Raw genomic sequence first — 57,221 nt, 5'->3', positions numbered from 1 at the left:
CGGTCATCAGGTGATGAGCCGGCCCGGACGGGCCGGCCCTGCCCCCTTCGGGTTGTCGGTGGATCGGTGGGCAAGTGCCGGGCGGGGCGGGTGTCAGGCCGGGCCGTCGCCCCGTTCGACCGGCACCCCGACCAGCGAGCCGTACTCCGCCCAGGAGCCGTCGTAGTTGCGCACGTCGGGCCGGTCCAGCAGTTCCCGCAGGACGAACCAGGTGTGCGCGGAGCGGGCGCCGACCCAGCAGTAGGTGATGACGCCGCGCCCGGGTGCCGCCGCGGCGTAGGCGCGTCGCAGCTCCTCGTCGGAGCGGAACGTGCCGTCGGCGTTGACGGCGGTGTCCCAGGGGAGGTTGACCGCGCCGGGGACGTGACCGGGGCGCTGCGCCACCTCGTGCGGGTTGTTGCCGGGGGCGAACGCCTCGCCCGCGAAGCCGGGGGCGAAGGTGCGGCCCGTGTACTCCTCGGGCGAGCGCACGTCGAGGAGGGTGTGGGTGCCGATGGCGGCGAGCACGTCGTCGCGCAGGGCCCGTACCGACGGGTCGGGACCCGCGGCGCGGTACGGGGCCGGCGGGCGGCGCACCGGTTCGGCGGTCAGGGGCCGGCCCTCCGCCTCCCACTTGGCGCGCCCGCCGTCGAGCAGCCGCACGGACCGGTGGCCGTACAGGGTGAAGTACCAGTACGCCAGCGCGGCCAGCAGGTTGGCGTTGGCGGAGTACAGGACGACGGTGTCGTCGTCGGCGATGCCCTTGGCCCGCATCAGCTCCTCGAACGCCTCCCGGCCGATGACACCGAGCCGCACATCGTCCTGGAACTCGCTCCAGTTGATGAAGACGGCGCCCGGCGGATGGCCCTTGCGGTAGTCGGTGTCGTCGTTCGCGGTCTCGACGAACACCGTCCCGCCGGTGCCGAGGCGGCGCTCGGCCCAGTCGCCGGTGACCAGGGCGGACTCACGGCTCATGGTTCCCCCTCGTGAGGTGTCGGCCGGGTGTTCCCCGGCGGGGCCTGCCCGGCCCCGCGCGGGACGGGGCCGGGTGCGGTGCGAACGGCGGGGCCGTCCTGCCCGGCCGGGAGCGCGCGCTCCGCCGGGCGGAGGGTCAGGCCGGCGAGGTCTCCGTCGTCGTGCCCTCCACGCCGGTGCCGGCCGTGGCGCGGTCCCGGTACCAGGCGTAGCAGCTGAGCAGGATGCCGAGGACGGTGACCGCGGCGGCGGCGAGGTAGACCGGCTTCAGGCCGGGGCCGTCGATGATGCGGCCGCCGAGCCAGCCGGCCAGGGCGGCGGCGATCTGGTAGGCGGAGGCGTTCACCGCGATCGCCAGGGTCGGCGCCGAACTGGCGGTGGTCAGGACGCGGGTCTGCATGCCGGGGATGACGGAGAAGCCGAGCGCGCCGATCACGAACACCATGACCGCGCTGGCGACGGTGCTGCCGCTGACCGCCCACATGACCACCAGGCCCGCGGTGAGCAGCCCGAGCAGGCCGACCTGCGACGGCATCAGCGCGCGGTCGGACAGCCAGCCGCCGGCGAAGTTGCCGACCGCCGCGCCCACGCCGTAGACCAGGAGCAGCACCGCGACCGCGCCCTCGGCGAAGCCGCTGACGTCGGTGAGCAGCGGGGCGAAGTAGGTGAAGACCATCAGCAGGCCCATGTTGGCGACGGCGGTGATGAGGATGGCGAGCTGCACGCTGCGGTCGCGGAAGACGCGCAGCTCCGCCACCGCGGAGCCGCCGGACGTCGCGCTCTCCACGGCCGGGACCAGCGGCAGCACCAGCAGCAGACCGGCGAGGCAGACCACGGTGATGGTGCCGAAGGTCGCCCGCCACCCGAAGTGGTTGCCGATGAAGGTGCCGATGGGCGCGCCCAGCATCATGGACAGGTTCATCCCGAAGACCAGCTTGGAGACGGTGGACGCCTGCTTGCCCTCGGGCGCGGTGGACGCGGCGATGACGATGGCGTTGGCGAAGAAGGTGGCGGTGACCAGGGCCGTCACCACGCGGGCCACGAACAGCACGGAGTAGACGGGGGCCAGCGCCGAGGCGAGGTTGCCGACGACGACCACCGCAAGCAGGGCCACGATGAGCGGCTTGCGCGCGTAGCGGGCGGTGAGCGCGGTCATGACCGGACCGCCGAGGATCATTCCGATGGCGTACGCCGTGACCAGCAGTCCGGCGGCGGGGATCGACACGTCGAGGTCACCGGCGACATCCGGCAGGATGCCGGCGATCACGAATTCACCGGTGGTGATGCCGAACACGCACAGCATCAGGGAAAGGAGCTTCAACGACATGGTGTCTCTTCTGTCGGGATGGATATGTCTGTCGCCCCGCCGTGGGGTGCCCGGCCGGGGCGGTTACGGGGCGGGCGGCGGGCCCGCGTACCGGTAGGCGTACGTCGAGCCCAGGGCGATGATGTGGTCCAGGTCGGGGCCGCCCACGTCCTCGGTGGGCAGCGTCAGCGTCTTGGCGTGCGGTATCTCCGCCTCGAGGAACAGGTCGAACTGCGGCCTGCGGTCCGGCTGCGGCGTGGAGTGGATGGTGAGGAAGCGGGCGTCGTCGGAGGTCGTCACGAAGCCGTGCGGGACCGTCCGCGGGACGATCATGGTGGTGCCCGCCTCGGCGACGTGCTCCTCCCCGTCGCAGATCATGCGCAGGGTCCCGTCCAGGACGATGAAGACCTCGTCCTCGTAGTCGTGGATGTGCAGCGGGGTGTTGTACCCGCGGTTTCCGGTGTGCTGGACGACCGTGAAGCTGTTCCGGGTCGCGGAACCGGGCACGCGTACCTGCGCCAGGCCGCCGAGCAGCCACACCGCGGTCTGCTCCGACTCGGGTATGAGGCGGCCCTTCTCGTCGTGGACCATGTCCGGGAAGGTCATCGTGCTCCCTTGTGTGCCGAATGGTGAGCTGTGTCTTGGTCGGTTCGCTCCGGTGCCCGCCGGTTCCGCTCATCCGGCGGGTGCGGGCACGGTCCCCTCGCAGTCGGCGACGAAGGCGGTCACGCCCTCGGGGCTGGAGAGCGTGCGCCACATCGCGACGGGATCGCCGAAACGGCTGACGAAGGCGTCGGCGATCCGCCGGTCCGCCGCCGCCCGGCCGAGCAGTCCGGCCACGTGCGGCGCCGGGGGCCGCAGGAAGGCGTTGCTCCACTCCACGACGTGCCGGGCGTGCTCCCACAGCCGTGCCGAGGCGGCGCGGCAGAACGCCTCGTCGTAGGGGGCCGTGGCGCCGGCGAGGAGGTCCGCCAGCGCGAAGGCGGTGTGCGAGCCGAGGTTGGCGCCCTGGGCGGTGAGCGGGTCGTTCGTGATCCAGGCGTCCCCGATGGCCAGGGCGCAGGTGCCGTCGTCCAGCCGTGCCCAGCCCCGGCGGACCACCGGGGTGATCGCCCCCTGGGCCAGTTCGCCGGGCCCGGTCAGGGCGAACGCGCGGGTGTCGAGGCGTTCCCGCAAGCCGGGGGCGTACTCGGCGACCAGGTCGAGGACCCGCCGCCGGAATCCGGCGGGGTCGGCGTCGGCGTCGAGGTGGCAGACGGCTTCCAGGGGGCCGCCCGGTACGGCCTCGAAGGCGAGGACGTCCGCCCGCCCGGCCGGCGAGAAGAACGGCAGCCGCAGGATCTCGCCGGCGCCGGGCAGGAAGTGGATGTCGAGGGAGTGCGGCACCTCCTCGGTGATGCCGTGGTAGATCCCGGCGCACAGGACGCGCTGCGGCGTGGTGTACGGCGAGCGGTCGGGGTCGGCCGGGAACAGCCGCCGTACCGAGCGGCTGCCGTTGGCGACGACCAGGAGGTCGTGGCGGGCCGCCAGGTCCTCCACCGCGTGGTCGCCGGTGACCAGTTCGCCGCCGCGGTCGACGTACGCGGTCAGCAGGTGCGGCAGGTAGATCCGGAAGTCCACGACGCTGGAGGGCGGCCGGAGGGCTGCGAGGAACCGCAGCGGCGGCTCCCCTTCCCCGGGGTGCGCGGTGACCGCCCAGTGCCGGACCTGGGCGTCGGCGAAGTCCCAGTCGAAGACGCCGAGTTCGCGCTCGCGTTGCTGGGTACGGCCGAACCGGGCGGGGAAGTTGCGCGGCCGTCCGGTGCGCAGGCCGTCGATGTCGTGCTCCGAGTACACGGTGACTGGCATGTCCAACTGCTGGAGGCGCAGCGCCAGTTGCAGTCCGGAGATGCCGGAGCCGACGACGCCGATGCTCATGCGGGCACCTCCGCGGAGTTCGCCCCGGAGCGCAGCCGGCCGGTGAACCAGCCCACGGACCGCACGGTGAATCCGGCGGCCTCGGGGGAGGCGAGGGCGGAGGCGGGGATCAGCATGGGGTGCCGCATGCCGGCGTCGAGCAGTTCGCCGATCCGCTTCAGCACGGTCTCCCGGCTGCCGACCAGGACCTGGTCGGCGACCACCTCGTCGGGGACGGCCGCCAGGGCCTGTTCGACCTCCTGCCTGGTCAGCAGGTGCGGCAGCAGTTCCACCAGGCCCCGGTAGTGCTCCCCGAAGGGGTGGGCGGCGCCGTGGCGGCGCCAGGCCCGGGCGCCGGCGTGCAGCGCCAGGAAGCGGATCGGGGTGGCCCGCAGCAGCGCGTGCGCGGCCGCGTCGGTCTCCGCGACCACGATCGGGACCCCGCCGGCGGGCAGCACCGCGTCGGGGTCCCGGCCGGCGTCCGCGGCGGCGGCGCGCACCACGGCCAGCCGCCGAGCGTACTCGTCGGGGCTCATCAGCTCCGAGGGCAGCCACCCGTCGGCATAGCGGCCGGCCAGGGTCAGCATCCGCCGGTGGTTGGCGCCGAGCCAGATCAGCGGCGCCCGGCCCGCGGGCGCGGGCAGGCCCATGATCGCCCGGTCCAGGGTGAAGTACCGGCCCTGGAAGTCGTGCGGCCCCTCGCCGGAGAGCAGCAGCCGCAGCACGCGCAGCGCCTCCTCCACCCGGCCCACCTGGTCGTCGTGCGGCACCCCGAACGGCACCAGGTTCTCCAGCGCTCCCGCGCCGATGCCCAGCACCGGCGCCCGTTCGGTGAGCTGGGCGAGGGTCAGTGCCGTCTGGGCCAGGACGGCGGGGTGCCGGCGGTGCGGGTCGGTGACGCCGACGGCGAGCCGTACCGGCCCGGCCTGCGGGGCGAGGTTGCCGAGGACCGTGGCGAAGTCCAGGCAGCGGTCGGGGGTCGGCAGGTCCGCGGCCAGGTGACCGAAACCGGTGTCCCAGGCCTGCCGGGGAAAGACGTTGATGAGGTGGTCGAAGACGAGGAAGGTGTCCGCACCCGCCTGCCGGGCGACCTGGAGCAGCTGCCGGCCGCCCTCGATCCGCCCGACCGCGTCCCAGACCAGGCCGACTCGCACGTTCATACCGCGCTCCTCACTGACTGTGCCTGTGCGATGAACTCCTCGGTGCCGCGCTCGGTGCCGACGGCCCGCCACATGGCGGCCGGGTCGTCGAGCCGGGCGACGAAGGCGTCCGCCACCCGCTGGTCGGCCGCGGCGGCGGTCAGCAGGGTGCCCATCCGGGGCGGGGGCGGGCCGATGAACTGGTTGGTCCAGTCCACGACGGGCCGGGCCGTCTCCCACAGCCGGTCCGACACCGTCCGGCAGAACGTCTCGTCGTACGCCCCGCCGTGCTCCCGCAGGGCGTCCGCCAGCTGGAAGGCCAGCCGGGAGCCGAGGTTGGCGCCCTGGGCGGTGAGCGGGTCGTTGGTGATCCAGGCGTCCCCGATCGCCAGCGCGTACCGGTCGTCGGCGAGCCGCGCCCAGCCGTGCCGCACCATCGGCAGCACGGCCCCGCGGAGCATGTCCACGGGGCGGGTCAGGGCGAACTCCCGCTCGTCTATCCGGGCGTGCAGCGTGGGCGCGTGCGCGGCGATCAGGTGCAGCAGTTCCTTGGTGAAGCGCCCGGGGTCGCCCTGGTCGTCGTGGTCGGTGAGCGCGCTCAGCGGGCCGCCGGGCACCGCCTCGACCAGCACCGCCGTCACCTGCCCGGCGAAGGAGTGGTATGTCGGGGCGTGGATCTCGCCGGCGCCGGGCAGCATGTGCATCGTCATGCCCGGCGGGTCGGGCGGCCGGACGCCGTGGAAGAGCCCGCCGGCGAGGTGGCGCGGGGCCTGCTGGTAGGGCGAGCGGGCCGGGTCGCGCGGGAACGTGTCCGCCAGCCCGCCCCGGCCGGCCGCGACCACCACGAGGTCGTGCCGTTCGGCGAGCCGGGCGAGGCCGGCCCGGTCGGGCACCTTCCGCAGGACCGTGTCCCCGCCGCGCCGCTGGTACTCCTCCAGCAGCGCGGCGAGGTACATCCGGAAGTCGACCGAGCTGGCCGGCCGGGGCAGTTCGGCGCGGAACGACGGTCCGCCGGGTGCTTCGACGGACAGGTGCATCCAGGCGTTGTCGTACGCGCCGGACGCCCATTCGGTCAGGCCGAGTGCCCTCTCCCGTTCCCGGGTGGAGTGGAACCGGGTGACGAAGTTCGACGGCGGCCCGCTGCGGATGCCGTCCGGGTCCTGAGCCGTGTACAGGGTGGCGTCGATACCGGACTGCCGCAGTCCGAGGGCCAGGTGCAGGCCGGAGATGCCGGTGCCCACGATGCCGATACTCATGCGCTAGCTCCACCTGTGCTGGGAACGGTTGCCTCGTGCGGGACGCCGCCGGGCGGGGTCAGATGACCTCGACCCGTTGCAGATGCCGGGAGGTCGGCCCGGTGAAGGCGTTGCGTCCGTGGACCAGCGCGAAGTTGTCGGCGATGACGATGTCGCCCTTGCGCCAGTCGTGGGCGTAGCAGTACTCGGGGCGGTGCAGCCGCTCGGCGAGGGAGGCGACGAACGCGTCCGCCTCCGGCTCGTCGACGCCGTCCACCCGTACGGAGACCGGGTTCTTGTAGCGGTCCGGGTCCAGCGGTTCGGCGAATCGCAGCACGGGCACGCCGGTCGCGGGGTGCTGGGCGACGAGCCGTTCGGTGACCTCGCCGCCGTAGTGCACCATCTTCTCGGTGGTGTAGGTGATGCTGATCCGCTCCCAGCGCCGGCGCTCCTCGGCGTCGGCGTCCCGGTAGACGGCCGTGGTGTCGGAGAAGACGGTCTCGCCGCCGGCGCCCGGTGTGGCGTCCAGGCACTGGAAGAAGAAGTAGCGCGGGTCGGCCTCCACGAAGGCGCCGTCCCAGTGGAAGGGCACGTCACCGCTGGCGAACAGGTAGTTGCGCGGGTTGTCCTCGACGACGAGGTCGATCACCTCCCCCGGTTCCCACTTCAGCACCTCGCCCCACCGGCGGCAGTAGTCGGCGAACTCCTGGGTGCCCATGAGCCGGAATCCGCGCAGCACGAGCACCCGGGACTCCTCCGTCCAGCGCGCCAGGGTGTCCACGGGGATGTCACCGACCGGTGCGTCCCCGCCCGGGGCCTCGATCACCCGGCCGAAGGGGCGCAGCGGGATGTGCTCCAGCGTCCCGAGGGCAGGCGTCGACATCGTCATGTCGTGGTGTTCCTTTCTGGATGTGCGTCCACGCGGCGCGCTCCGGCGCCGCGGCCGGGCACCGCCTCAGGCGGTCACGGAGAGGTGAGGGGCCACGAAATGGCTGGGCCGGCCGTTGCGCCAGACGACGGAGCCGTGCACCTTCTCGGCGTCCCACCGCCGGACCAGGTACCGGTTGACGCCGTCGTCCAGGACCACTCCGTGCCAGGGGGTCAGCCAGCCGTCCTTGGTGCGCAGCAGCCTCAGCCCGAGCTTCTCCGAGTCCGGTGCCTGGGGGTGTATCGACAGCCGTACCGCCTGCGGGAACTTCTCGGCGACGACCCGGCTCCAGGCGTTGGAGCGGAGAATGGTCTGGTACGCCGTCTCCTTGGAGTCCTTGCGCAGCTGGCTGCGGGTGGCCTGGTCGCCGCGCCGCGCCACGGCGTCCTCGAACATGAACCGGTGGATGCCGTTGAACAGCGCCTGGGTGGTGCGGTCGTTGCGCACCTTCTCGCGCAGCTCGGCCAGGGGAGCGCAGTAGTTCTCCTCCAGGAGGCGGCGCAGCTTGGGGTAGTCGGTGGTGCAGAAGGCGTCGTCGAGGCCGTAGAGGTCGAGGGAGGAGAAGCCCGATTCCTCGATCATCTCCGCCAGGGCCTGCCGGTACGCGGTCACGGCGTGGTCCGTGACGCCGACGACGTCACCGAAGACGTGTCCGTCGGAGCAGATGGTGATCCGGGCGCCCGGCTCGTAGAAGTGCCCGATGTAGTCGCACAGCGACTGGAGGAAGCCGAGCGCGAGGTGCTCCCCGAGGTCGGGCAGCGCGCCGAGCACCTTGCTGCGGTTCGGCGATTTCGCGGGAAACGCCGGGATCACGAAGTGGATCGGCGCACGGCGTTCGACGAAGCGCTCGATGCGCTCCCGGTGGACGTCGGCACAGCCCGCGCCCGCCGCGGTGTCCGTGCCGTCCTCGCCGCCCGGCGGGTCCTGCGGGTCGCCGGCCGCGAGTGTCTCGTCGATCCGCCGGTAACGGTCAAGCAGTCCCATTAATCTCTGCGATACCGTCCCGGAGAACGAAGCCCCCGTTATGTTTTCGTTCAACACTCCTCCATCGCACAGGCGCGTATGGACGCGAAATCGGACTCGCGCTGTTCGGGCAGGACGGATTGCGGACGAAACACTGATCGAATTCTCACTTCACCGCTCCTGGGTTGGCGTCCGCGTATTCGCGGATCCACGTCCGGATGGTGCTCGACGAGGGTCGACGGTCCGGCCCGCCAGGACCTGCCTGCCATGGTCAACGACCATGGCGCTACGGATCCATCTGCCTCCGAACCGACGAACACTCCTGCGCAACTGCCAAGCGCCCTGCGTGCGCGGGCGATCCGGCCAGGCTGAAATGAAAAGCCGTGACGATAGCTTTCGGCCAACGCCGTCTCGCACGGCTGGAATCCCCCGCTGGCACGTCTAAGCGCCAACAGCTTCCCGTGAATGCGAGGAGCCATGCAATCGTCCATCGATTAGCATGCGTGATGGATCACAGACCCGTTCCGCTCGGATGGGAGGCACCGGCGATGCTGGTCACGGACGACCCTGCCGTTCATCAACTGCGGTCGCTGCTGACACTGGCCGAGGAGCTGCACTTCGGCCGCGCCGCCGCTCGGCTGTACCTGACCCAGCCCGCCCTGAGCCAGCAGATCCGGACCCTCGAACGCCGCCTCGGCGTCCAGCTGTTCGCCCGTACCAGCCGCAAGGTGGAGCTGACGCCGCTGGGCCAGGCGCTGCTCCCGCTGGTACGGAACGTGGTGGGCGCCGCGGACGAACTCCGGCACGCCGCCCGGCATCCCGCGGACGGCAAGGACGGGCTGACCCTGCGGGTGGGGCTCACCGACTGCGCCGCGACGCTGGCGGCGACCCGCCGGGTGATCGCCGCCCTGACCACCCTGTACCCCCGCCTCGAGATCGACTTCCGGGTGCTGGACCTGGTGGAGCAGGCTACGGCCCTGTCGGTCGGGAAGGTCGACGCGGCCTTCGCCTATCTGCCGGTTCCGGGCGGGTTGGCCACCGAGCCGCTCACCACGGAGCCGCGTGTGGTGTGCCTGTCCGCCACCGACCCGCTCGCCCGGCGTGGCACGCTGCGGCTGGCGGACCTCGCCGAGCGGCCGATGGTCAGCCTGGCCCAGGAGGTGTCCCCCGTCGAGCGGTGCTTCTGGGCCGTGGACCCCCGGCCGGACGGCACCCGCGTGCGCTACACCGACCACCATGTGAGCCGGGTCGAATCGCTGCTGTCGGCCGTCTCCTTCGACGGCGCGATCGCCTTTCTGCCGGCCGTGGCGGCGGAGCTCTTCCCCCGGCCCGACATCCTCTACCGCACCGTGGCGGACCTGGAACCGTGTGCCTTCGGCGTGGTGTGGCCCGAGCGCGACGGGGAAAACTGCGCCGGCATCACCGCGCTGGCGGACGTCTGCCGGCGCCTGCGCGACCAGGGCGGTCTGCCGTCGGGCACGATGCGCCGGCCGGACGAGGAGCCGCCACCGGCGCCCCGGGGCTGACCGGCCACCGGCCCGGGGCGCGCACGGCCCGGCCCGCCTGCCGTCGCGGGCGCGGTCCCGCTGGCGAAGGAGCCGCCAACAGCGCCCAGGCTGGCCGCCTGCCGTTCGGAGCGCGGTTCCGGTCCGCCTGCCGTTCGGCGCACGGTCCCGGTCGTGAAGGAGTCGCCGACGGTGACCAGGCTGGTCGCCTGCCGTCCCGCCCACGACCCCGGCCCGCCTGCCTACGGTCCCGCACGGCCTCGGCCCCCTGCCGTTCGGCGCGCGGCCCCGTCCCACCTGCCTGCCGTCCCGCCTGCCGCCCCGGTCCGTCTACCGTCCCACGCACGGCCCCGGCCCACCTGCCGTTCGGCGCACGGCCCCGGTCGTGAAGGAGTCGCCGACGGTGACCAGGCTGGTCGCCCACCGTCCCACCCGCGACCCCGGCCCGCCTGTCTACGGTCCCGCACAGCTCCGGCCCCCCTGCCGTTCGGCGCGCGGCCCCGGCCCACCTGCCTGCCGTCCCGCCTGCGGCCCCGGTCCGTCTGCCTACGGTCCCGCACGGCCCCGGCCCCCCTGCCGCCCGGCGCACGGTCCCGTCCCACCTGCCTGCCGTCCCGCCTGCGGCCCCGGCCCGTCTACCGTCCCACGCACGGCCCCGGCCCACCTGCCGCCCGGCGCACGGCCCCGGTCCGCCTGCCGCCCGGCGCACGGTCCCCCTGCCTACCGTCCCCCGCGCGGCCCCGGTCCGTCTACCGTCCGCCCAACTGCCGGGCGAACGCCTCGTACGCGTGGGTGTCGAAGAGGACGAACCGCGCCTCTTCCACGGTGGTCGGGGTGGTGCGTACCGCCTCCACCGCGATGCGGGCCGCGTCCGCCATCGGCCAGCGGTAGACGCCGGTGGAGATGGCGGGGAACGCGACCGTGCGGGCGCCGAGTTCGCCGGCGACGCGCAGGGACTCGCGGTAGCAGGAGGCCAGGAGGTCCGAGCGGTCCTCGGCCGGTGACCAGACGGGGCCCACCGTGTGGATCACCCAGCGGGCGTCCAGGTCGCCCGCCGTGGTGGCGACCGCCTGGCCGGTGGGCAGGCCCTTGCCGTACCGGGAGGCGCGCAGCGCGCGGCACTCCGCCAGGATGGCGGGGCCACCGCGGCGGTGGATCGCGCCGTCCACTCCCCCGCCGCCCAGGAGCGAGGAGTTGGCCGCGTTGACGAGGGCGTCGGCGTGCTGCCGGGTGATGTCGCCCTGGACGAGGGTGATGCTGGTCATGTCGGTCGCACCTTTCCGGGCAACTCCGGCTCGTCTCGCGTCGGTTCAGCTCTGCCTCAGTCTCCGCCAGACCGCTTTCGCCGCGTTGTGGCCGGACATGCCGTGCACTCCGGGTCCCGGCGGTGTGGCCGAGGAGCAGAGGAACACGGCCGGGTGCGGGGTGTGGTATGGGAAGAGGGACAGCTTGGGACGCAGCAGGAGCTGGAGTCCGGAGGCCGCGCCGCAGGCGATGTCCCCGCCGACGTAGTTGGCGTTGCGGGCGGCCATCTCGGCGGGCCCGGCCGTCGCGCGGGCGAGCACCCGGTCGCGGAAACCGGGCGCGAAGCGCTCCAGCTGGCGTTCTATGGCCTCGGTGAGGTCCCCGGACCAGCCGTTCGGGACATGGCCGTACGCCCAGAAGACATGTTTGCCCTCGGGGGCCCGGGTGGGGTCGGCCACGCTCGGCTGCACGGTGATCATGAAGGGCCGCTCGGGGGCGCGTCCCTCGCGGGAGGCGGCGCGCAGGGCGGTGCCGATCTCGGCCTGGCTCGCGCCGATCTGGACGGTGCCGGCGATGCGGGCCTCGGGCGCGGTCCACGGCACCGGGCCGTCCAGCGCGTAGTCGATCTTGAAGACGCTGGGGCCGTAGCGGTAGTTCGCGTAGTAGTCGCCGAGGCCGGCGATGCGGGCGAGCGCGGCGGGCGAGGTGTCGAAGACGTACGCGCGCGCGGGCGGCAGGTCGTCCAGGCGCTTGACCTCGAAGTCGGTGTGCACCGCACCGCCGAGGTCCCTCAGATACGCGGCCAGGGCGTCGGAGACGGCCTGGGAGCCGCCGCGGGCCACCGGCCAGCCGCGGGCGTGCGCGGACAGGGCGAAGACCAGCCCGATGGCGCTGGTGGCGAGGCCGCCCAGCGGTGCCATCACATGGGCGACGAGGCCGGCGAAGAGGGTTTTGACCCGGTCGTCCTTGAACCGGCGCATCAGCCAGGTGGACGGCGGCAGGCCGGCCAGGCCGAAGCGGGCGAGGGTGACCGGGTCGCGGGGCAGCGCGGTCAGCGGCAGGGACATGAAGTCCTGGACGAGGGTGTCCCAGCGGGCGAGCAGGGGCTCGACCAGTCTGCGGTACGTGCCCGCGTCGCGCGGTCCGAAGGAGGCGGCGGTCTCGGCCACCGAGCGGGACAGCACGGCCGCGGTGCCGTCCGGGAACGGGTGGGCCATGGGCAGCGGAGCGTGCAGCCACTCCAGGCCGTACCGGTCGAGCGGGAGGGCGCGGAACGCCGGGGAGTTGACGCCGAGGGGGTGGGCGGCCGAGCACGGGTCGTGCCGGAAGCCGGGCAGCGTCAGCTCCTCCGTGCGGGCGCCACCGCCCACCGTGGACTTCGCCTCGAACAGGGCCACGGAGAAACCGCGGCGGGCCAGCTCCACCGCGGCGGTCAGTCCGTTCGGCCCCGCACCCACCACTACCGCATCGAGCATCGACGGCACCTTCGGACCCCTTCGTCAGCCGATGGCCATTCGGGATCAGGATATGCCGGGGCACTGACACTCCCCCGGTCCGGGTGGCCCCGGGCGGTCAGGTGGCGGTGCGCAGCACACCGGCCACCCGGCGGGCGGTGGCGGCGTCCCGCGCGGCGGTGAACGGCAGGGCGTTGCCGCCGGTGACGCGGAACGGCTCGCCGGTGAGGGTGAGGTGCGTGCCGCCGGCCTCCTCGACCAGGAGCAGTCCGGCGGCGTGGTCCCAGGCGGCCTCCCAGGAGAACGCGACGGCGTCCAGCTCGCCCCGGGCGATCGCGAGGTACTCCAGGCCCGCGGAGCCGCACGCGCGCGGGGCGAGGCCGTCGGTCCACAGGGCGCGCAGCGCGCGCTTCTGTTCGTCGGTGGTGTAGTCCGGGTGGGAGGTGGCGACCACGAGGTCCCGGCCGGGCTCGGGCGGGCCGGCGAACAGCCGCTCGCCGTCGAGGAAGGCGCCCTGGCCGCGGATGGCGGTGGCGAACCGGTCGCGCGCGGCGGCGTAGGTCCAGGAGGCGACCACGGTGCCGCGGTGGGCGAGGGCCACCAGGGTGCAGAAGCCGTCGTCGCCGTGGACGAACTGACGGGTGCCGTCGACCGGGTCGACGATCCAGACCGGGGTGTCGCCCCGGAGGGCCTCGTAGACCGCCGGGTCGGCGTGCACGGCCTCCTCCCCGACCACCACGGAGCCGGGCAGCAGCGCGCCGAGGTCCTCGGTCAGCCGCAGCTCGGCGAGCCGGTCGGCGTCCGTCACCAGGTCGTGCGGGCCGCTCTTCTGGTCCACCTCGTGGGCGGCGAGGCGGCGGAAGCGGGGCAGGATCTCGGCCGCGGCGGCCTTGCGGACCGCCTCCTCCACGTCGGCCGAGCGGCGGGCGAGAAACTCCTCGATGGTTTCCGTCTCTTCGATCATGCCCCCCATCAGACCACGCCCCACTGACAGCCCCGGGCCCCCGGGTGCCCACGGGGTGGAACCGGCGTGAACAGCGGGGGCCCGCGGGAGCTGCCGTCACGAGGCCCCCCGCCGTCGGCGTGGGGCCCTGAAGCGTCGCAGACGTGGGCCCTACGGAGCCGTCCGCTCGGGGCCCGTCCGGACCGTCGGCGCGGGCCCCGGGGACCGTCGGTCCCAGCCCCGGCAGGGCGTCAGCGGCCGACCGCGTAGCCCTGCATTCCGCGCGGGTTCGCCGCTGCCGAGAGGATGCCGGTCTCCGGGTCCCGGGCCACCGCGCACAGGCGGCCCTCGGACCAGGCGGGCCCGACGGTGACGTCATGGCCGCGCCGCCGCAGCTCCTCGATCACACCGGGGTCCGTGCGGGACTCCACGGTCACGCTGCCGGGGCTGCGGCGGCGCGGGTGGAAGGAGCCGGGAAAGCTGTCGTTGTGCCAGTTGGGGGCGTCGATGGCGCCCTGGAGGTCGAGGCCGCCGCGGACGGGGGCGCCCAGGGCGGCGGCCAGGAAGAAGTGCAGCTGCCACTGGTCCTGCTGGTCCCCGCCGGGCGTGCCGAACGCCAGGACCGGTACCCCGTCGCGCAGCGCGAGGGAGGGGGTGAGGGTGGTGCGGGGGCGGCGGCCGGGGGTGAGGGTGCCCGGCAGGCCCTCCTCCAGCCAGGTCATCTGCAGCCGGGTGCCGAGCGGGAAGCCGAGTTCGGGGACCACGGGGTTGGACTGGAGCCAGCCCCCGCTGGGCGTGGCCGCGATCATGTTGCCCCAGCGGTCGACGACGTCCAGGTGGCAGGTGTCGCCCCGGGTCGAGCCGTCGGCGGCCACCTGGGCCTCACCGGCCGTATGGGCCTCCCCGGTGACCTGGGCCTCTCCGGTGGCCTCCGCGAAGGTGGGCGCGCCGGGCAGCGGGGCGACGGTCGGTTCGCCGGCGCCCATCGGGTCGAAGCCGGGCCGCGCGCCCGCCGCCACGCGCGCGTGCGCCAGTGCGGGCAGCCTGGGGAGCCGTCCGCCGGGGCTGCCGGGACGCAGGTCGTAGGAGGCCCTCGCGCCGATCAGGGCCCGCCGCCCGGCGTTGTAGGCGTCCGACAGCAGGTCGTCGAGCGGCACCTCGGCGGCGTCGCCGTACCAGGCCTCGCGGTCGGCCATGGCGAGCTTGCAGCCCTCGATCAGCAGGTGGACGTAGTCGGCGGAGCCCGGGGCGGGCAGCTCGGGCGGGAGCAGGGCGAGCTGCTGGAGCAGCACCGGCCCCTGGCTCCAGGGGCCGGCCTTGCACACGGTCCAGCCGTTCCAGTCGTACGTCACCGGGGTCTCGTAGTGGGCGGACCAGCCGGCCAGGTCGGCCTCGGTGAGGGTGCCGGTGTGCCGTTCGCCGCTGGTGTCCATGGTGGGCCGCCGGGACTGCCGTACCAGGGCCTCGGCGATGAAGCCGGAGCGCCACACCTCGCGCGCGGCGTCGATCCGTGCCTCCCGGTCGCCCGCGTGCGCGGTCTCGGCCAGCAGCCGCTTCCAGGTGGCGGCGAGCGCGGGGTTGCGCAGCAGCGTGCCGGGCCGGGGCGGCCGGCCGCCGGGCAGGTACACCTCGGCCGACGTCGTCCACTCGGTCTCGAACAGCCGCCGTACGCTCGCCACGGTCGCGCCGACGTTCTCCACGGGCGCGTGCCCGTGCTCGGCGTAGCCGATGGCGTACTTCAGCACGTCGTCCAGGGTCTTGGTGCCGTGGTCGCGCAGCAGGAGCAGCCAGGCGTCGAAGGCGCCGGGCACGGCGGCGGCGAGCGGTCCGGTGCCGGGTACGAGGTCCAGTCCGAGGTCCCGGTAGTGGGCCGGGGTGGCGCCGGCCGGGGCCACGCCCTGTCCGCACAGCACGCGCACGGCGCCGCCCGCCGGGGCGAGCAGCATCGGGACCTCGCCGGCCGGCCCGTTCAGGTGCGGTTCCACGACGTGCAGCACGAACGCGCCGGCCACGGCCGCGTCGAAGGCGTTGCCGCCGTCCTCCAGCACCGCCATCGCCGACTGGGAGGCCAGCCAGTGCGTGGAGGAGACCATCCCGAAGGTGCCTTGAAGGGTCGGTCGGGTCGTGAACCGCATCTCTCACCTCGGTGTGCGCGTCGGCCGGCTGCCCGGGTACAGCTGTCGTGACCGGAAGCTGCCCCGCCGCACGGCCGGCTACGCGGTCCGGGCGCGGTCCGCGCCGCATCCCTTCACCCGTGGCCACCACTGCCTCGAGCAGTTTCAGCAACCTGCTGTCCGCGGCATCCCGAACGGCACCCGCACCGATGCCGTCACCGGGGACGTGCGGACCGTCTCGCGGGAACACTCCGGACGGGCCGGACGTTGATCCCCGGCGACAGGAACGAAAGGCCAAGGCAGTGCACGGTGAGTACAAGGTTCCCGGCGGCAAGCTCGTCGTCGTGGACGTGGACGTCGAGGACGGCGTGCTGCGGCACGTGCGCGTGGCGGGCGACTTCTTCCTGGAGCCGGACGAGGCGCTGGACGCGGTGAACGGTGCCCTGGAGGGCGCTCCCGCGGACACCGAAGCGGCGGGGCTGGCCGCGCGTATCGACGCGGCGCTTCCGGCGGGGACCGTGATGTACGGCCTGACCTCGGAGGGCGTGGGGATCGCGGTGCGCCGGGCGCTCGCGCGCGCCACGGACTGGACCGACTACGACTGGCAGCTGATCCACGAGGCCCCGCAGCCGCCGGCCCTGCACATGGCGCTGGACGAGGTGCTGACCGCCGAGGTGGCCGCGGGCCGCCGGCCGCCGACGCTGCGGGTGTGGGAGTGGGGCTCCCCGGCGGTGATCATCGGCAGCTTCCAGTCGCTGCGCAACGAGGTCGACCCGGAGGGCGCCGCCCGGCACGGCGTCGAGGTGGTGCGGCGGATCTCCGGCGGCGGCGCGATGTTCGTCGAGCCCGGCAACACGATCACCTACTCGCTGTCGGTGCCCGACTCCCTCGTGCAGGGCCTGTCCTTCCAGGACAGCTACGCCTATCTGGACGACTGGGTGCTGGGCGCCCTCGGGGACCTGGGCATCCGGGCCTGGTACCAGCCGCTGAACGACATCGCCACCGACCAGGGCAAGATCGCGGGCGCGGCGCAGAAGCGGATGGTCGGGCCCGGCGGGGGCCCGGGTGCCGTGCTGCACCACGTGACGATGTCGTACGACATCGACGCCGACAAGATGGTCGAGGTGCTGCGGATCGGGCGGGAGAAGCTGTCCGACAAGGGCACGAAGAGCGCGAAGAAGCGGGTCGATCCGCTGCGCCGGCAGACGGGGCTGCCGCGCGAGGCCGTCATCGAGCGGATGATCGAGTCCTTCCGCGCGCGCTACGGCCTGGCCGACGGCGAGGTCACCGACGAGGAGCTGGCCCGGGCGGAGGAACTGGTCCGCACGAAGTTCGGTTCCCCGGAGTGGACGGCGCGCGTGCCGTGACTCCGGCGGTCGCGAGCCCCGGAGGGGGCGCAAGCGGGGCACATCACGGGTAAACCAGTACGTCATGACCGTGGCCCGTGACCGGGTGGGTACGCACCGCGCCGGCACTTCCGCGCCACAGGCAGTCATGTGACACTGTCGTACCCCGTCCGCCCCGCGGACCCCTCCACCCCTCTCCCCCACGAGAAGTGTGCCCGTGCGTCCCCTCCCCCTGCCGCTCACCCTCACCGCGCGTCTGTCACCGGTCGCGGTGCTCGCCTGCGCCGGCTGGCTGCTGTCCTCCGGCCCCGCCGCCCCGCCCGCCGCCGGGCACCAGACGGCCCGCACCTCGCCCGCCGGAACCTCCGCCACGACACCGTCCGCCACCGCGGCGGCACCCACGTACACCACCGCGCCCGCCCCCTGCCCCGCCGTCCCCGCCGCCACCCTGAAGTCCCTGGTGCCCGGCGCCGGGCCGGCCGGCAAGGAGATCCCCTCCACGGACACCAAGCTGCGCCGCACCTGCTCCTGGAACGCGCTCCACGGCTACGACTACCGCTGGCTCGACGTGTCGTTCGAGATCGGCGAGTCGGACCAGGAGGCGGAGAAGGAGTACGAGCAGCGGGTCGCGGAGAAGAGCGGCGGCGGGGCCGTGCCGGGGCTCGGCGACACCGCGTACTCCGTCGTCGGCCTCACCACGGAGGACAAGCAGCAGACCCGCGAGGGCGTGGTGCTGGTCCGCGCCGCCAACGCCCTCGTCGTCGTCACCTACAGCGGCAGCGACTTCGAGACCCGCGAGGCGCCGGCCACGGACGAGATCAACAAGGGCGCCATCAAGGCGGCGAAGTCCGCGGTGGCCGCGCTGGGCGACGGCCGGGGCTGAACCCGCGGCCGAGCCCCGCCGGCCGCCACCGCTCAGTCCGCCGGCTCCTCCTGGACCCCGCGGACCTCGAAGCCGGCCCTGGGGCCCAGTTCGATCCGGTCGCCGTTGCGCAGGCGGACGGCCCGGCCGGGCACCAGGACGCGGTCGTTGACCCGGGTGCCGTTGGTGGCGCCCCGCGCGACCTCGGTCACCCAGGCCGCGCCCTCGGCGGTGTGCACGACGGTGGCGTGCCGGGCCGACACCGTCTCCTCGTCCGCCAGGAGCGCCGACGCCTCGGGGGCCCAGTCGCCGCTGCGGCCCAGCCGCACCTCCCCGCCGCGCGGTACGTCGAGATGGCCGCCGCCGGCCCGGAACACCAGCCGCAGCACCCCGCCGGCCAGCCGCTGGGGACGGGGACCCGCGCCCAGCACGGTGAGACAGCTCGGACATCGGTCCGTACCGGCCGGGACGACCGTGGCGCAGCGCGGGCACCGCTCGCCGAGGCGCGGGGACGGGGGCGGGGGCGGGGTGTCGGGGAGCGTGACGCCGTCCACGGGCTGCCAGTCGTCGTCATCCCAGACGCTTTCCTCCGTCAACGGCGTCTCCCTTCCGCACGACGACCTTGGTGTCCACCCGTCCGCTCTCGGCCTCGCGCACCTCGGTCACCACGACGGTGGTGCCCGGTCCGAGGTCGGACGCGGCGAACAGCTCCCGGGCCAGCGGGTTGATCAGATGGGTCTCCAGCACCATGCCGATGCCCCGGCCGCCGTTCCACTTGTCCCGGGTGCAGTACTCCAGCAGTTCCCGCCGGGCCTTGTCCTCGATCCTGAGGACCAGCCGGTGCCCGTGGGCCAGCTGCCGCTGGATGTTGCGGACCTGGAGGTCGAAGATCCGCTCGGCGACGTCGTCGGAGATGAAGTCGAAGACGACGACGTTGCCGCCGATCCGGTTCATCAGCTCCGGCCGGCCGATGACCTGCTCGAAGTGCTTCTTGACGTTGTCCCGGACGGTGGCCTCCAGCTCCTTGTACGGCGTGCCGGGCGCCACGATCCACTCGCGTTCCCCGGTCTCCGGATCGGTGCGCTGCACACCGAGGTTGGAGGTGAAGATGAGCACGCACTCGCTGAAGTAGGTGGTGACGCCCTGCCCGTCGGTGAGCCGGCCGTCCTCCAGCACCTGGAGGAACTTGTCGAGGATGCCCTTGTCGGCCTTCTCGATCTCGTCGAAGAGGATGACGCGGAAGGGGTTCTCCCGTACGGCGGAGGTCAGTTCGCCGCCCGCCTCGTAGCCGACGTAGCCCGGGGGCGCCCCGACGAGCCGGTCCGCGGAGTGCGCGGCCGAGAACTCGCTCATGTCGAACCGGAGATACGCCTGGTCGCTGTCGAACAGCACGGAGGCCACGGCCTTCGCCAGTTCCGTCTTTCCGGTGCCGGTCGGGCCGGCGAAGAACAGCACACCGCGCGGCCGGTGCCCGGGGCTGGTGGCCTGTGCCCCGGACAGCCCCAGCGCGGCACGCTTGAGGATGTCCAGGGTCCGTGCCACGGCCGCCTCCTGGCCCAGGACCCGGCGGGGGATGGACCGTTCGTCCTCCGGGTCCTCGCCGCGCAGGATCCGCTGCCGGATCTCGTCGCGGCCCCAGGGGTTCTTCTCCACGCCCAGCCGGTAGATCCGTACGGCGTCGGGCATGGCGGCGAACGGCAGACCGCGGGAGCGGGCGAGCCGCACGCTCTCCTCCATGGCCCGCAGGCTCATCCCGGTCGCCGCGCGGGCGAAGGCGCCGACCGCGCGGGAGGTCTCGCCGGCGTCCGTGCCGCCGGACTCGGCGTCGTCGTCGCGGGTGCCGTGTCCGGGGTACCGCTCGTAGACCTGGTGCAGGAGGCGGGCCATCGTGGTGCGTTCGTCCGCGTCCGGCTCGGGGACGGCGATGGCGCGGATCCGCTCGCTGCCGGAGAGCAGCCAGGCGGGGACGTCCCGCTCGCCCTCGGCGAGCCAGATCACCGGATTGAACAGGCCGGGGCCCTGCGGCACGCCGCCGGGGCCGGCCCGGGGCGGCAACGGCCGTGCCTCGTGGGCGAGTTTGAGGCAGGCGAGGAAGAAGTCCCGTTCGTCGGGGCTCGGCCGGGCGGGGTCGGTGAGCAGCCGGGAGGCGTGGTCGATCACCAGGGCGACCCGCAGCGGCGGCAGCCGGCGGCCGTCGCGCGGCGCCTCGGTCCGCTGCCGCGCCCATCCGTCGGTGATGTTCCGCAGCTGATCGAGCACGGCCTGGCGGCGCGGCGCCGTCTGGCCGGGGAAGTCCCCGGCTCCATGCAGGAGTTCGGCCACGGCCGCCTGGACGTCGCCCGCCCCGGCCTGGGCCACGCCGAAGCCGCTGACCTGGTCGCACACCACCAGCGCCTCGTACCCCCGCTGCCGCAGCGGGTTCCACAGCACGTCGAGCAGCGGGTGGAACCGGTCCCGGCCGCGCCGGCGCACCAGGTGCAGATCACGGATGTTGCCGTGCAGGACGTACTGCGCGTGCACCCCGAGTGTTCCGGTCAGCTCCTCCACGAAGGGCGGCAGCCGGTCTTCCTTGGACAGGTCCATCGTTCCTCCCCGATGCGCGCTGTCGCGGGCCGCGCGCCGGCCATGGCCGCGGCGGTGGGCTCAAGGCGCCCCGCCGGTGGTGCGTGCCCCCGGAGTCAGCCCGGACGGCGGTTCCCGCCGTCCGCGTGGCGCTGCTTCTGAGGCCGCGGCATCACGTCCGAGTACGTGTCCGCGAGCTTTTCCACCTCGTCGGTCAGCTCGTCGAGCGTCAGGGCGTTCTCCCCCTGCACCCCGGGCAGTGCCCCTTGGGTGTGTTCGACCGTGAACTCCACTTCCAGGCCGAGTGCTTCGGTGATCCCTTGCAGTTCGGTGAGGTGCGTCCGGGTCTCGGCGCAGCGTTCGTCGTCCAGGGCGCGCTGCTGCGGTGTCCGCTCGCCCGGACCGTCCCGGTACATGGTCGCCACGCTCAGCCGGCCGTCGAGCACGGTGGCCCGGAGCCAGTGCCCGGGGGCCCAGCCCGGCGGTGTCCAGTCGAGTCGTAGCTCCTGTCCCGCGCCCCGGCCCAGTCCGGCCCGGCCGCCGACCCTCCTGGTCAGCTCGGCGACGGCGTCGGTGCACCGCTCCTGGACGTAGAGGGCCGCCAGGGCACGCTCCCGTTCGGTGACCCGGCGTTCGACCAGCTCCCGTTCGGCCGGGCTGAGCGGGACGCCGTCGTCCAGGGTGCGCCGCAGCAGGGCCACGGCGTCCGGTGCCGGGGTGAGGTCCTCGGCGCCCTCGGGGGTCTCGTAGACGAGGAAGTCGTGGTGCAGGGCGGCGCGTTCCTGCGCCTCGCGCATCTCGCGCGCCTGCCGGTTGGCGTCGCGGACGAACTTGCGTGCCTCGGTGAGGTGGATACGGGACCGGCGGGGGTCCTCGGCGGCACGGCGTACGGCGTCCCGGACGGCCTGCGCGGCGAGGTCGGCCGCCTCGGGGGCGGCGTACGGGTCGAGTGCGCCGAGGATCCGCGCCCCGGTGCGGCGTACCTCCCGGACGTCGGAGGGCGGTTCCGGGCGCTCGTCGGGCGCGTGGGGCGGCCCGCCCGCCTCGGCTTCGGCGGTGCGTCCTTCGGAGAAGCGGCGCAGCGCGTGCTCGCGGCTCTCGCGCAGGGCGAGCTGCCAGTCGTCGTCGTGGTCCTCGTCCAGCCGGCACCGGGCGGCGAGGCGCCGCTGTTCCCACGCGGCCTGTGTCTTCTCCGCGCTGTGCAGGGCCTCTTCGGCGCGGGCCAGTTCCTGCCGCAGGTCGGCGAGCCGGGCGCCGACGGGGGTCAGCGGCGGCGGTACGTCGGGGTGGGGCGGGGGGCCGGGCGGGCCGCCGAGGGCCCGGGCGCGCGCCACCCGGGCCAGCAGGGCGTGGCGGCGGGCGTTGACCCGTACGGCGGCGAAGGCGGCGGCCTCCCACTGCTCGGCGGCCGTGGCCGCGATCCGCTGCCGCCGTTCCAGGCAGCGCTGTTCCTCGGCGGCCCGGACCGCCCCGGCGGCCAGCAGCCGGGTGCCGAGCAGGGCGGCGCGTCCGACGAGCAGGACGCCGCTGAGCGAGCCGAGCACCTGGAGCGCCGCGTCCGCGGCCTGGTGGGCGGCGTGTCCGGCGGCGTCGGTGAGATGGCCGGCCGCCTGCCCGGCGGCGTCGGTGAGGTGGCCCGAGGCCTGCCCGGCCGCGTCGTGCAGGTGGAGCATGCCGGTGTGCGGCAGCGCCTGGGCGTCCAGGGGCGGCGGGGGCGGCGGGAAGTGCACGGCGGGTGCCACCATGTGGATGTCGGGCAGGGCGTAACCCGAGCTCATGCCGGTTCTCCTGTCGAGTCGGTCGTCGTCCGGGTCCGCCACGGCCGGCCGGCGCGGTTCGCCTCCTGGCGGGCCCGGAGACCGCGCCGTCGGCGCCGCCAGGTCCGGCAGCGGTGGACGCTCCACACGACGACGGCGCCGGCCGAGGCGAGCGGCCACAGCCAGGGCGCGGCGGCGATGGCGTAGAACCCGAGGAACACGGCGAGGACGAGCAGCGCCGCCCCGGCCCAGCGGCCGGCCCGGGTGCGGGCCAGCCGGCCGGGGCGGTCCGCGCCGCGGATCAGCAGGCCGGCCAGCGAGCGGTGGGGATGGTAGAAGGGTGGCCCGATATAAACGGCGGTCCACAGTTCCGCCGTGAAGACGACCGCGGCGGCGGGCAGCGCCTGAAGCCAGGCCGTGACGACCGCTTCCTGGGAGGCGCGGCCCAGGACGTCCGCGAGGCCGATGACGAAGGTCCAGGGGGCGGTGGCGGCGATGCCGCCGAACAGCGCCCAGCCGAGGGTGGGCAGGCGGTCCATCCGCCGCAGTACGGCGGTGAGTCCGTCCTGGTCGGCGGCGAGCAGCAGTTCCCGTTCCTCCTGGACGCGCCGGGCCCTGCGCCGCTGTGCCTCCTGCCCGGCCCGGGCGCCGAGCCGGACGGCGGCGACGAGGCGGGGGTCGTCGTCCTGCGCGGCGAGCAGCGCGTCGAACCAGGGCACGGGTTCGGGCAGTTCGGCGCGCAGGCGCAGCAGCAGTCCGGTGAGCAGGCGCCGGGTGCGGTCCGGTTCGCGGGCCAGTTGCAGCAGCCAGGCGTCCACGGCGGCCGTGTGGCGCAGGGCCGCCCGGTCCTGGCGGTCCCGGGCGATCTCCCGGACGGTGGGCTCCCACCGGGCGCGCAGGCGGGCCCAGGCGGTGGCCGTGTCGTCCAGTCCCTGGCCGCCGGGCCGCCGGGCGAGTTCGGTCATGACGCCGGGGTGGTCCGCCAGGTGCCGCAGCAGCGTGACCGCGTCGGCGTTTCCGTCCCGGGCGCCCTGGCACAGCCGGCGCATGGCCGGCGCGTCCAGCCGGGCCCCGTGCCAGGTGACGTCGAGGCCGGGGCCGAGCCAGTTCAGCAGCCGGGCGAGGGTCTCGGGGGCCGGCGGCCGGGCCAGTTCCCCGCTCAGCTCGTCGAGCCGGGCCAGTTCCTCCTCGCCGCGCCCGCCGAGGGTGCGGAACTGCTCCAGCCACTCGGTCAGCCGGGCCCGGTCGGCGTCGTCGGAAAGCATGCGGGCCGCGGAGACGTGGTTCTGGTCCAGGTGCAGGGCGAGCGACTCGGTCCCGGTGAACTCCTGGCCCATGAACGGGAAGGGGCGGATCGCCGGGCGCGTGGGGTCGTCGGCGAAGATCCGGCCGCCGGTGCGCGGGTGGACGTAGGGTTCCCGGCCGTCCAGCCAGTCCCGTACCTGCGGTGCCTGCCAGCGGTGTTCGGGGGCCCGGGTGAGCAGGCCCTCGCAGAGCAGCCGGGTCCCGCGGTGGGCGATCCCGGAGACGTCGGGGTCGTGGGTGGCGATCTCCGCGAGGACGTCCTCGTCCCGGCGGAACTCGATGGGGTGCCGGCCCAGGGCGAGCTGGGCGACGACCATGCCGAGCGACCACCAGTCGCCGGCCTCGGAGACGGTCTGCCGGAGCAGTCCGGCCTCCGGTGCGAGGTAGAGGGGCTTGCCGCGCCAGTCGGTCCGGGGTTCCAGCTCCTCGTCGGGCCGGTGGACGGCGGCGCCGAAGTCCACGAGGACGAGGTCGGCCGTGTCGCCGCGGCGGGTCTGCACCATGATGTTGTCCGGGGTGATGTCCCGGTGGACGACGCCGCGCCGGTGCAGCGCGGTGACGGCGTCGTGCAGCTGGCCCACCAGGTCCCGTACGGCGTCGGGGGGCAGGCCCTCGGGGTGGTCCCGGTGGTACCTCTCCAGGGTCTCCTCGCCGTGCGACCAGTACAGGTGCCAGGGGTGGCCGTGCGCCTCGCCGGTCTCCAGGAGCCGTTCCAGGTGGGGGGCCGGGAGGGCGCCGAGTTCCCGCAGCTCGTGTTCGACGGCCGGGTCCGGGGCGTGCAGCCGGTGGTACCACTTGAGGACCAGGGGTATCTCCGCCGGGCCGTGCCGGGCCGTCAGGTCGCGGACGCGCAGGACGACGGCCTCGGCGGGCCGCCGCGCGGCGGAGAGCACGGCGACGAGCGGGAAGCGGTCCGCCAGGTCGCGGGGCACCTCGGCGAGGACCGGGCGGGTCTCGGTGAGGCGGGCGTCGGTGAAGCCCCCGTCGGCGGGGTCGACGAATCGGGTGGGCGGCGTGGTCGTCATCGTGCGGCCTTCCGGGAGACGCCCCGGGTGCGCCGGGGGGCGGTGGTGCGGTGCGGGGGCCGCGGGGGGACCAGGACATCCCGGCCCCGGGCGGGTGACAGGGGGTTTCCCGGATCTTCAGCGGATCCCCGCCCGGGGCTACCATGCGCAGCATGCACCCCCTGCCCTCGCACGAGAGCCTCGTGGCCGAACTCAGGGAACTGAGGCGGCGCGGCCTGCCCGGGCTGCGCCACTGCACCAGGGACGCGCTGCGCCAGGCGGCGGTCGCGGCGGGGCTGTGCGCCGGACCGGAGGACGAACAGACCGGCATCGAGGAGCTGTTGGGCGCGGCGGTACGGCGGCTGGCCGGCGGGCGTCCGGTGCGGGACGACGACTCCAGCGATCCGCTGGCCCGCGCCGCCGCGCACTCGTTCGGGATCTTCCCGGCGCGCCGGGGGGTGCCCGGCACCGACCGGCGCAAGGCCGCGGCGGCCGTCTACGGCGTGACCACCGAGCGGTTCCGCAAGAGCCAGGAGCACGATGTCGTCGCCGAACTGGCGGCGGCGGTGCTGACCGTCGCCCGCCAGGCGTCGGGCCAACCGTCGGATGCCGTACGGGAGCCGGCCGGGGACTCCGTGGTGCGCGCGGTGCCCGCGGTGGCCCGTCCGGCGCGCCCGGGCGCCGGGATCACCGTGCGGGTGTGCCCGATCGAGGACGTGCGGGACGTGGACATCCTGGTGTCCTCGGAGAACACCTACCTGGAGATGTCCAAGACGTTCCGCCCCACGGTCTCCGGCGCGCTGCGCCGGGCCGCCGCCCTGCGGGACGCCCAGGGCGAGATCGTGGACGACGTGCTGTCCCGGGAACTGGGCGTGTGGCTGCGGACGCACGGCAGGACGGGCATGCCGGTGCGGCCGGGCACGGTCGTCGCCACCTCCTCCGGCGCCCTGGCCGCCCAGGGGGTACGGCGCATCCACCACGCGGCGATCGCCACCCCGGTCGGGGACGGCGACCGCTATCACGTGTCCCCCGCCGTGCTCGGCGAGGCGGTGCGCAGGTCCTTCGAACTTGCCCGCCACGAAAGCGAGTTCCTCTCTCTGCCGATGTCCTCGATCTGTTTTCCGCTGCTGGGTTCCGGCCGGGGCGGACTGCCCGTGGAGACGGTGGCCCGGCGGCTGCTCGACGCGGTCCGCGAGGAGCTGCGCCGGGATCCGTCCTGGTCGGTGCTGCTGGTCACCCCGGAGGAGAGCCACGCCCGGCTGCTCACGGCCGCCAGCTCCGGTCCGTGAGGGCCACCCCGTCCTGCCTCAACCGTCTTTCCAGCGCGGTGAGTTCGCCGCGCAGGGGGACGCCGTAGAGGCGCAGCGCGCCGTCCGGGCCGGCCGCGGGCTGCAAGCGGGGACCGGGGGATTCCCGGGTGAGGTACGGGGCGTAGCGGGCGGCGCCGAGCGGGGTCAGCGGGTGGATCCGCTGGTTGGCCGAGCCGCGCCAGGCCAGCCGGGTGGGTTCGGCCACCCGGAACCGGCCGGTGATCACGGCGTCCGCGCCGCCGAGGGCGCGGCGCCGGCCGGGCGTCAGCTCCCCGGGCTCGTACCCCGTGTACACCAGCAGGTCGGGCGGGCGGGGCCCGGCGCTCCCCTCGTGCCGCCGGGCCCCGTCGCGCAGCCGTGCCGCGCCGGTGAGGAGTGCGGCGAGCGCCTCCGCCTGCTGCAGGGGCTCGCCCCCGCTGACCGTGAGGCCGTCCGCGCCGTCGGCGAGCGCCCGGCGCCACAGCCCGAGCACCTCGGCGACCGTGGCGAACTCTCCCTCCGCCGGGTCCCAGGTGTGCCGGGACATGCAGCCGGCGCAGGCCAGCGAGCAGCCCTGGAACCAGACGCCGAGCCGTTTTCCCGGGCCGAGCGTTTCCAACGGGTAGTGCGTCCCGTCGAGGCGTAATTCCACGGCTTCTCCTCCTCGTACCGGCTTGGAGTATCCAGCGGTCCGGGGGGCGCCCGCAATTGCCGGAAGCCCCCTCGTCCGGCTCTCCGCCGGGCGGGATCCGGTTGTTTTCCGGAACCCCGGCGAGAATGATCGGTTTTCCGCGAACGGCCGGTCCCGCCAAGGGTTTTGCTCCGCTAGCCTCTCCCCATCGCGGCGCCTTCCCACCCGGACCGCCCGCGACGAATGGGGGATATTCGAAAATGATCAGCAAGACTCGAATAAACGTCCGGGTCCGACGACTGAATGCCGGGTTGCTGTCCTCCGCGCGCGCCCGGTGGCACGGCCGCAGGGACGCGGCCGGGCTGCGGGAATTCCCGCGGAAAGCGACACCGGGTCAGCAGCCGGCCGATGCCACCGCCGGCCTCCCGCCCTACATCCTGGGCCTGCACGCCCAGGTACGGCGCGGCACCGCGCGGCTGCGCTCCCGCACCCTGCGGGCGCACCGCGCCCTGCGCGTCCGGATCGAGGCGGAGTCGGTCCGGGTGGTGAACCAGTACCAGGTGCGCGGCGAGCCGGCGCCGGCCGCGCTCGCCCGGTTCGGGCGGATGGTCGGCGAGTGGCGCTCGGCCGCCGCCGAATGCCGCCAGCAGGCCCAGCAACTCGCCGACGAGGCCAACCAGTTGATCGCCTGCTACTGGGACGCCGCGTGGGCCGGCGGCCAGGCGGCCGGCCTGGCCGCCGGTGCGCGGCCCGCCGACTGGCTGCCCGGCGAGATCACCCTGGACCGCACCTGGGACCACATCGACGACAGCCTGCTCACCGACCGCTGGTACGCCGGGGGCAACGCCGCCGCCGCGTCGGCCGTGGCGCGGGCGCTGCACATCCTCGACCACCAGGCGGCGTACGACGGCGCCCCGAGCGGTGCCGGCCAGGGATGACCCCGCCCGCTCCGCTCCCCGTCCGCCGCCCCACCGCTCCCCGTCTCCCAGGAAGGCCAGGGAACGTCATCGTGCATCACTCGGCCAGGACCGGTCACCGGTCCACCGTCCGCGCCACCCGCCGGCTCGCCGTCGTCGTCCCGCTGGTGTGCGCGCTGTCCGCCCTCGTGTCCTGCACCAAGCAGGAGGAGGCCCTCACCACACCCTGCGGGGTGGTGGTCGACGGCTCCGGGTCCGCCGCCGCGGTGAAGGAGGGATTCGACTCGGAGGCCAAACTCAAGGACAGCCTCGTGGAGTTCCTCACCGACCAGAAGTGCGGAACCGTCGACTTCGCCCCCATCACCCGTTCCTCGCGCAGCTCCTCCTGCCGGCAGCGCCAGGTCGACCTCGACCCGCCGCACGACGCCAACACCGACCAGAAGGCACAGCGGGCCGGCGCCCGGCGGGACGCGGCCCTCGCCGCGCTCGCCGAGCTCAAGTGCGCCCGTACCCAGAACGGTTCGGACGTGTGGGGCGCGCTGGCCCGCATCGGGGAGACCGTCTCCGGTGACGGGCCGGCGCCCAAGCTGCTCGTCGTCAGCGACTTCCAGCAGGCCGACCCGGAGTTCTTCCTCTCCCGCCAGGACCTGTCCACCGAGTCCCGGCGGGCGAAGGTCATCGACTCCCTCGTCGAGAAGCGGGGACTGCCCGGCATCAAGGGAATGGACGTCTTCCCGGTCGGGCTCGGCATGCAGTACAAGGCGAAACCCAGCGAGGCCGACGACTTCGAATCGTTCTGGACGGAAGCGCTCGAAGGGAGGGCCAAGGCTCATGTCGACTCCCGTTACCGGCGCTGACGGGCCGCGGCCGCGCCGCCTGCGGATGCCCTTCCCCAGGCGGCCCGCACCGGGCACCGCCCGGCGCCGGCCGGACCACGCCCGGCGGGCCCCCCGCCCGCCCCTGGTCCTGGACGCCAGGGACCAGGGCACGCTGCTGAAGGACGCCGGCCGGCACGGACGGCAGGCCGGCCGGAAGAAGACGCTGGACCCCTGGCTGCTGCACGGCGACGATCCACTGCCCTACTTCGTCAAGCTGGCCGGGCTGCGCGACGCCATGGTCCACCGCGTCGAGGAGGAGCTGCACGGGCGGGAGGAGGAGGCCCGGCTCCAGGACGCCCAAGCCGCCGCCGACATGACCACGGGCGAGGCCCGGACCCTGCTGCTGGACAGGCGGCTGCGGGAGGCCGACCAGGCCGTCCGGACCGCCCTGGACCAGCTCGACCTGCTCGCGCTGCGCTCCTCGCGCTGGCTGCGCTTCCGGGACCGGCTGCGCGAACGGGTGGAGGAACGCTGGCTGCGCGCCCGCTTCGGGGACGCGGCGGGACCCGCCCCGGCCGCCACCGCGCCCCCGGACGACGGCACCGGGCCGGTGCCCGGCAAGGAGGAGGGCGCGGACCCGGGCGACGACTGGCAGTCGGTGTCCACGGCGGCCACCGCACCGGACGGCACCGTGTCCACCGCGCTCGGGGAGGACTACCGGTCCGCCCTGCGGGAGACCGGCGTCCAGGGGTCGGCCGACCGCTGGGAGGGACTGCTGACCCGCCCCGGCCTGCCCCGCTGGCTGACCCTGGCCCTGCTGGCCGCCATCATGGCCGTCGAGGTGCCCGTCTACTGGGTCGCCTACCAGCCCTTCCACGGGGTCGGCAGCACCGGCGGCGACCTGATGTCCGGCACGCTCGCCGTCTCGTCCGCCGTCGTCATGCTGATCGTGCCGCACCTGGCGGGGCACATGCTGCGGTGGCGCTCGGCGACCGGGGCGCCGCGCGGCGGATGGCTGCCGTCCCTGACCCTGCTCGGTGTCTGGGGCGCGCTGACCTGGCTGCTCGGCACGCTGCGCGCCAGGTTCGTGACGCAGCACGACACTCCGGCGGGGGCCACGGGCGACAGCGCCGGCTTCCGCGGGCTCGGCGGTTCGGGGGCCGGCACCACCACCCTGGTGGACCGGCTGCACCTGACCACCCAGACGGTGACCTGGCTGTTCTGCGCGCTGCTGCTGCTCTCGGGCGGTGTCGGGTTCCTGCTCGGCCTGTTCCGGGAACACCCGTTCCTCGACGCCTTCCGCACGGCGGTCGAGCGGCGGGAGGACCTGCAACGGCAGCGCGACGAGAGCCTGGCCGCCACCGAGCGGGCGCGGGCCGCGCGGGAGACGGCCCAGGCCCGGCAGGACGACCGCCGGGAGGCGGCGCGGGAGCGGATCGCCGCGACCCGCGAGCTGTACGAGGCCGCCGCCGCCGAGTTCCTCCAGGGAGTGGTGACGGCTTCGAAGGATCCCGCCGTCAGCGAGGCGGCGATGCGCCGGTCCGACCGCCGGCCGCTGCTGCCCGGCCCGGCGCCGCTCGGCTGACCCGCCGGAGACTCCGTACGCCGTTGCCCCGGCCTCCTTCACGGGAGGCCGGGGCAACGGCGTACGGGGGGCCGCGCTCACTCCTCCGGGACGGAGACGACCGCGCGCAGGGGTGCCAGCAGCCGGTTGACCTCGCGCACGTCCTCGGGGGACGCGAGCCGCAGGCACTCCTGGGGCCGGGTGTCGAGGGGCGCGGACGGACAGCGGTCCTCGAACAGCTGGAGCGCCGTGCGCGGCCGGCACCGCTTGGACGTCCACCACAGCCCCTGCGCATCGACGCACCGCTCGCGGATCAACCGCACCCAGTACCGGGTGCCGGCGTACTCCTCGGTGTCGATCAGCCAGTGGTCCTGCCAGACCGCGGCCAGCCCCTCGGCCGTCGTCAGGTCCACGAGGGACAGCTCCGCCGTGGTGCGGAACGCCGACAGGACGTACCGGGACGCCTGCGCCCAGGGGATCAGACGCACCCCGTCACCGTTGAACTCGACCGAGCGCAGCAGGACTTCACAGAGCGCGGTGACCGGGTCCAGGGCGGCGTAGAGGTGGCGGTAGGGGTCCTTCTCGGTGGGGTCGAAGCGGTTGCCCTTGAAGTACTCGTGGGCGATCTTCGGGTTGAACTCGGTGGCCGCGTACTGCTCCTCGTGGCACCGCCACAGCACCGTGCCCGCGGGCAGCCTGTGCCACACCGGCTCCATCGGGACGCCTTCCGGCGGGATCTGGTCCGGCATCAGGCAGCCCCCACCAGTTCGGCGGCGGCGCGTTCCAGCGCGTCGTCCGGCACCACGCCGAGCAGTTCGGCGGGGACCCCGCCCAGCCACCGGTTGCCGCCCAGCCACCAGTCGGCGGCTCCCCACGGGTCGCGGTCCGCGCGCAGCAGTACGTTGATCCGGCGGACGACCGGCAAGGGTTCGGCCGTACCGGGCCTGAACTGGAAGCGGGGGTAACGGAAGCCGTCGTCCGGGTCGCGCAGCCGGATCAGACCGGCGGCGGGGTCGTCCGGCCCACCGGGGAGCGGGGCGGATCCGGCTTCGTCGCGCGCGGTGCGCTCATGGCGCCCGGCTTCGGCGGAGGCCCGGTCGTCGTTCTCGGTCGGGGCTTCGCGCCCGGCCCCGGCGAGGGCCGTGTGCTCGGCCTCGGTCAGGGCGGGGGCGGCCAGGAGGCGGCGGCGGGCCGCGCGGAGCAGTTCGGCGGGGTCGGGCGGCGGAGCGCCGAGGACACCGATCACCGCGTCGATCGTGGCGAGGCGGGGCAGTTCGCGGGGACCGGCGGCGTAGCGGTGGCCGCCGAGCGCCTCGGCCACCGGGTGACCGGGCGGCAGCGCGGACAGCGCGCGCTTGAGCCGGCGTACGGCACGGGCGACGGCGGCCGGGTTGCCGGCGGCCGTCTCCTCGCGCAACTCGCGCAGCGCGTCGGACAGTTCGCGGTGGTCGTCCGCCTCCAGCGCGGTGGTGACGGTGGTCCAGTGGTGCTCCAGGAGCCTCAGCAGGTCCTCGGAGGTCATACGGGCTCTCCCTCCCGCTGCCGGGCGGCGGGTGCCGCCGGTGCCGGGTTGCCGTGGTGGACGAAGGCAGCCCAGGTGTCGGGCCGGTCACGGAAGTCCTCCGCCAGCCGCCCGGCCGATATGCGGCTCAGCGCCGGGACGGGCGGGCGCTCGTCCGGCGGGGTGAGCATCCAGCGCTGGGCGGCGCGCAGCGCGTCCGGGGGTGCGAGTCCCCGGCTGAGGGCGTCGTGCAGGACGAGCATCATCAGCTCGGACCGCTTGTCGTCGACCTTCCACCGGGAGCCGATGGCGTCGGCGGCCAGCCGGTGCACCAGCACCGAGGTGACGGTCAGGGCCTCGTCGTGGTCGCGGGTGGTCAGGTCGGTCTCGCAGCCCCCGCACACCACCAGGGGCCCGGCGGACCGGAAGGCGTCGCCCTCGGCGGGCGTCTCCAGCAGGGTGCTCAGCGTGAGACGGGCGGTCCTGGCCGGCTCGTCCGCCTCGTCCGGGTCGGCCAGGAGCAGGGCGGACCGGGTGGGGTCCGTACCGGCCAGCCCGTGACAGGCGAGGTGGACCAGGGAGGCGGGGGCGGCGGCCCGGCCGCCGAGCAGCGCCAGGACGGTCTCCGGGGTGGCGGGGTCCTCGTGCGGGCGGTGCACCACGGCGTCGCGGTAGAGCACGGCGGCCAGGGTGTCGATCTCCTCCTCGGCCCACTCCAGGTCGTCCCCGCCGTGGAAGACCAGGGCGGGCCGGCCGGTGAGCGGCATCCGCCGCCGGGCCGCGGCCCGCAGGAACTCCCGACCGGAGGCCGCGTGAGTGAGCACACCAACCTCACAGGCCCGCACCGGCCGCGGCCTGCCGGCGGCAGGCACCTCGGGGCCGGGCTTCCCTGGGCCGGGCTTCCCGGAACCGGCGGGCTCCCCGGGACCGGGCGCCCCAGAGCCGACCACCCCGGGACCAGGCCCCTCAGGGCCGGACACCCCGGAACCGGCACGCTCACCAGTGCCAACGGGCACCCCAGAGCCGGGCTTCCCAGAGCCGACCACCTCAGGGCCGACCACCTCAGGGCCGGGCACACCAGAGCCGACCCCCTCGGGACCAGGCCCCTCAGGGCCGGACACCCTGGAACCGGCAGGCTCACCAGTGCCAACGGGCACCCCAGAGCCGACCGCCTCAGGGCCGGGCACGCCGGAACCGGCGGGCTCCCCGTGGCCGACGGGCTCCCCGGTGCCGGGCACCCCGGAACCGGGCACCTCACAGCCGGACACCCCGGAACCGGCGGGCTCCCCATGGCCGACGGGCGACCCAGAACCGGCGGGTGGCCCGAGCAGGGCCGCCTGCCACGGCACCACTCCCAGTTCCCCGCAGGGCACCAGCACAAGCCGCACGGCACCGGGCCGCGTACCACCACCCGCAGCCGTACCCGCACCCGAGTCAGCGCCCGCACCCGCAGGGGCCGCGAACACATCCGCCCCGGCGTCGGCCCGGTCCGCCGCGCCGAGGTGGGCCAGCGCGGGCCCGAGCACCTCCCCGGCCCACGCGCACATGCCGTCCAGAGCCCGCAGCCAGCGCCGCTCGGCACGCTCCCGCTCCTCCTTGCCGACCGCCCCGACCACCCCGCCGACCTCCTCCTCGGCCGTGGTCTCCAGCCGCTGCCGGTCCGCTCCGGCCGCCAGGTACTCCGCGACGGGCCGGCGGCCGGCCGGGGTCAGGGCGGGCAGGGGCAGCGCCTCGGCGGGGCCCTCGCGGGGCACGATCAGTACCGCGCCGTCCGGGTCGTCGACGCCCGGGACCAGGTACAGCAGCGCGTCCGCGTCCGTCGCCCGCAGCCCGGCGCGCAGGTCGTCCACCGAGGGCAGCACCGGCTCCAGTTCGGCCCCGCCCCGCCCGCGCAGCAGCTCCAGCGAGCGGCGCCGCACATCGCCGGGAAGTCCGGGACTGCCCGCGCCGAGGCCGGCCAGCACCTCCATCGGGGAGCCGCCCGAGCGGCCGCCGGGGGTGCCGGAGGCCACGTCGGCGGAGAGTTCCCACAGGGAGCGGTCGGCGCCGCGGTCCTGGGCGGGGTCGGCGGCGGCCCGCCAGCGCTCGGCCAGTTCGCTCTCGCCGAGCGCGGCCAGCCGGTCGGCGACGCCCGCGGACACGGCCGCCGCCCCGAGCACCAGGGAACGGCCGGCCTCCAGGCAGGAGATCGCGTCCTCCGTACGCCCGGCGCGCAGCGCCCAGAAGGCGGCGGCGCGGCCCCGGTCGGCCGCCGCGCGGGCGATCCGCAGGCCGCGGCCGACGCCCTGCTGGAGCAGGACGTCGTCGGCGGAGTACCGCAGCGAGGTACGGGCGAAGCCGAGGGCGGCCGTCAGGTCCTCGTCGGCGCCCGGCCCGCCCGCCCGCAGCCGGGCACGTTTGGCGTACAGCGCGGCCAGGTCCCAGGTGAGGCCGGCGCCGCCCGGCATGCCGTCGGGCAGGTCGGCCACACCCTGGGTCAGCTCGCCGATCGCCTCGTCCAGCGCCCCGGCGTCCCCGGTGAATATGTGCAGGGTGTCCAGGGCGGCCGCGATGGCGCCGCGTGTCCTCGGCCGCAGGCCGCCGACGAACTCGGTGCCGGCCAGCGCGGCCCGGGCGCGCCGGACACCCTCGGCGATGCGGCTCGGATCCGACTCGGCGATCGCCGTCAGGGTGAGCAGCGGGGCCCAGGTCATGTCGAGCAGGCTGCGCAGGACGGGCATGTCCACCGCTGTCTCCACGGCCCGCCGCATGTGGTGCACGGCCGCCCTCAGGTGTGCGGTCCGGTCCGCGCCCGAGGAGTCGAGGACGACGATGCCGAGGTAGGCGATGCCGAGGGCCATGCCGATGTGGAGGCCGGTCCATTCCTCGGCGGCGGCGTAGACCTCGTCGACCTCCAGTTCGCACAGCGCGTCGATGACGTCCCAGACGGTCCCGACGTCGCCCCGGTCCAGGGCGGAGGTCAGCCGCGCCGTGAGCCGCATCGCCTCCCCGCACACGCGCAGGTTGGCGGCGGCCGTGCTGGCGGGGTCGCCCTCCCACCGCTGGGTCTCGAACAGCTCCAGGGCCAGGTCCTCGTCCTCCAGGCTGCCGCCGTTCATGGCGGCTCCGAAGAGCATGACGGGGACGATGTTGGTGAGCCACGAGCCGTTGGGGTCGCTGTCCAATTCGCCCTCGGCCCACGCTTCGTGCACCAGCCTGAGCGCCTCCCTGAAGCCCGTGACGTCGCCGGAGTACATGGCGCGGGCAGCGTGGAGGAAGGCGCCGACCATCCGGGACGGCAGCGGTGTACGGCCGTCCTCCCGGCCGGTGCCGGGGTGTTCTCCGGTCAGTTCGGCGAGGAGTCCGGGCATGTTCCCCGGGCCGACGAGTCCGGGTGACATCGCCTCGGCCAGGGCCAGGAACTCGGTGATGGCTCCGCGGGTGGCCACGGCCGTGCCGGCGCCCCCGGTCGCCGGCTCCGCGGGGCCCGGGGACCTGGCGAGGGACTGCTCCAGTTCGCCCAGGAGCAGCGTCAGCAGGGTGCCCAGCGAACCCGGTATCTCTCCGCCCGTGAGACCGGCGAGCACGCTGCGTGCCTCGCGGACGAACGCACCGGTGTCGCCGGCCGTCATCGCGTCGGTCATCGCGAGGAGCCCCTCCGCCCTGGCGCGCAGTTCGGGGGTCATCCGGTGGTGCTCGCGTTCCAGCAGCAGCCGCCAGAGCAGCGCGGTGTCCTCCACGATGCCCGGCCCGCCGTGGGCTAGCGGGGTGCCCAGCTCCATGAGGCGCATGAGCCGGTCGACGTTCCAGTGCGGCTCGGAGAGGACGGAGGTGTCACGATTGAGCCTTACCAGCCGGAACGCGGTGAGCGCCACGAGTCCCCGGTAGGCGGCCTCCTGCTCCTGCGGGCCGAGCAGGGGCGAGGTGCGGGCCTGGTCCAGCAGGGCCAGCGCGCGCTCCCGGTCGGCCGGGTCGCCGTCCAGCACGAACCGCAGGGCCCGGCACCGGCCGAGCCGTGCGGCCACCGCCGCGACCGTCGCGCCGTCCTCTCCGGCCGCCTCCAACTCGGCCAGCAGTGACTCCAGTTCGCCGGTCAGCACGTCGAGTTCCGGTCCTCGTATCCCGGTGTGGGTCTCCGGTTCGAGCGGTACGGACACCTGGTCGGTGCGGGCGAGCGCGGCGGCGGCGCGGCCGGCCGCGGACATGGTCACGGCGTCACTCATGTGCATCCCCTCCGCCGCCATGGTGCCCGCTTCCGTGGTCCGGCAGCCGGGTCCTGGCGCGCCCCAGGGGCATCCTGCCGGACAACGCCCGGCTACCGGCCGGTTTCCGCCCGCTCCGCCCGGGGCCGGGCGCTCAGTCCGCCGCCGGTCGTGGTGGCGCGAGCCGGGTCAGCGCGAGGTACACCACCAGGGAGGTGCCGAGGCCCACCGCCCAGCCGTAGTCGGCGAGCGGGGACAGCGCCGGGATGGGGCGGCCGTCGGTCAGCGGGGTGAAGTCGGCGCCGCCGACGGCGAGGACGCCGCCCGCGAGGAAGGCGAGGACCGCCCGCGGGTTCCAGCCGCCGTGGTACCAGTACCGGCCGCCCGCGCGGTAGAGGGCGGCGAGGTCCAGGCGGGTGCGGCGCAGCAGCCAGTAGTCGGCGACGAGGATGCCCGCGACGGTGCCGAGCAGTCCGCCGACCAGGCCGAGCCAGGTGAAGATGTAGCCGCGCGGGTCGGAGTACAGCTTCCACGGCAGGATCAGCACCGCGAGGACGGCGGTGATCAGGGCGCCGGTGCGGAAACTCACCCTGCCGGGCGCGACGTTGGAGAAGTCGAACGCCGGGGAGACCAGGTTGGCGGCGATGTTCACGGACAGTGTGGCGACGAGGACGGTCACGAGCGCGTACAGCAGTCCGGCCGCGTTGTCCGTCTTCGCCGCGAGCCGCACCGGGTCCCAGACCGGCTCGCCGTAGACGGCCTGGGAGCCGGAGGTCACCAGTACGGACAGGAACGCGAACAGGGTCATGGTGGTCGGCAGGCCGAGCGCCTGTCCCCAGGTCTGGGCGCGCTGGCTCTTTCCGTAGCGGGTGAAGTCGGGGATGTTCAGCGACAGCGTGGACCAGAAGCCGATCATGCCCATGAGGGAGGGCCAGAACAGCTTCCAGAAGGCGCCGCCCCAGCCGAGCCGGGAGGGCTGGCCGAAGAGCGGGCCGAGCCCGCCGGCCCGGTCGCTCATCCACCACAGCATCACGAACGCGCCGACGAGGACGAAGGGCGCCGCCCAGTTCTCGAAGCGGCGGATGGTCTCCATGCCCCGCAGGATGATCGCGACCTGGAGGGCCCAGAAGAGCGCGAAGGACAGCCACATGGTCCAGGCGTGGCCGCCGATGTGCGCGGCGTCCGTCCAGCCGGTGCCGATCAGCTTCCCGGCGAGGAAGTAGATCGCCTCGCCGCCGATCCAGGTCTGGATGCCGAACCAGCCGCACGCCACCAACGCCCGTACGACGGCGGGCAGGTTGGCGCCGCGCACGCCGAAGGAGGCGCGGGCGAACACCGGGAACGGGATGCCGTACTTGGGGCCCGCGTGCCCGGTCAGCAGCATCGGGGCCAGCACGATCAGGTTGGCGAGGGCGATGGTGAACACCGCCTGCCGCCAGTCCATGCCGACCGCGATCAGCCCGGAGGCGAGGGTCCAGGAGGCGGTGTTGTGGGCCATGCCGACCCACAGGGCCGAGAAGGTGTACGTCGTCCAGGTGCGCCGGGCGGCGGGCACCGGGAGCAGGTCGTCGTTGGCGTACGGCCCGCTGGGCGGCGGGGTGCCGGGCGCGAGTTCCACGCGTCCGTCGGGGAGGGTGATCTGGCCGGGTATCGGTACGGCCGTGGGGGCGGTGTCGGTCATGGGCCGGCCTCTCGTCGTCGGGCGGATGAAAGCGGCCGTGCGGGCGCCGGCCCCCTCCCCCCGGCGGCGGGGGCAGGGGCGACCAGGACAGCGAAATGGACGGTAGGGCCTATGAGTTGACGGCGGGGATGATGCGGCTGCCGTAGACGTCGATGGTCGTCTCCTGCGCGTCGTGCATGTCGTACACCGCGAACTGGTCGACGCCCAGGGCGCGCAGCGCGGTCAGCTTCTCGATGTGCCGTTCGGCGGGGCCGATGACACAGAACCGGTCCACGATCTCGTCGGGCACGAACGCGGTGTCGGGGTTGCCGCTGCGCCCGTGGTGGGCGTAGTCGTAGCCCTGCCGGGCCTTGATGTAGTCGGTGAGTTCCGCGGGGACGTCGGCGGAGCCCTCGCCGTACCGGGAGACGAGGTCGGCGACGTGGTTGCCGACCATGCCGCCGAACCAGCGGCACTGCTCGCGGGCGTGGGCGAGGGCCGCGGGCGAGTCGTCCTCGGTGACATAGGCCGGGGCGGCGACGCAGATCGTCACCTCGGACGGGTCGCGGCCGGCGGCCGCCGCCGCGTCCCTGACCGCCTTCACCATGTACTCGGTCAGGTACAGGTCGGCGAGCTGGAGGATGAACCCGTCGGCCTCCTCGCCGGCCATCTTCAGGGCCTTCGGGCCGTACGCGGCCATCCAGACGGGGACTTCGGCGCCTTCCTTGATCCACGGAATGCGGATCCGGGTGCCGCCGAGGTCGGCCTCCTCGCCCCGGCCGAGGGCGCGGATGACCTTCATGGCCTCGCTGATCCGGGCCAGGGTGTTGGGTCTGCGCCCGGCGACGCGCATCGCGGAGTCGCCGCGGCCGATGCCGCAGACGGTGCGGTTGCCGAACATGTCGTTGAGGGTGGCGAAGGTGGAGGCGGTGACCTCCCAGGTGCGGGTGCCCGGGTTGGTGACCATCGGGCCCACCGTCAGCCGCTCGGTGTTCGCCAGGATCTGGCTGTAGATCACGAACGGTTCCTGCCAGAGCACGGCGGAGTCGAAGGTCCAGCCGTAGCGGAAGCCGTTGTGCTCGGCCCGTCGCATCAGGGCGACGACGCGGGAGGCGGGCGGGTCGGTCTGCAGGACGAGTCCGAAATCCATGGTCGCCACTCCTAGTTCAGGTACTGACAGGTGGAGCGCGGGGTGAAGACCCCGTGCCCGGCGCGGCCGGTGTACTCCCGCTCGACGATGACGGGTTCGCCGCGCGAGAGCACCGTCTCGACGCGGCCGGTGACCCGCTTGCCCTCGTACGCCGAGTAGTCGACGTTCATGTGGTGGGTCTCGGCGGACATCACCTGTTCGGCGTGCGGGTCGTAGATGACGATGTCCGCGTCGGCGCCCGGGGCGATGGTGCCCTTCTTCGGGTACAGACCGAACATGCGGGCCGGGGTGGCGCAGGCGATCTCGATCCAGCGGCGGCGCGAGATACGGCCGTCCACGACGGCCTGGTGGAGCAGGTCCATGCGGTTCTCGACGCCCGGAAGGCCGTTGGGGATCTTGGAGAAGTCGCCCCGCCCCAGCTCCTTCTGGCCGGTGAAGCAGAAGGGGCAGTGGTCGGTGGAGACCACCTGGAGGTCGTTCGTCCGCAGCGCCCGCCAGAGACTCGCCTGGTGTTCGCGGGGCCTGAGCGGGGTGCTGCACACGTACTTCGCGCCCTCGAAGTCCGGTTCGGCGAGGTTGTCGGCGGACAGGAACAGGTACTGCGGGCAGGTCTCGCCGAAGACGTTCAGCCCCTCGTCGCGCGCCCGGGCCAGCTCCGCGACCGCCTCCGTCGCCGAGACGTGGACGACGTACAGCGGGGCCCCGGCGACCTGTGCGAGCCGGATCGCGCGATGGGTGGCCTCGGCCTCCAGCAGCGCCTTGCGGACCTCGCCGTGATAGCGGGGGTCGGTCTCGCCCCGGGCCAGCGCCTGCTGGACCAGCACGTCGATGGCGATGCCGTTCTCGGCGTGCATCATGATCAGCCCGCCGTTCTCGGCGGAGCGCTGCATGGCGCGCAGGATCTGACCGTCATCGGAGTAGAAGACGCCCGGGTATGCCATGAACTGCTTGAACGAGGTCACCCCCTCTTCGATCAGCAGGTCCATTTCCTTGAGCGTCTCGTCGTTCACATCGGAGACGATCATGTGGAAGGCGTAGTCGATCGCGCAGTTGCCCTCGGCCTTGGCGTGCCAGGCGTCCAGGCCCTCGCGCAGGGTGTGGCCGACGCTCTGCACCGCGAAGTCCACGATGGTGGTCGTGCCGCCCCAGGCCGCGGCCCGGGTGCCGGTTTCGAAGGTGTCGGAGGCGTGGGTGCCGCCGAACGGCAGCTCCATGTGGGTGTGCGCGTCGACTCCGCCCGGGATGACGTACTTCCCGGTGGCGTCGATCACGCGGTCCGCGGTCCAGCTCTGCGAGTGGGGCGTGGCCAGGGCGGCGATGCGGCCGTCCTCGACGAGGACGTCGGCGTGGATCTCGTCGGACGCGGTGATGACGAGACCGTGGCGGATGACGGTACGGCTGCTCATGCTGCTCCTCGGTCACTCGGCTCGGGTCAGGGCGCCGTCAGCGGCTGGTACGCCCCCGGTGCGCGGTCGCGGTAGAACTGCCAGCGGGAGCGGACCTCGTGGAGCTTCGCCAGGTCCAGGTCGCGGACGACCAGTTCGGGCTTGGTGTCGCTCGCGACCTCGCCGACGAAGCGGGCCTCGGGGTCCACGAAGTACGTGGTGCCGTAGAAGTCGTTGTCGCCCAGGTCCTCCGTGCCGACCCGGTTGATCGCGCCGACGAAGTACTCGTTGGCGACGGCCGCCGCCGGCTGCTCCAGCTGCCACAGATAGCGGGAGAGGCCGCGCGAGGTGGCCGACGGGTTGAAGACGATCTCGGCACCGGCCAGGCCCAGCGCCCGCCAGCCCTCCGGGAAGTGGCGGTCGTAGCAGATGTAGACGCCGATCCGGCCGGCCGCGGTGTCGAAGACGGGCCAGCCGCTGTTGCCCGGACGGAAGTAGAACTTCTCCCAGAATCCGTTCACCTGGGGGATGTGGGTCTTGCGGTACTTGCCGAGGTAGGAGCCGTCCGCGTCGATCACGGCGGCGGTGTTGTACAGCACGCCCGGCTGCTCCTCCTCGTACATGGGCAGCACGAGGACGATGCCCAGCTCCTCGGCGAGGGCCTGGAAGCGGCGCACCGTCGGGCCCTCGGGGATCCGCTCGGCGTACGCGTAGAACGCCGCGTCCTGCACCTGGCAGAAGTAGGGGCCGTAGAACAGCTCCTGGAAGCAGAGGACGTGGGCGCCCTGGGCGGCTGCGTCGCGCGCCGCCCGCTCGTGGGCCTGGATCATGGACTCCTTGTCGCCGGTCCAGGACGTCTGGAAGAGGGCGGCACGGATCACTCGGCTCATCGGGACCTCCGGTAGCTCGGTGTGCGACGAGCCTAGGAAGCGCGGGCGGCCGGTTCGACGGGCAGCGTGTCACGTCCGCGGCGGGTCGGCGTGCCACCGTGTCACGCCCGGACGGGCCCATGTTTCACCGCCGTTGTCGCAGGTGGTCGCATGTTTCACCCCTGTTGCGCGTCATGCGCGAGGAGCGCGATGTGGACCGAGGCCGCCTGTTCGAAGTCGTCCAGGTCGACGCCGAGACGGGCCTGGACGGCCTCCAGGCGGCGGTAGAGGGCCGGCCGGGAGACATGGTGGAGCCGGGCGGTGCGGGACTTGTTGCGGCCCGTGGCCAGATAGGTCCGCAGCACGTTCAGCAGCTCCGGATCGGTGTCGCCGAGCAGCCCGTCCAGCTCCCGCTCGGCGAACGACTGCATCCGCGGATCGTCCCGCAACAGCCGTACCAGCCCGCGCAGATGGACGTCCCGGAGCCGTACGACGGCCGGCAGCTCCCGGGCGGCCGGGGATCCGGCGGCGTCGGCGACGTGCCGGGCCTCGCGCAGCCCCTCGGGCACCTCCTCCCAGGCGGTGCGGGCAGCGGCGGCGGCCACCACCACCGGCGGCCCGGCCCGCAGCCGGGCGGCGAAGTGCGCGGTGAGCGCCTCGGCGTCCTGGTCGCGGGCGAGGCTGAGCAGCACGGCGACGGCCCCGCCGGTGAGGCCGGCGACCAGGCCGGGCAGCCCCAGCAGCCGCAGCACCCGGTCGATCCGGTCCGGGTCGCAGTCCTGGACGACGAGCGGCACGAACGTGCGCCGGCCCACCGGCAGTCCCGCCGCCCGGGCCCGGGGCAGCAGCTGCCGGGCCGGTACGGCGCCGGAGAGCAGGTCGGTGAGCAGGCTCCGCGCGGACTGTTCCGCCCAGCTGTCCGTGGCGGCGCCGGCGAGCAGCCGGTGCAGCACCAGGGCCTCGGCGGCCCGGTCGGCGAGCAGCCGTCCGGTGGCCGGCTCGCCCCGGTAGCCGCACAGCAGCAGCCGGCCCCAGCGCTCGCCGCGCCCGCGCAGCTCGGCCCGGATCCAGCCGTCGCCGGCGGTGCCTCCCCCAGTGCCTGAACGGCCTGGGCGGTGCCCCCATGCCTGGCGGGCGATCCGCTCCCAGTCGCGCAGCACGTCGTCCACCGCGGACCGCTCCCCCGCCGTGCCGAGGACGCGGTGGGCGAGGTTGGTGACGACGACCGGGCAGCCGCTGTGCACGGCGACCTCGTCCAGGAGCCGCTGGAGCGGGGCGCCGGCGGTGATCAGGGCGGTGAGTCCGGTGCGGACGGTCTCCGAGAGGCTGACGGCGGCGAACTTGTGCCTCACCAGCCGGGACTGGACCTCTTCGGTCAGCTCGGCGAAGGGAAAGGGCCGGTGCAGCACGACCATCGGCAGCCCGCACCTTTCGGCGGCCCGGCGCATGGCCTCGGGCGGCGCCGGGAAGGCCCGGCCGAGGCCGAGCACGACGGCGGCGGCCTCCGCCCGGTGCAGCGACCGGATGTACTCGGCCTGCCCGGCCTCGTCACCGGCCAGCAGGACACCGGTGGTGAGCACCATCTCGCCGCCGCTGAGCATCACCCCGACATCGGCGGCCTCGGCGACGTGCACCCAGCGCACCGGCCGGTCCAGCCGGTCGGCGCCGGCCACCACCTCGGGTTCCCCGGCGAGCACCCGCTCCAGGGTGAGCACCCGGCGGACGGACAGGGCGGGTTCCCAGCCGTGCCGGGACTCCGAGGCGGTGGTCATGGCCGTACCCCCGTTCTCTCGTGCGGGACGGGCTCCTGCGCGGGCCGTCGGTGCGGGCTCCTGCGGGCGTCGTCGGTGCGGGCTCCCGCGCGGGTCGTCAGTACAGGCTCCTGAGCGCGTTCTCCAGGATCGCCGCGCCCTCCTCGGCCTCGGCGACGGTGAGGGTGAGCGGCGGGGCGATCCGCAGGGCGCTGCTGTCGTGTCCGCCGCCCTTGCCGAGGAGCAGTCCGCCCTGGCGGGCCGCCTCCAGCACGGCGGCGGCCTGCGGGTCGGCCTCGTCCGTGCCCGGCTTGACCAGCTCGATGCCGATCATCAGCCCGCGCCCGCGCACCTCGCGCACCCCGGGCAGCCCGGCGGTGGCCGCCCGGAGCCGTTCGATGAGCAGTCCGCCGACCCGCCGGGCGTTGCCCTGGAGGTCGTGTTCGAGGAGGTAGGTGAGGTTGGCCAGGCCCGCGGCCATGGTGATCTGGGTGCCGCCGAACGTGGAGATGCTGTTCGCGTCCAGGCAGTTCATGATCTCGGCGCGGGCGACGACCCCGCCGATGGACATGCCGTTGCCGATGCCCTTGGCGAAGGTGACGATGTCCGGCGGGCCGCTGCGGGCGTGTGCCTGCCAGCCCCAGAAGTGGTCGCCGGTGCGGCCCCAGCCGGTCTGCACCTCGTCGGCGATCCACAGGATGCCCTGGGCGGCGAGGACCTCGCGGAAGGCCGCGAACAGCCCGTCGGGCGGCGAGGTGAACCCGCCGACGCCCTGGACCGGTTCGGCGATCAGCGCGGCCGGGGCCCGGGTGTGGCCGAGGACGTCCTTCAGGTCGGCCACGCAGGCGTCGATGAACGCGCGGTCGTCGAGGTGGGCGAACGGGCCCCGGCTGCGCACGCCGCCGTGCACGTACAGGGTCTGGACCGGGGACAGCGAGGTCGGGGACCAGCCGCGGTTGCCGGTGATGCCGACCGCGGTGAAGGAGCGGCCGTGGTAGCTGTTGCGCATGGCCAGGACGGTGTTGCTGCGCCGGTGGGCGGTGGCGAGCAGCAGGGCGGTGTCGTTGGCCTCGGTGCCGGAGGCGGTGAAGAACACCCGGGCGTTCGGGATGCCGCTCAACCGGGCGATGCGTTCGGCGAGTTCGACCATCGGCCGGTTGAGGTAGAGGGTGGAGGAGTGGACGATCCGGCCGGCCTGCTCGGTGACCGCCTTGGTCACCTCGGGCAGGGCGTGCGCGGTCATCGTGGTGAGGATGCCGCCGAAGAAGTCCAGGTATCTGCGGCCGGCGGAGTCCCACACGTGCCGGCCCTCGCCGTGGGTGATCTCGATCGGGTCGTCGTAGTAGAGGGCGAGCCAGTCGGGCATGACGGCGCGGTGGCGGGAGTAGAGGTCGGTCACGGCCGCACCAGCCCTTCGTAGGCGTCGGGGCGGCGGTCGCGGTAGAAGGCCCACTGCCGCCGTACGTCCTCGATGAGCCCGAAGTCCAGGTCGCGCACGAGGAGTTCCTCGTTCTTGTCGCTCGCGACCTCGCCGACGAACTGTCCGCGCGGGTCGACGAAGTACGACGTGCCGTAGAAGTCGTTGTCGCCGTACTCCTCCTGTCCGACCCGGTTGATGGCGGCGACGAAGTACTCGTTGGCGACGGCCGCGGCGGGCTGTTCGAGCTGCCAGAGGTGGGCGGACAGGCCCCGGTGGGTGGCGGACGGGTTGTATACCAACTGGGCTCCGTTCAGTCCCAGTTGGCGCCACCCTTCCGGGAAGTGGCGGTCGTAGCAGATGTAGACGCCGACCTTGCCCACGGCGGTGTCGAAGACGGGCCAGCCCAGGTTGCCGGGTTTGAAGTAGTACTTCTCCCAGAAGCCCTCGACCTGCGGGATGTGGTGCTTGCGGTACTTGCCGAGGTAGCTGCCGTCGGCGTCGATCACGGCGGCGGTGTTGTAGTAGAAGCCGGACTGCTCGACCTCGAAGACCGGGACGACGAGCACCATGCCGGTCTCGCGGGCGAGGTCCCGCATGCGGCGCACGGTGGGGCCGTCCGGCACGGGCTCGGCCCAGCGGTAGTGTTCCGGCTCCTGGACCTGGCAGAAGTAGGGGGCGTTGAAGACCTCCTGGAAGCCGAGGATCCGCGCGCCCCGGCGGGCCGCCTCGCGGGCGTGCTCCTCGTGTTTCGCCACCATGGTCCCGGTGTCGCCGGTCCAGGTGGCCTGGACCAGAGCGGCGCGGACGACGTTGGCCATGAGCTGCTCCTTCGACACGACGTCAGAGCCTCTACGCCCGTAGAGCAGGCGGTAGAGGGACGAACGTAAGCCTCCGGGCGGCCCTTGCCAAGACCATCGTCGTCAAAGCGCGGAGTCGATCACGTTTCACACTCCGGTGGCGGAGCCGGCCACCGGGGGGGCGAGCGGGCGGCTCAGACGGGCACCAGGGCGCACCGCGCCACCAGCTCGTCCATGGACAGGCCGAGGACCTCCGCGAGCGCGGCCACGGTGAAGAACGCCGGTGTCGGCGCCCGCCCCGTCTCGATCTTGCGGAGCGTCTCGGCGGACACGCCCGCCGCGGCGGCGACGTCCGCCATGCTCCGGTCGCCGCGCGCCTCGCGCAGCAGCCGCCCGAGCCGCTCGCCGCGGTCGCGCTCTTCGGGAGTGAGGGGGGTACGCACCATGCCCCCATTCTGCCCCCGGTCGCCCCTTTCCCGGCCCGGCCGGGCGTCACCCAATTAAAATACCGGTATAGTAATTGGCATGGTGGAACTGAAGACCGAGAAGTCGATCGACGCGATGCACGCGGCCGGCCAGGTGGTCGCCCGCGCCCTGACGGCCGCGCGGGAGGCCGCGCGCGTCGGCGTCACACTGCTGGAGCTGGACGAGGTGGCCCGGGAGGTGCTGCGCGAGGCGGGCGCGACCTCGCCGTTCCTCGGCTACCGCCCCTCCTTCGCCCCGACCCCCTTCCCCGCGGTGATCTGCGCCTCGGTGAACGACGCGATCGTGCACGGCATCCCGACGGACTACCGGCTCCGCGACGGCGACCTGCTCTCCGTCGACTGCGGCGCCGAGCTGGACGGCTGGGCCAGCGACTCGGCGATCAGCTTCGTGGTGGGCCGCCCCCGCCCGGCGGACCTGCGGCTGATCGAGACCGCCGAGCGGGCGCTGGCCGCGGGCATCGCGGCGGCCGTCGTGGGCAACCGCATCGGGGACATCGCGCACGCCGTCGGCCGGGCCTGCCGCACGGCCGGCTACGGCATCCCGCAGGGCTTCGGCGGCCATGGCGTGGGCCGTCGTATGCACGAGGACCCCGAGGTCCCGAACGAGGGCCGCCCGGGCCGCGGCCTGCCGCTGCGGGCCGGCATGGTCCTCGCCATCGAGCCCATGCTGATCGCGAGCGGCGCGGACGGCTACCACGAGGCCCCCGACGGCTGGACCCTGCGCACCGACGACGGCTCCCGCGCGGCCCACGTCGAGCACACGGTGGCCATCACGGAAGAGGGCCCCCGCATCCTCACGGCACGCTAGACGCCCCGAAGGGGCGCGGGGAACTGCGCGACCAGCCACAACGCACCGCAAGCCGCCATCCGGGCCGGCACCCACCTCCCCCGTAGGCGGACATGCCCGACGAAACGGATCGTGTCATCGTGGGCATGAGCGGCTCCCACCCGGTTACCCGGCGGAGCCAGTCGTCAGCGAAGGAAACGCAACGCCATGACCAACGGCTACCCTCCTGACCCCTTCGGTGATTTCCTGGCCCGCTTCTTCAGCGGAGCCGGCGGCGGCGCGCCACGCCACATCGACATCGGCCGCCTGCTCAGCCAGCCGGCCCGGGAGCTGGTCAGAGGAGCCGCGCAGTACGCCGCCGAGCACGGCAGCCGGGATCTGGACACCCAGCACCTGCTGCGCGCGGCCGTGTCGGCGGAGCCCACCCGGAGCCTGCTGAGCCGGGCGGGCGCGGACCCGGACTCGCTCGCCTCGGAGATCGACGACCGGGCGGGTCCGGTACAGCACCCGCCGGGCGAGGGCCCGCCCCCGACCGCGCTGTCCCTGACCCCGGCCGTCAAGCGGGCCCTGCTGGACGCGCACGACATGGCGCGGGCCAGCGGCGCCGGGTACATCGGCCCGGAGCACGTGCTCAGCGCGCTGGCCTCGAACCCGGACTCGGCGGCCGGGCACATCCTGCACGCGGCCCGGTTCCAGCCGCGCACCATGCCGCCGGAGGCCCCGGAGGGCACGCAGCCCCGCCCGGAGCGGCAGCGGCCCACCGGCACGCCCACCCTGGACAAGTACGGCCGTGATCTGACCGAGCTGGCCCGGCAGGGCCGGATCGACCCGGTGATCGGCCGGGACAGCGAGATCGAGCAGACCATCGAGGTGCTGTCCCGGCGCGGCAAGAACAACCCGGTGCTGATCGGTGACGCGGGCGTCGGCAAGACGGCGATCGTCGAGGGGCTGGCGGAGCGCATCGCCGACGGGGACGTGCCGGACGTGCTGGCCGGGCGCCGGGTCATCGCCCTGGACCTGACCGGGGTGGTGGCCGGCACCCGCTACCGGGGCGACTTCGAGGAGCGCCTGAACAACATCGTGGAGGAGATCCGCGCCCACTCCGGCCGGCTGATCGTCTTCATCGACGAGCTGCACACCGTCGTCGGCGCCGGATCCGGCGGTGACAGCGGCGGGATGGACGCCGGGAACATCCTCAAGCCCGCCCTCGCCCGGGGCGAGCTGCACATCGTGGGCGCGACCACGCTGGAGGAGTTCCGCCGGATCGAGAAGGACGCGGCGCTGGCCCGCCGGTTCCAGCCGATCCTGGTGCCGGAGCCGACGGTGGAGGACACGATCGGGATCCTGCGCGGGCTGCGCGACCGGTACGAGGCCCACCACCAGGTCCGCTACACCGACGAGGCGCTGGTGGCCGCCGTGGAGCTGTCGGACCGCTACCTCACCGACCGGCGGCTGCCGGACAAGGCGATCGACCTGATCGACCAGGCCGGCGCCCGGGTCCGGCTCGGCGCCGGCACGAAGGGCACGGACGTACGCGCCATGGAGCGCGAGGTGGAACAGCTGGCCCGGGACAAGGACCAGGCGGTCGCGGACGAGGACTACGAGCAGGCCAAGCAGTTGCGCGACCGGATCACCGAGCTGACCGGGCGGATCGCGGCGGCCAGCGAGGACGGGAAGGCCGACGAGGGGCAGCTGGAGGTCACGGCGGAGGCCATCGCCGAGGTGGTGTCCCGGCAGACCGGCATCCCGGTGAGCCGGCTGACCGAGGAGGAGAAGGAGCGGCTGCTCGGCCTGGAGGAGCACCTGCACCAGCGGGTGGTCGGCCAGGAGGAGGCGGTCGCCGTGGTCTCGGAGGCGGTGCTGCGCTCCCGGGCGGGGCTCGCCAGCCCCAACCGGCCGATCGGCAGCTTCCTCTTCCTCGGCCCGACCGGCGTCGGCAAGACCGAGCTGGCCCGGGCGCTGGCGGAGGCCCTGTTCGGCAGCGAGGACCGGATGGTCCGGCTCGACATGAGCGAGTACCAGGAGCGGCACACCGTCTCCCGGCTGGTGGGCGCCCCGCCCGGCTACGTCGGCCACGAGGAGGCCGGACAGCTCACCGAGGTGGTGCGCCGGCACCCGTACTCGCTGCTCCTGCTGGACGAGGTGGAGAAGGCGCACCCGGACGTCTTCAACATCCTGCTCCAGGTGCTGGACGACGGCCGGCTCACCGACTCTCAGGGCCGGACGGTGGACTTCAGCAACACGGTCATCGTGATGACCAGCAACCTGGGCTCCGAGGCGATCACCCGGGGAGGGGCCGGGATCGGCTTCGGCCCCGGTGGCACGGAGGCCGACGAGGAGGCACGGCGGGAACGGGTCCTGCGGCCGCTGCGGGAGCACTTCCGGCCGGAGTTCCTCAACCGGATCGACGAGATCGTGGTCTTCCGGCAGCTCACGAACGACCAGCTGCGGCGGATCACCGATCTGCTGCTGGAGAGCACCCGGCGGCTGCTGGAGGGGCAGGGCGTGTCGGTGGAGTTCACGCGCGCGGCCGTGGACTGGCTGGCCGAGCGCGGCTACCAGCCCGAGTACGGCGCCCGGCCGCTGCGCCGCACCATCCAGCGCGAGGTGGACAACCAGCTGTCCCGGCTGCTGCTGAACGGCACGGTCTCCGAGGGCGGCCGGGTCACGGTGGACGTCAGGGACGGGCGGCTGGACTTCCGCACCGATCGGGCGGCCCCGCCCGCCCCGGAGGACCGGCCGCCCGCTCCGGAGTTGTGACCCGGCCGGCCGCCGGAGTCGTGACGCACGGGTCCGGCGGCCGGAGGACTCCGGAGGACTACTTCGCCGGGCGCACCACCATCGCCGAGCCGCCGCCGCGCCGTACCTTCTCGGCGGCGGCCAGCCACCTGCCGTCCGGCAGGCGCTGCACGCCGGTGGCGGCGCCGATCTCGGGGATGGGGGTGAACGAGTGCCCGATGGCCTCCAGACGGTGCCTCAGCTCGCTGTCGTACAGCCCTGGTTCCAGCTCGGTCCGCGCCGCGTTGCGCTGGCTGGCGCGCGGTGCGGCGATGGCGTCGACCAGCGGCAGACGCCGGTCGAGGAACCCGGTCAGGGTCTGCAGCACGGTGGTGATGATGGTGGCGCCGCCGGGGGAACCGACCGCCACGACGGGCCGGCCCTGGCGGTCCAGCACGATCGTCGGGGCGACCGAGGAGCGCGGGCGCTTGCCCGGGCCGGGCAGGTTGGGATCGTGGACGGCCGGATTGGCGGGGGCGAAGGAGAAGTCGGTCAGCTCGTTGTTGAGCAGGAAGCCCCGGCCGGGAACGGTGATGCCGCTGCCGCCGGTCTGCTCGATGGTGAGCGTGTAGGCGACGACGTTGCCCCACTTGTCGGCCACGGTCAGATGGGTGGTGTTCTCGCCCTCGTAGGTCGTCGGGGCCGCGGTGCCGCCCTTGCCGCAGGGTGCGGGCCGGCGCGGGTCGCCCGGGGCGAGCGGACTGGTGAGGACGGCGTCGTCCTTGACGAGGCAGGCGCGGGAGTCGGCGTACCGCTGGGACAGCAGCTGCCGGGTCGGTACGTCCTCGAAGGCCGGGTCGCCGACCCAGCGCCCGCGGTCGGCGAAGGCGACGCGGCTCGCCTCGATGAGGCGGTGCAGATACCGGACCTGGTCCGCCTTCGACAGGTCGGTCCGCTCCAGGATGTTGAGGGCCTCGCCGACGGTGGTGCCGCCGGAGGAGGACGGGGCGATGGAGTACACGTCCAGACCGCGGTACGAGGTCCTGGTCGGGGCCTGGAGCCCCGCGCGGTAGACCGCGAAGTCCTTCTCGGCGAGCTTGCCGGGGCGGGCGTTCCAGCCGGAGGCGGGGTCCACGGGCGGGTGTTCGACGGCCTTGACGATGTCGTCGCCTATGTCCCCGCGGTAGACGGCGGCCGTGCCCTCGCGGCCCAGCTGTTCGTAGGTGCGGGCCAGTTCGGGGTTCTTCAGGGTGGAGCCGACGACGGGGAGCCGGCCACCCGGCAGGAACAGCTTCACGGTGTCGGGGAAGTAGCGGAACCGGGTCTCGTTGGCCGCGGTCTGCGCCCGGAAGGTGTCGTCCACCGTGAAGCCGTCGCGGGCTATTCGCTCGGCCGGTTTCAGGACCGTACGCAGCTTCTCGCTGCCCCACTCCTCCAGGGCCTTCTGCCAGGTGGCGGGGGTGCCCGGGGTGCCGACGCTCAGCCCGCTGGTGACGGCCTCGGCGAACGGGAGCGGTTTGCCGTTCTCGGTGAACAGGCCGGAGTCCGCGGCGAGCGGCGCGGTCTCGCGGCCGTCGATGCTGTGGACCGTACGGGTCTTCGCGTCGTAGTAGACGAAGTAGCCGCCCCCGCCGATGCCCGAGGAGTAGGGCTCGGTGACGCCGAGCGCGGCGGCCGTGGCGACGGCCGCGTCCACCGCGTTGCCGCCGCGCCTGAGGATCTCGATGCCGGCGGCGGAGGCGTCCGCGTCGACGCTGGCGACGGCTCCTCCGTAACCGACGGCCACGGGTGTCTTGGTGGCCGTCTCTGTCGCCGGCGCGGCGGGGGGCGCCGCCGCCCCCACCGACACCATGGCGGCCGTGACCGCCAGAACCGCCAGTTTCCGCTTGTCTGGGCGACCCATGCGTACCTCCCGTCGGGACAGTCCGCGCAGCGTAACCAGAACGGTGCTGTACCGACAGTACGCCGGGGTGCCCCGCCCCACCATGCCGGATGTCGAACACGCGTACGGCACGGGCGTGGTCGGGCCGGTGGCGGATGTCACACCGCCGAGCACAACCCGTCCGGCGCGCAGCTGACCTTCTCCCCGCTGCGGGGACGACCCGTCACAGGTGTCCGTCCCGCTCCGCGAGCAGTGATCTCCGGCTGCCGCCGGACGAGCCTGGCCCGTTGAACTGCCGCCCCCCTCAGGGTTCCGGGGCCATGGGGGGCTCCCCACCGGGCAGCAGCGCCCCAGGGCCGGCCGGGGCGTGAGCCACCGCCTCGGTCTTGGGGCTGCGCTGCTCACGGCGGGACACCCAGCCGGCGAACCACGAGAGCAGCATGCACATCCCGATGTAGATCGGCGAGATCACCATCACTACGGGGATGAACGGCAAATCGTAGTCGAGGTTGGAGGCGATGAGTTTCCCGGCATGGAGAAACTCCTCGTAGGTGATGAGGAAGCCGAGGGAGGTGTCCTTCAGCGCGACCACCAACTGGCTGATGATGGCGGGCAGCATGGCGCGCACCGCCTGCGGCACGAGGACGTGCGTCATGACCTGCGTCTTGCGCATGCCGAGCGCGAACGCGGCCTCCCGCTGGCCGCGTTCGACGGCGTGCACGCCGGAGCGGAAGACCTCGGCGAGGACCGAGCCGTTGTAGAGGGTGAGCCCGGCGACCAGCGCGGGCAGCGGCTGCACCTTCAGCGCCACGAAGATGAAGAAGATCATCACCAGCACGGGCATGGCCCGGAAGAACTCCACGACGAGCGTGGCGAGCGCGCGCACCGGCCGGTGGTCCGAGAGCCGGCCGGTGGCCAGCACCCCGCCGAGGGCCAGGGAGAGGACGGCCGCGATCGCGAACGCCTTCAGGGTGTTGCCGAGGCCGCGCAGCAACAGCAGCTGGATGCCCTGGTACTCGAAGGGCAGCCACTTGGTGGCGGTGAACTGGCCGGTGTGGAACAGCAGGTAGAGGATCCAGGCGAGCAGCGCGAGGAGGACGGCGGTGGACAGGACGCCGTAGAGGGCGTGGCGCCGCCGGGTGCGGGGGCCCGGGACGTCGTAGAGCGCGGGGGCGGCGGTCATCGGGCGACTCCCCACCTGCGCTCCAGCGCGTGGAACAGGGCGCTGATGGCGAGCGTGATGATCAGGTAGCCGACGGCGATCCAGACGAACGTCCAGACGATGTTGTAGCCGAGTTCGTTGAGCGTCTTGTACGTGCCGAGCAGTTCGGTGACGCTGAAGGCGCCCGCGATCGCGGAGTTCTTGGCGAGCGCGATGAGGGTGGAGCCGACGGGCGGGATCACGGACCGGAACGCCTGGGGCAGCACGACCAGGGACAGGGCCTGCCCGAAGGTCATGCCGAGGCTGCGGGCCGCCTCGCCCTGCCCCCGGGGCACGGTGTTGATGCCGGAGCGCAGCGCCTCGCAGATGAAGGCGGAGGTGTAGCAGCCGAGGGCGAGCACCGCGAACACCTTGAAGGGCAGGACGAGTCCGAACCGGGGCAGTCCGAGCAGCACCGCGAAGAACAGCAGGGTGAGCGGGGTGTTGCGCAGCACGGTGACCCACGCGGTGCCGAAGATCCGCAGGGAGCCGACGGGCGCGACCCGGAAGGACGCCATCAGGAAGCCCAGCGCGAGGGCCAGCAGGGAGGCGTAGACGGTCAGTTCGAGGGTGCCGAGAAAACCGGCGCCGTAGGCCGAGAAGTTGTCTGTCAGTACGTTCATGCCGTCCTCGCTCGGCCCGCCGGGTAGCGGTCGATGGCGGGCGGGTGGGGTGCGGGCACGCCGGACAGGCCGAGCGTGGCGTCGTACGCCTTCTTCCAGTCGCCGTTCTTCTCGCGGGCCGCGAGGGCGTCGTCGAGGGCGAGGCGCAGGGCGTCGTCGCCGTGCGGGACGCCGATGCCGTAGGGCTCCTTGGAGAACGGCTTTCCGGCGAGCTTCAGTTCGTCCGGGACCTTGGCCGCGTAGCCGATGAGGATGGCGTCGTCGGTGGTGACCGCGTCGACCTGGTAGGTGAGGAGGTTGTCCACGCAGACGGAGTAGGTGTCGTAGGCGACCAGGACCGCTTTCGGGTAGTCGGCCTTGATGCGCTGGTACGGCGTGGAGCCGGCGGCCGAGCAGACGCGTTTGCCGGCGAGGTCCTTCGGGCCGTGGATGGTGTTCTCGTCCTTGCGCACCAGCAGCGACTGGCCGGCCATGTAGTAGGGGCCGGCGAAGCCCACGAGTTTCTTGCGGTTGGGGTTGATGGTGTAGGTGCCCACGTAGTAGTCGATCTGGCCGTTCTGCAGGGCGGTCTCGCGGTTGGCGGAGGCGATGGTGCGGAACCGGATGCTCTTCGGCGCGAGGCCCAGCGAGGCGGACATCATCCTGGCGATCTCGATGTCGAAGCCGGAGTAGGTGCCGGTGGCCGGGTCCTTCTCGCCGAGGTAGGGCTGGTCCTCCTTGACGCCGACGACGAAGTGGCCGCGCCGCTTGGCCCGGGTCCAGGTCCGGGAGGCGGGCAGGCGGACGTCCCGGGCCACCTGGTAGTGCGGGAGTCTCCCGGCGGCCGGTCCCTTGCCGGGCGGGCTGCCCTCCCTGCCGCAGGCGGCGGCCAGCAGCACGAGCAGCGCGCACAGGGCGCGGGGCACACGGGTGGTACGGCACATGGGTCGCGGTCCCCCGGTCAGTGCTTGAGGATCTTGGAGAGAAAGTCCTTGGCGCGGTCGCTGCGCGGGTCGGTGAAGAACTCGTCCGGGCTGCGGTCCTCCACGATCCGGCCGTCGGCCATGAAGACGACGCGGTTGGCGGAGGCACGGGCGAAGCCCATCTCGTGGGTGACGACGACCATGGTCATGCCCTCCCGGGCGAGCTGCCGCATGACCTCCAGCACCTCGTTGATCATCTCGGGGTCGAGGGCGGAGGTGGGCTCGTCGAAGAGCATCGCCTTGGGTTCCATGGCGAGCGCGCGGGCGATGGCGACGCGCTGCTGCTGGCCGCCGGAGAGCTGGGCGGGGTACTTGTCGGCCTGGTTCAGCAGGCCGACCCGGTCCAGGAGTTCGCGGGAGCGCCGGTCGGCCTCCTGCCGGCCCCGGCCGCGCACCTTGACCTGGGCGAGGGAGACGTTCTGCAGGACGGTCCTGTGCGCGAAGAGGTTGAAGGACTGGAAGACCATGCCGACCTCGGCGCGCAGCCGGGCGAGGGCCTTGCCCTCCGCGGGCAGCGGCCGGCCGTCGAGGGTGATGGTGCCGGACTCGATGGTCTCCAGCCGGTTGATCGTCCTGCACAGCGTCGACTTGCCCGAGCCGGACGGGCCGATGACCACGACCACCTCCCCCTTGCCGACCGTGAGGTCGATGTCCCTCAGGACATGCAGCTCTCCGTAGTACTTGTTGACGTTGCGCAGTTCGATCAACGGATCGACGGCCATCCGCAGCCCCACTCGCTCTCGGCTGTGTCGTGGTTGCCGCAACCTATCCAGCCGGCCGTGCGGCCGGGGCACGACACGCATCCTCAGGGCATTAGCCGTATTTACGTCAGCGGGCGGCCGGGGGTGGGGCCAGTGGCGGAGGGCGGGGTCAGTCCTCGGCGATCTCGGCGTACAGCTGGGACAGCTCGGGGACCCCGGTCGCGGCCCACTCCTGCCCGGCCGGCACCACCTCCACCGTCCGGCCGGAGGCGAGCCGTACGACGGGTTCGCCGTCCGAGCGGATCCGCCAGGCCGCGCCGGGCACCGTGCGCACCACGACCGTGCCCAGGTACAGCCCGGCGTCATGGCCGAGCCAGGGCAGGATCTCGGGGTCGTCGCGCCAGCGCGGGTCCATCTGGTCCAGGGCCTCCAGGGAGGCCGGGGTGTCGTCGAGGCGGACACCTCCCCGGGCCGCCTGCGCGCGCAGCAGATCGCACTCGGACAGCAGCGCGGCGACCGCCTCGGGGTCGGCGGGCGGCGCCGCCTCACCGTTCTTGTCGTGCCGGGGGCCCAGGAACGGAAGACGCATGCCCCCAGCGTGGCATCACACGTCCAGGTCGACCACCACCGGCGCGTGGTCGGAGGCACCCTTGCCCTTGCGCTCCTCGCGGTCGACGTAGGCGTCCTTCACGGCCTTGGCGAACGGCTCGTTGCCGTAGACCAGGTCGATGCGCATGCCGCGGTTCTTCGGGAAGCACAGCTGGCGGTAGTCCCAGTACGTGAAGGGCCGGTCGTACTTCAGCGGGCGCGGCACGATGTCGTCCAGGCCCGTCTCGCGCAGGGCGGCGAGCGCGGCGCGCTCGGCGGGGGTGACGTGGGTGGAGCCCTCGAACGCCGTCACGTCGTGGACGTCGTCGTCGGTCGGCGCCACGTTGTAGTCCCCCAGGACCGCGAACGGGCGGCTGCCCCGCGCGTCGCCGTACACGGCCGCCTTCAGGGCCTCGAACCACTGGAGCTTGTAGGCGTAGTGCGGGTGCCCCACCTCGCGGCCGTTGGGCACGTACACCGACCAGACGCGGACCGGGCCGCAGGTCGCCGAGATGGCGCGCGGCTCGGTCACGCCGTCGTAGCCGGGGTCTCCGGGCAGGCCCTTGACCACGTCCTCGATGCCGACGCGGGAGAGCACCGCCACGCCGTTCCACCGGCCGGTCGCGTGGACCGCCGATTCGTAGCCCAGCTCGCGCAGCTGGTCGAACGGGAACTGCTCCTCGGCGATCTTGGCCTCCTGGAGGCAGAGCACGTCGGTGCCGCTGCTCTCCAGCCAGGCCAGCAGCCGGGGCAGGCGGGCGGTGATCGAGTTCACGTTCCAGGTGGCGATGCGCATGCCTCACAACCTACCCGGAGCCTGTGACAACGGGCTCAGACCTCCGCCGCCGCCCCGGGCACCAGCCGCTGGTGGTCGGTGCCGCCCAGCCGGCCGAGGTGGCCGCCGTAGATCGGCACGGCGAGGTCGGTGAGCAGGGCGTCGTGGACGTCGTAGGCGCGCCGCGGGGCGACCTCGCGGACGTAGTCGATCACCTCGGAGATCTTGTTCCAGGGGGCCATCACCGGCACCAGCAGCGTCTCCACCGGGTGGTCGGGGACGGTGAGGGCGTCGCCGGGGTGGAAGACCGCGCCGCCGTCGATCAGGTAGCCGACGTTGGTGACGCGCGGCAGGTCGGGGTGGATCACCGCGTGCAGCTCGCCGTGCACCTGGACGTCGAAGCCGGCGGCGGTGAAGGTGTCGCCGTGGCCGACGGTGTGCACCCGGCCCGGGAAGGCGGCCGTGATCCGCTCCGCGACGGACTTCAGCGTCCAGATCTCGGCGGCCGGGTTGTTCTCCATGGCGGCCCGCAGCCGGAACTCGTCGAAGTGGTCCGGGTGCTCGTGCGTGATCAGGACGGCGTCCGCGCCGAGCGCCGCGTCCTCCTCCGAGAAGGCGCCCGGGTCGATGACGAGCGTGCGGCCCTCCTTGTCGAGGCGGACGCAGGCGTGGGACTTCTTCGTGAGCTTCATGTCTCCCATCTTCACGCCCGCGCCCGCCGCGCACGGCACTACTCGGCGGGTGTGGTCTCCTCGCGGATGACCCGCTGGGCGACCCGGAACGCGCTGTTCGCGGCCGGCACCCCGCAGTAGACGGCGGTCTGCAGCAGCACCTCGGCGATCTCGGCGGGGGTCAGCCCGCTGCGCAGGGCCGCCCGGGTGTGGGCGGCCAGCTCCTCCAGGTGGCCGCCGGCGACCAGCGCGCTCAGCGTGACGCAGCTGCGGGTACGGCGGTCCAGGCCCGGCCGGTCCCAGATCTCGCCCCAGGCGTAGCGGGTGATGAAGTCCTGGAAGTCCCCGGAGAACTCGTCGGCGTCCGCCAGCGTCCGGTCCACGTGCGCGTCGCCGAGCACCTCGCGGCGGATCTTCAGCCCGGTCTCGTACCGGTCGGGCGCTCCGTCGGCCTGGGCCGGTACGGCGGCCGGGGCGATCTCGCCGACCGGCGCGGCCTGCGCCGGCACCACGGGGGCGGGCGCCGGGACGGCGGGCGCGACGGCGGCCGGCAGAGCGGTCTGCCCGGTGTCGAAGGGCTGCTGCCAGGCGGTGGAGAAGTGGTGGACGAGCAGGTCGGTGACGGCGGCGGGCTGCTCGACCGGCACCAGATGGGAGGCGCCGGGCACGACCGCGAGCCGGGCGTCGGGGATGCCGGCGACCAGGGTACGGGCCTCCGCCGGGCCGGTGACCTGGTCGTCGGAGCCGACCAGCACCAGCGTCGGCACACCCACCCTGCCGAGCTCGGGCCGTACGTCGAAGGAGGCCAGCGCCTCGCAGGCGGCGATGTAGCAGCCCGGGTCGGTGGTACGGACCATCTGCACGGCCCACTCGGTGATCGCGGGCTGCGCGGCGGCGAACCCGCCGGTGAACCAGCGGTCGGGCGCGGTCCGGGCGATCGGGTCGAGCCCATTGGTACGGACCACCACCCCGCGCTGCCGGAACTCGTCCGCGGTGCCGAACCGGGGGGAGGCCGCGACCAGCGCGAGCGAGGCGAGGCGCTCGGGGTTGCGCAGGGCCAGCTCGATGCCGACGGCGCCGCCGAGCGCGCAGCCCGCGTAGCCGAAGCGCTGCACGCCGAGCGCGTCCAGGGTGGCCAGCAGCCGGGCGGCGAGGTCGGCGACGGAGCCGGCGGGGTGCGCGGGGGCGCCGCCGTGCCCCGGCAGGTCGAACCGGAGCACCCGCCACTGCTTGGCCAGCTCCGGCACCTGGCGGTCCCACATGTGCCAGGTGGTGCCCAGTGAGGGACCCAGAATCAGTACGGGAGCCTCTTCCGGCCCGTCGAAGCGGTATTGCAGGGTGTTCGGTGGTGTCTCACTCACGCCCCAGACCTTCTCA

General features: G+C 73.7%; 47 protein-coding genes (1 of these 47 cut by a window edge). 9 read left to right on the top strand and 38 right to left on the bottom strand.

The genetic code is table 11. From position 1 onward, the window contains the following. From IE251_RS15570 to IE251_RS15530, 9 genes are all read right to left on the bottom strand, one after another. Nucleotides 1-7 carry the start of an SDR family NAD(P)-dependent oxidoreductase gene (locus IE251_RS15570; protein WP_189753539.1) on the bottom strand. 800 nt of this gene lie to the left of the window's left edge, so the window shows 7 of its 807 coding nt (coding positions 1-7); the start codon lies at nt 5-7; its stop codon lies beyond the left edge, outside the window. An 86-nt stretch (nt 8-93) separates the two neighbouring features. Beyond that, complete coding sequence (locus IE251_RS15565; RefSeq protein ID WP_189753538.1) at nt 94-954, bottom strand: sulfurtransferase; 861 nt, start codon at nt 952-954, stop codon at nt 94-96. A gap of 136 nt (nt 955-1,090) precedes the next feature. Then, a complete protein-coding gene (locus tag IE251_RS15560) occupies nt 1,091-2,281 on the bottom strand; it encodes an MFS transporter (protein WP_189753537.1) in 1,191 nt (396 codons plus the stop codon). 63 nt (nt 2,282-2,344) lie between these two features. After that, the gene (locus IE251_RS15555) at nt 2,345-2,866 is read right to left on the bottom strand and encodes a cupin domain-containing protein (RefSeq protein ID WP_189753536.1); all 522 of its coding nucleotides are present in this window, start codon (nt 2,864-2,866) and stop codon (nt 2,345-2,347) included. Between the two features lie 69 nt (nt 2,867-2,935). Then, entirely contained in the window at nt 2,936-4,177 is a 1,242-nt protein-coding gene (locus IE251_RS15550) for a styrene monooxygenase/indole monooxygenase family protein (protein ID WP_189753535.1), read from the bottom strand. Continuing rightward, nucleotides 4,174-5,316 (bottom strand): LLM class flavin-dependent oxidoreductase, encoded by a 1,143-nt coding sequence (locus tag IE251_RS15545; RefSeq protein ID WP_189753534.1) that lies wholly within the window; start codon nt 5,314-5,316, stop codon nt 4,174-4,176. Before IE251_RS15545 ends, IE251_RS15550 begins: the two co-directional genes overlap by 4 nt. Further along, nucleotides 5,313-6,551 (bottom strand): styrene monooxygenase/indole monooxygenase family protein, encoded by a 1,239-nt coding sequence (locus IE251_RS15540; RefSeq protein WP_189753533.1) that lies wholly within the window; start codon nt 6,549-6,551, stop codon nt 5,313-5,315. Before IE251_RS15540 ends, IE251_RS15545 begins: the two co-directional genes overlap by 4 nt. A gap of 58 nt (nt 6,552-6,609) precedes the next feature. Then, nucleotides 6,610-7,419: a TauD/TfdA dioxygenase family protein gene (locus tag IE251_RS15535; RefSeq protein WP_189753532.1), complete on the bottom strand. Its 810-nt coding sequence runs from the start codon at nt 7,417-7,419 to the stop codon at nt 6,610-6,612. 66 nt (nt 7,420-7,485) lie between these two features. Beyond that, nucleotides 7,486-8,442, bottom strand: a complete 957-nt coding sequence (locus IE251_RS15530) for an isocyanide synthase family protein (RefSeq protein WP_189753531.1) — start codon at nt 8,440-8,442, stop codon at nt 7,486-7,488. A 485-nt stretch (nt 8,443-8,927) separates the two neighbouring features. Here IE251_RS15530 and IE251_RS15525 point away from each other — a divergent pair, with 485 nt between their 5' ends. After that, nucleotides 8,928-9,947, top strand: a complete 1,020-nt coding sequence (locus tag IE251_RS15525) for a LysR family transcriptional regulator (protein WP_308436573.1) — start codon at nt 8,928-8,930, stop codon at nt 9,945-9,947. Between the two features lie 728 nt (nt 9,948-10,675). On the opposite strand, the gene IE251_RS15520 is transcribed toward IE251_RS15525, so the two are convergent. The 4 genes from IE251_RS15520 to IE251_RS15505 form a co-directional block, all read right to left on the bottom strand. Continuing rightward, a complete protein-coding gene (locus IE251_RS15520) occupies nt 10,676-11,191 on the bottom strand; it encodes an O-acetyl-ADP-ribose deacetylase (RefSeq protein ID WP_189753530.1) in 516 nt (171 codons plus the stop codon). A gap of 45 nt (nt 11,192-11,236) precedes the next feature. Next, on the bottom strand, nt 11,237-12,646 hold the full coding sequence (locus IE251_RS15515) for a phytoene desaturase family protein (protein WP_189753529.1): 1,410 nt from the start codon (nt 12,644-12,646) through the stop codon (nt 11,237-11,239). 97 nt (nt 12,647-12,743) lie between these two features. Further along, nucleotides 12,744-13,589, bottom strand: coding sequence for an inositol monophosphatase family protein (locus IE251_RS15510; protein WP_189753528.1), 846 nt, complete (start codon nt 13,587-13,589; stop codon nt 12,744-12,746). A gap of 230 nt (nt 13,590-13,819) precedes the next feature. Beyond that, nucleotides 13,820-15,703 (bottom strand): gamma-glutamyltransferase family protein, encoded by a 1,884-nt coding sequence (locus IE251_RS15505; RefSeq protein ID WP_189753527.1) that lies wholly within the window; start codon nt 15,701-15,703, stop codon nt 13,820-13,822. Nucleotides 15,704-15,984: 281 nt separating this feature from the next. Between IE251_RS15505 and lplAB the strand changes: the two genes are divergently transcribed. Then, complete coding sequence (gene lplAB, locus IE251_RS15500) at nt 15,985-17,049, top strand: lipoate-protein ligase LplAB (RefSeq protein ID WP_189753526.1); 1,065 nt, start codon at nt 15,985-15,987, stop codon at nt 17,047-17,049. A gap of 196 nt (nt 17,050-17,245) precedes the next feature. Next, nucleotides 17,246-17,911, top strand: a complete 666-nt coding sequence (locus IE251_RS15495) for a hypothetical protein (protein ID WP_189753525.1) — start codon at nt 17,246-17,248, stop codon at nt 17,909-17,911. A 32-nt stretch (nt 17,912-17,943) separates the two neighbouring features. Here IE251_RS15495 and IE251_RS41040 read toward each other — a convergent pair whose 3' ends face one another. The 4 genes from IE251_RS41040 to IE251_RS15475 form a co-directional block, all read right to left on the bottom strand. Further along, nucleotides 17,944-18,486 carry an FHA domain-containing protein gene (locus IE251_RS41040; RefSeq protein WP_229896782.1) on the bottom strand — a complete coding sequence of 181 codons (543 nt, stop codon included), beginning with the start codon at nt 18,484-18,486 and terminating at the stop codon, nt 17,944-17,946. Continuing rightward, the gene (locus IE251_RS15485) at nt 18,461-20,473 is read right to left on the bottom strand and encodes an AAA family ATPase (protein WP_189753524.1); all 2,013 of its coding nucleotides are present in this window, start codon (nt 20,471-20,473) and stop codon (nt 18,461-18,463) included. Before IE251_RS15485 ends, IE251_RS41040 begins: the two co-directional genes overlap by 26 nt. Nucleotides 20,474-20,568: 95 nt before the next feature. Continuing rightward, nucleotides 20,569-22,230 (bottom strand): hypothetical protein, encoded by a 1,662-nt coding sequence (locus tag IE251_RS15480; protein ID WP_189753523.1) that lies wholly within the window; start codon nt 22,228-22,230, stop codon nt 20,569-20,571. Next, nucleotides 22,227-24,539, bottom strand: coding sequence for a serine/threonine protein kinase (locus tag IE251_RS15475; RefSeq protein WP_189753522.1), 2,313 nt, complete (start codon nt 24,537-24,539; stop codon nt 22,227-22,229). Before IE251_RS15475 ends, IE251_RS15480 begins: the two co-directional genes overlap by 4 nt. 152 nt (nt 24,540-24,691) lie before the next feature. On the opposite strand from IE251_RS15475, the gene IE251_RS15470 reads away from it, so the two are divergent. After that, complete coding sequence (locus IE251_RS15470) at nt 24,692-25,807, top strand: macro domain-containing protein (protein WP_229896781.1); 1,116 nt, start codon at nt 24,692-24,694, stop codon at nt 25,805-25,807. Here IE251_RS15470 and IE251_RS15465 read toward each other — a convergent pair. Then, entirely contained in the window at nt 25,782-26,459 is a 678-nt protein-coding gene (locus tag IE251_RS15465) for a 4Fe-4S single cluster domain-containing protein (RefSeq protein WP_189753520.1), read from the bottom strand. The two genes, IE251_RS15470 and IE251_RS15465, sit on opposite strands and share 26 nt — an antisense overlap. A gap of 239 nt (nt 26,460-26,698) precedes the next feature. Between IE251_RS15465 and IE251_RS15460 the strand changes: the two genes are divergently transcribed. From IE251_RS15460 to IE251_RS15450, 3 genes are all read left to right on the top strand, one after another. Beyond that, nucleotides 26,699-27,376 (top strand): hypothetical protein, encoded by a 678-nt coding sequence (locus tag IE251_RS15460; protein ID WP_189753519.1) that lies wholly within the window; start codon nt 26,699-26,701, stop codon nt 27,374-27,376. Nucleotides 27,377-27,447: 71 nt separating this feature from the next. Beyond that, the gene (locus IE251_RS15455; protein WP_189753518.1) at nt 27,448-28,212 is read left to right on the top strand and encodes a hypothetical protein; all 765 of its coding nucleotides are present in this window, start codon (nt 27,448-27,450) and stop codon (nt 28,210-28,212) included. After that, nucleotides 28,187-29,758, top strand: coding sequence for a hypothetical protein (locus IE251_RS15450; RefSeq protein ID WP_189753517.1), 1,572 nt, complete (start codon nt 28,187-28,189; stop codon nt 29,756-29,758). The genes IE251_RS15455 and IE251_RS15450 overlap by 26 nt, the downstream gene beginning before the upstream one ends. A gap of 77 nt (nt 29,759-29,835) precedes the next feature. On the opposite strand, the gene IE251_RS15445 is transcribed toward IE251_RS15450, so the two are convergent. From IE251_RS15445 to IE251_RS15395, 11 genes are all read right to left on the bottom strand, one after another. After that, nucleotides 29,836-30,486 (bottom strand): RES family NAD+ phosphorylase, encoded by a 651-nt coding sequence (locus IE251_RS15445; RefSeq protein WP_189753516.1) that lies wholly within the window; start codon nt 30,484-30,486, stop codon nt 29,836-29,838. Next, nucleotides 30,486-31,259 (bottom strand): serine/threonine-protein kinase, encoded by a 774-nt coding sequence (locus IE251_RS15440; RefSeq protein WP_189753515.1) that lies wholly within the window; start codon nt 31,257-31,259, stop codon nt 30,486-30,488. Before IE251_RS15440 ends, IE251_RS15445 begins: the two co-directional genes overlap by 1 nt. Then, nucleotides 31,256-35,440, bottom strand: a complete 4,185-nt coding sequence (locus IE251_RS15435) for a CHAT domain-containing protein (RefSeq protein WP_189753514.1) — start codon at nt 35,438-35,440, stop codon at nt 31,256-31,258. Before IE251_RS15435 ends, IE251_RS15440 begins: the two co-directional genes overlap by 4 nt. A gap of 133 nt (nt 35,441-35,573) precedes the next feature. After that, complete coding sequence (locus tag IE251_RS15430; RefSeq protein WP_189753513.1) at nt 35,574-37,100, bottom strand: NCS1 family nucleobase:cation symporter-1; 1,527 nt, start codon at nt 37,098-37,100, stop codon at nt 35,574-35,576. A gap of 109 nt (nt 37,101-37,209) precedes the next feature. After that, nucleotides 37,210-38,229 carry a TIGR03842 family LLM class F420-dependent oxidoreductase gene (locus IE251_RS15425; protein WP_189753512.1) on the bottom strand — a complete coding sequence of 340 codons (1,020 nt, stop codon included), beginning with the start codon at nt 38,227-38,229 and terminating at the stop codon, nt 37,210-37,212. An 11-nt stretch (nt 38,230-38,240) separates the two neighbouring features. Next, nucleotides 38,241-39,635, bottom strand: a complete 1,395-nt coding sequence (gene hydA, locus IE251_RS15420) for a dihydropyrimidinase (RefSeq protein ID WP_189753511.1) — start codon at nt 39,633-39,635, stop codon at nt 38,241-38,243. A 26-nt stretch (nt 39,636-39,661) separates the two neighbouring features. Next, complete coding sequence (locus IE251_RS15415) at nt 39,662-40,504, bottom strand: nitrilase-related carbon-nitrogen hydrolase (protein WP_189753510.1); 843 nt, start codon at nt 40,502-40,504, stop codon at nt 39,662-39,664. Between the two features lie 155 nt (nt 40,505-40,659). Continuing rightward, nucleotides 40,660-42,255, bottom strand: a complete 1,596-nt coding sequence (locus IE251_RS15410; RefSeq protein ID WP_189753509.1) for a PucR family transcriptional regulator — start codon at nt 42,253-42,255, stop codon at nt 40,660-40,662. A gap of 97 nt (nt 42,256-42,352) precedes the next feature. Further along, nucleotides 42,353-43,600, bottom strand: coding sequence for an aspartate aminotransferase family protein (locus IE251_RS15405; protein ID WP_189753696.1), 1,248 nt, complete (start codon nt 43,598-43,600; stop codon nt 42,353-42,355). A gap of 29 nt (nt 43,601-43,629) precedes the next feature. After that, nucleotides 43,630-44,472, bottom strand: a complete 843-nt coding sequence (locus IE251_RS15400; RefSeq protein WP_189753508.1) for a nitrilase-related carbon-nitrogen hydrolase — start codon at nt 44,470-44,472, stop codon at nt 43,630-43,632. A 173-nt stretch (nt 44,473-44,645) separates the two neighbouring features. Beyond that, nucleotides 44,646-44,897 (bottom strand): helix-turn-helix domain-containing protein, encoded by a 252-nt coding sequence (locus IE251_RS15395; RefSeq protein WP_189753507.1) that lies wholly within the window; start codon nt 44,895-44,897, stop codon nt 44,646-44,648. A gap of 79 nt (nt 44,898-44,976) precedes the next feature. Here IE251_RS15395 and map point away from each other — a divergent pair, with 79 nt between their 5' ends. Further along, entirely contained in the window at nt 44,977-45,744 is a 768-nt protein-coding gene (map, locus tag IE251_RS15390; protein WP_189753506.1) for a type I methionyl aminopeptidase, read from the top strand. 186 nt (nt 45,745-45,930) lie between these two features. Continuing rightward, nucleotides 45,931-48,483 carry an ATP-dependent Clp protease ATP-binding subunit gene (locus tag IE251_RS15385; RefSeq protein WP_189753505.1) on the top strand — a complete coding sequence of 851 codons (2,553 nt, stop codon included), beginning with the start codon at nt 45,931-45,933 and terminating at the stop codon, nt 48,481-48,483. Between the two features lie 58 nt (nt 48,484-48,541). On the opposite strand, the gene ggt is transcribed toward IE251_RS15385, so the two are convergent. The 9 genes from ggt to pcaDC all read right to left on the bottom strand — a co-directional run bounded on the left by ggt (nt 48,542) and on the right by pcaDC (nt 57,205). Continuing rightward, nucleotides 48,542-50,344, bottom strand: coding sequence for a gamma-glutamyltransferase (ggt, locus tag IE251_RS15380; protein WP_189753504.1), 1,803 nt, complete (start codon nt 50,342-50,344; stop codon nt 48,542-48,544). Between the two features lie 283 nt (nt 50,345-50,627). Further along, nucleotides 50,628-51,506, bottom strand: coding sequence for an amino acid ABC transporter permease (locus IE251_RS15375; protein WP_189753503.1), 879 nt, complete (start codon nt 51,504-51,506; stop codon nt 50,628-50,630). Continuing rightward, nucleotides 51,503-52,147: an amino acid ABC transporter permease gene (locus IE251_RS15370; protein WP_189753502.1), complete on the bottom strand. Its 645-nt coding sequence runs from the start codon at nt 52,145-52,147 to the stop codon at nt 51,503-51,505. Before IE251_RS15370 ends, IE251_RS15375 begins: the two co-directional genes overlap by 4 nt. Next, nucleotides 52,144-53,070, bottom strand: a complete 927-nt coding sequence (locus tag IE251_RS15365; protein WP_189753501.1) for a glutamate ABC transporter substrate-binding protein — start codon at nt 53,068-53,070, stop codon at nt 52,144-52,146. The genes IE251_RS15370 and IE251_RS15365 overlap by 4 nt, the downstream gene beginning before the upstream one ends. Before the next feature lie 17 nt (nt 53,071-53,087). Continuing rightward, nucleotides 53,088-53,831 carry an amino acid ABC transporter ATP-binding protein gene (locus IE251_RS15360; protein WP_189753500.1) on the bottom strand — a complete coding sequence of 248 codons (744 nt, stop codon included), beginning with the start codon at nt 53,829-53,831 and terminating at the stop codon, nt 53,088-53,090. A 148-nt stretch (nt 53,832-53,979) separates the two neighbouring features. Then, nucleotides 53,980-54,399, bottom strand: coding sequence for a DUF6278 family protein (locus IE251_RS15355; protein WP_189753499.1), 420 nt, complete (start codon nt 54,397-54,399; stop codon nt 53,980-53,982). 15 nt (nt 54,400-54,414) lie between these two features. Continuing rightward, entirely contained in the window at nt 54,415-55,194 is a 780-nt protein-coding gene (locus IE251_RS15350; RefSeq protein WP_030787698.1) for an exodeoxyribonuclease III, read from the bottom strand. Nucleotides 55,195-55,229: 35 nt separating this feature from the next. Then, nucleotides 55,230-55,865: an MBL fold metallo-hydrolase gene (locus IE251_RS15345; RefSeq protein ID WP_189753498.1), complete on the bottom strand. Its 636-nt coding sequence runs from the start codon at nt 55,863-55,865 to the stop codon at nt 55,230-55,232. Between the two features lie 38 nt (nt 55,866-55,903). Beyond that, a complete protein-coding gene (gene pcaDC / locus IE251_RS15340) occupies nt 55,904-57,205 on the bottom strand; it encodes a bifunctional 3-oxoadipate enol-lactonase/4-carboxymuconolactone decarboxylase PcaDC (protein ID WP_189753497.1) in 1,302 nt (433 codons plus the stop codon). Nucleotides 57,206-57,221 lie beyond the last annotated feature (16 nt).

It is taken from the genome of Streptomyces eurythermus (assembly GCF_014649115.1).
Taxonomy (GTDB): domain Bacteria; phylum Actinomycetota; class Actinomycetes; order Streptomycetales; family Streptomycetaceae; genus Streptomyces; species Streptomyces eurythermus.
The sequence above is the reverse complement of the archived record's forward strand: the minus strand, read 5'-3'. Positions and strand labels throughout refer to the sequence as shown.

Coding starts and splice junctions, on each gene's coding strand:
- IE251_RS15565 (WP_189753538.1), bottom strand. CDS start 954: ATGAGCCGTGAGTCCGCCCTGGTCACCGGCGACTGGGCCGAGCGCCGC.
- IE251_RS15560 (WP_189753537.1), bottom strand. CDS start 2,281: ATGTCGTTGAAGCTCCTTTCCCTGATGCTGTGCGTGTTCGGCATCACC.
- IE251_RS15555 (WP_189753536.1), bottom strand. CDS start 2,866: ATGACCTTCCCGGACATGGTCCACGACGAGAAGGGCCGCCTCATACCC.
- IE251_RS15550 (WP_189753535.1), bottom strand. CDS start 4,177: ATGAGCATCGGCGTCGTCGGCTCCGGCATCTCCGGACTGCAACTGGCG.
- IE251_RS15545 (WP_189753534.1), bottom strand. CDS start 5,316: ATGAACGTGCGAGTCGGCCTGGTCTGGGACGCGGTCGGGCGGATCGAG.
- IE251_RS15540 (WP_189753533.1), bottom strand. CDS start 6,551: ATGAGTATCGGCATCGTGGGCACCGGCATCTCCGGCCTGCACCTGGCC.
- IE251_RS15535 (WP_189753532.1), bottom strand. CDS start 7,419: ATGACGATGTCGACGCCTGCCCTCGGGACGCTGGAGCACATCCCGCTG.
- IE251_RS15530 (WP_189753531.1), bottom strand. CDS start 8,442: ATGGGACTGCTTGACCGTTACCGGCGGATCGACGAGACACTCGCGGCC.
- IE251_RS15525 (WP_308436573.1), top strand. CDS start 8,928: ATGGATCACAGACCCGTTCCGCTCGGATGGGAGGCACCGGCGATGCTG.
- IE251_RS15520 (WP_189753530.1), bottom strand. CDS start 11,191: ATGACCAGCATCACCCTCGTCCAGGGCGACATCACCCGGCAGCACGCC.
- IE251_RS15515 (WP_189753529.1), bottom strand. CDS start 12,646: ATGCTCGATGCGGTAGTGGTGGGTGCGGGGCCGAACGGACTGACCGCC.
- IE251_RS15510 (WP_189753528.1), bottom strand. CDS start 13,589: ATGATCGAAGAGACGGAAACCATCGAGGAGTTTCTCGCCCGCCGCTCG.
- IE251_RS15505 (WP_189753527.1), bottom strand. CDS start 15,703: ATGCGGTTCACGACCCGACCGACCCTTCAAGGCACCTTCGGGATGGTC.
- IE251_RS15485 (WP_189753524.1), bottom strand. CDS start 20,473: ATGGACCTGTCCAAGGAAGACCGGCTGCCGCCCTTCGTGGAGGAGCTG.
- IE251_RS15480 (WP_189753523.1), bottom strand. CDS start 22,230: ATGAGCTCGGGTTACGCCCTGCCCGACATCCACATGGTGGCACCCGCC.
- IE251_RS15475 (WP_189753522.1), bottom strand. CDS start 24,539: ATGACGACCACGCCGCCCACCCGATTCGTCGACCCCGCCGACGGGGGC.
- IE251_RS15470 (WP_229896781.1), top strand. CDS start 24,692: ATGCACCCCCTGCCCTCGCACGAGAGCCTCGTGGCCGAACTCAGGGAA.
- IE251_RS15460 (WP_189753519.1), top strand. CDS start 26,699: ATGATCAGCAAGACTCGAATAAACGTCCGGGTCCGACGACTGAATGCC.
- IE251_RS15450 (WP_189753517.1), top strand. CDS start 28,187: ATGTCGACTCCCGTTACCGGCGCTGACGGGCCGCGGCCGCGCCGCCTG.
- IE251_RS15445 (WP_189753516.1), bottom strand. CDS start 30,486: ATGCCGGACCAGATCCCGCCGGAAGGCGTCCCGATGGAGCCGGTGTGG.
- IE251_RS15440 (WP_189753515.1), bottom strand. CDS start 31,259: ATGACCTCCGAGGACCTGCTGAGGCTCCTGGAGCACCACTGGACCACC.
- IE251_RS15435 (WP_189753514.1), bottom strand. CDS start 35,440: ATGAGTGACGCCGTGACCATGTCCGCGGCCGGCCGCGCCGCCGCCGCG.
- IE251_RS15430 (WP_189753513.1), bottom strand. CDS start 37,100: ATGACCGACACCGCCCCCACGGCCGTACCGATACCCGGCCAGATCACC.
- IE251_RS15425 (WP_189753512.1), bottom strand. CDS start 38,229: ATGGATTTCGGACTCGTCCTGCAGACCGACCCGCCCGCCTCCCGCGTC.
- hydA (WP_189753511.1), bottom strand. CDS start 39,635: ATGAGCAGCCGTACCGTCATCCGCCACGGTCTCGTCATCACCGCGTCC.
- IE251_RS15415 (WP_189753510.1), bottom strand. CDS start 40,504: ATGAGCCGAGTGATCCGTGCCGCCCTCTTCCAGACGTCCTGGACCGGC.
- IE251_RS15410 (WP_189753509.1), bottom strand. CDS start 42,255: ATGACCACCGCCTCGGAGTCCCGGCACGGCTGGGAACCCGCCCTGTCC.
- IE251_RS15405 (WP_189753696.1), bottom strand. CDS start 43,600: ATGCCCGACTGGCTCGCCCTCTACTACGACGACCCGATCGAGATCACC.
- IE251_RS15400 (WP_189753508.1), bottom strand. CDS start 44,472: ATGGCCAACGTCGTCCGCGCCGCTCTGGTCCAGGCCACCTGGACCGGC.
- IE251_RS15395 (WP_189753507.1), bottom strand. CDS start 44,897: ATGGTGCGTACCCCCCTCACTCCCGAAGAGCGCGACCGCGGCGAGCGG.
- map (WP_189753506.1), top strand. CDS start 44,977: ATGGTGGAACTGAAGACCGAGAAGTCGATCGACGCGATGCACGCGGCC.
- IE251_RS15385 (WP_189753505.1), top strand. CDS start 45,931: ATGACCAACGGCTACCCTCCTGACCCCTTCGGTGATTTCCTGGCCCGC.
- ggt (WP_189753504.1), bottom strand. CDS start 50,344: ATGGGTCGCCCAGACAAGCGGAAACTGGCGGTTCTGGCGGTCACGGCC.
- IE251_RS15375 (WP_189753503.1), bottom strand. CDS start 51,506: ATGACCGCCGCCCCCGCGCTCTACGACGTCCCGGGCCCCCGCACCCGG.
- IE251_RS15370 (WP_189753502.1), bottom strand. CDS start 52,147: ATGAACGTACTGACAGACAACTTCTCGGCCTACGGCGCCGGTTTTCTC.
- IE251_RS15365 (WP_189753501.1), bottom strand. CDS start 53,070: ATGTGCCGTACCACCCGTGTGCCCCGCGCCCTGTGCGCGCTGCTCGTG.
- IE251_RS15360 (WP_189753500.1), bottom strand. CDS start 53,831: ATGGCCGTCGATCCGTTGATCGAACTGCGCAACGTCAACAAGTACTAC.
- IE251_RS15355 (WP_189753499.1), bottom strand. CDS start 54,399: ATGCGTCTTCCGTTCCTGGGCCCCCGGCACGACAAGAACGGTGAGGCG.
- IE251_RS15350 (WP_030787698.1), bottom strand. CDS start 55,194: ATGCGCATCGCCACCTGGAACGTGAACTCGATCACCGCCCGCCTGCCC.
- IE251_RS15345 (WP_189753498.1), bottom strand. CDS start 55,865: ATGAAGCTCACGAAGAAGTCCCACGCCTGCGTCCGCCTCGACAAGGAG.